Source organism: Geodermatophilus sabuli, from assembly GCF_900215145.1.
Classification (GTDB): Bacteria; Actinomycetota; Actinomycetes; order Mycobacteriales; family Geodermatophilaceae; genus Geodermatophilus; species Geodermatophilus sabuli.
In genome coordinates this window covers 169617-225196 of sequence record NZ_OBDO01000008.1, presented here as the reverse complement: position 1 = coordinate 225196, position 55580 = coordinate 169617, and the positions used below count along the sequence as shown (strand labels likewise).

At 74.7% G+C, this 55580-nt stretch carries 54 protein-coding genes and 1 riboswitch (2 of these 55 cut by a window edge); of the genes, 33 read left to right on the top strand and 21 right to left on the bottom strand.

Going from position 1 to position 55580, the window contains the following annotated elements; genetic code table 11:
* Positions 1-848: the end of a PucR family transcriptional regulator gene (locus tag CRP39_RS18195; RefSeq protein ID WP_097207783.1), read on the top strand. It extends 856 nt beyond the left edge of the window; 848 of the gene's 1704 nt are visible here — the last part of the coding sequence; the start codon falls outside the window, past its left edge; its stop codon occupies positions 846-848.
* Positions 849-857: 9 nt separating this feature from the next.
* Here the strand turns inward: CRP39_RS18195 and CRP39_RS18190 are convergent, their stop codons facing one another.
* Positions 858-1325, bottom strand: coding sequence for an SRPBCC family protein (locus CRP39_RS18190; RefSeq protein WP_097207782.1), 468 nt, complete (start codon positions 1323-1325; stop codon positions 858-860).
* A 70-nt stretch (positions 1326-1395) separates the two neighbouring features.
* A riboswitch (guanidine-III (ykkC-III) riboswitch) is annotated at positions 1396-1460 on the top strand.
* A gap of 12 nt (positions 1461-1472) precedes the next feature.
* Here CRP39_RS18190 and CRP39_RS18185 point away from each other — a divergent pair.
* On the top strand, positions 1473-1787 hold the full coding sequence (locus tag CRP39_RS18185) for a DMT family transporter (RefSeq protein WP_097207781.1): 315 nt from the start codon (positions 1473-1475) through the stop codon (positions 1785-1787).
* Positions 1788-1834: 47 nt separating this feature from the next.
* On the opposite strand, the gene CRP39_RS18180 is transcribed toward CRP39_RS18185, so the two are convergent.
* The 3 genes from CRP39_RS18180 to CRP39_RS18170 form a co-directional block, all read right to left on the bottom strand.
* Complete coding sequence (locus CRP39_RS18180) at positions 1835-3205, bottom strand: amidase (RefSeq protein WP_172442506.1); 1371 nt, start codon at positions 3203-3205, stop codon at positions 1835-1837.
* Positions 3202-4893 carry a permease gene (locus CRP39_RS18175; RefSeq protein ID WP_097207779.1) on the bottom strand — a complete coding sequence of 564 codons (1692 nt, stop codon included), beginning with the start codon at positions 4891-4893 and terminating at the stop codon, positions 3202-3204. The genes CRP39_RS18180 and CRP39_RS18175 overlap by 4 nt, the downstream gene beginning before the upstream one ends.
* A 204-nt stretch (positions 4894-5097) precedes the next feature.
* A complete protein-coding gene (locus CRP39_RS18170; RefSeq protein ID WP_097207778.1) occupies positions 5098-6510 on the bottom strand; it encodes an MFS transporter in 1413 nt (470 codons plus the stop codon).
* A gap of 172 nt (positions 6511-6682) precedes the next feature.
* Here CRP39_RS18170 and CRP39_RS18165 point away from each other — a divergent pair, with 172 nt between their 5' ends.
* Positions 6683-8356: a hypothetical protein gene (locus CRP39_RS18165; protein ID WP_097207777.1), complete on the top strand. Its 1674-nt coding sequence runs from the start codon at positions 6683-6685 to the stop codon at positions 8354-8356.
* A 61-nt stretch (positions 8357-8417) separates the two neighbouring features.
* Here the strand turns inward: CRP39_RS18165 and CRP39_RS18160 are convergent, their stop codons facing one another.
* The 4 genes from CRP39_RS18160 to CRP39_RS18145 form a co-directional block, all read right to left on the bottom strand.
* Entirely contained in the window at positions 8418-8615 is a 198-nt protein-coding gene (locus tag CRP39_RS18160; RefSeq protein ID WP_097207776.1) for a hypothetical protein, read from the bottom strand.
* A 74-nt stretch (positions 8616-8689) separates the two neighbouring features.
* Entirely contained in the window at positions 8690-9094 is a 405-nt protein-coding gene (locus CRP39_RS18155) for an arsenate reductase ArsC (protein WP_097207775.1), read from the bottom strand.
* Positions 9091-10212, bottom strand: coding sequence for an ACR3 family arsenite efflux transporter (arsB, locus tag CRP39_RS18150; RefSeq protein ID WP_281253789.1), 1122 nt, complete (start codon positions 10210-10212; stop codon positions 9091-9093). Before arsB ends, CRP39_RS18155 begins: the two co-directional genes overlap by 4 nt.
* Positions 10209-10550, bottom strand: coding sequence for an ArsR/SmtB family transcription factor (locus CRP39_RS18145; RefSeq protein WP_097207774.1), 342 nt, complete (start codon positions 10548-10550; stop codon positions 10209-10211). Before CRP39_RS18145 ends, arsB begins: the two co-directional genes overlap by 4 nt.
* Before the next feature lie 368 nt (positions 10551-10918).
* Here CRP39_RS18145 and CRP39_RS18140 point away from each other — a divergent pair, with 368 nt between their 5' ends.
* The 3 genes from CRP39_RS18140 to CRP39_RS18130 all read left to right on the top strand — a co-directional run bounded on the left by CRP39_RS18140 (position 10919) and on the right by CRP39_RS18130 (position 12534).
* Positions 10919-11863, top strand: coding sequence for a hypothetical protein (locus CRP39_RS18140; protein WP_097207869.1), 945 nt, complete (start codon positions 10919-10921; stop codon positions 11861-11863).
* 74 nt (positions 11864-11937) lie between these two features.
* Entirely contained in the window at positions 11938-12264 is a 327-nt protein-coding gene (locus CRP39_RS18135; protein ID WP_097207773.1) for a hypothetical protein, read from the top strand.
* Between the two features lie 27 nt (positions 12265-12291).
* The gene (locus CRP39_RS18130) at positions 12292-12534 is read left to right on the top strand and encodes a hypothetical protein (RefSeq protein ID WP_143426694.1); all 243 of its coding nucleotides are present in this window, start codon (positions 12292-12294) and stop codon (positions 12532-12534) included.
* Here CRP39_RS18130 and CRP39_RS18125 read toward each other — a convergent pair.
* Positions 12531-13490: a LysR family transcriptional regulator gene (locus tag CRP39_RS18125; RefSeq protein WP_143426693.1), complete on the bottom strand. Its 960-nt coding sequence runs from the start codon at positions 13488-13490 to the stop codon at positions 12531-12533. The genes CRP39_RS18130 and CRP39_RS18125 overlap by 4 nt on opposite strands.
* Positions 13491-13610: 120 nt before the next feature.
* Here CRP39_RS18125 and CRP39_RS18120 point away from each other — a divergent pair, with 120 nt between their 5' ends.
* The 6 genes from CRP39_RS18120 to CRP39_RS18095 are packed head-to-tail and all read left to right on the top strand — an operon-like array spanning position 13611 to position 20470.
* Positions 13611-14504, top strand: a complete 894-nt coding sequence (locus CRP39_RS18120) for an FAD binding domain-containing protein (protein ID WP_097207770.1) — start codon at positions 13611-13613, stop codon at positions 14502-14504.
* Positions 14505-14506: 2 nt separating this feature from the next.
* Positions 14507-15037, top strand: a complete 531-nt coding sequence (locus CRP39_RS18115) for a (2Fe-2S)-binding protein (RefSeq protein ID WP_097207769.1) — start codon at positions 14507-14509, stop codon at positions 15035-15037.
* A complete protein-coding gene (locus CRP39_RS18110) occupies positions 15034-17427 on the top strand; it encodes an aerobic carbon-monoxide dehydrogenase large subunit (protein WP_097207768.1) in 2394 nt (797 codons plus the stop codon). The genes CRP39_RS18115 and CRP39_RS18110 overlap by 4 nt, the downstream gene beginning before the upstream one ends.
* Positions 17427-18323: an XdhC family protein gene (locus CRP39_RS18105; RefSeq protein ID WP_097207767.1), complete on the top strand. Its 897-nt coding sequence runs from the start codon at positions 17427-17429 to the stop codon at positions 18321-18323. The genes CRP39_RS18110 and CRP39_RS18105 overlap by 1 nt, the downstream gene beginning before the upstream one ends.
* Positions 18307-19254, top strand: a complete 948-nt coding sequence (locus CRP39_RS18100) for an AAA family ATPase (RefSeq protein WP_097207766.1) — start codon at positions 18307-18309, stop codon at positions 19252-19254. Before CRP39_RS18105 ends, CRP39_RS18100 begins: the two co-directional genes overlap by 17 nt.
* Positions 19247-20470 (top strand): vWA domain-containing protein, encoded by a 1224-nt coding sequence (locus tag CRP39_RS18095; protein ID WP_216359799.1) that lies wholly within the window; start codon positions 19247-19249, stop codon positions 20468-20470. The genes CRP39_RS18100 and CRP39_RS18095 overlap by 8 nt, the downstream gene beginning before the upstream one ends.
* Before the next feature lie 55 nt (positions 20471-20525).
* Here the strand turns inward: CRP39_RS18095 and CRP39_RS18090 are convergent, their stop codons facing one another.
* Entirely contained in the window at positions 20526-21050 is a 525-nt protein-coding gene (locus tag CRP39_RS18090) for a DinB family protein (protein ID WP_097207765.1), read from the bottom strand.
* A 94-nt stretch (positions 21051-21144) separates the two neighbouring features.
* Between CRP39_RS18090 and CRP39_RS18085 the strand changes: the two genes are divergently transcribed.
* The 7 genes from CRP39_RS18085 (at position 21145) to CRP39_RS18055 (ending at position 28788) form a co-directional block, all read left to right on the top strand.
* On the top strand, positions 21145-22155 hold the full coding sequence (locus CRP39_RS18085) for a helix-turn-helix transcriptional regulator (RefSeq protein WP_097207764.1): 1011 nt from the start codon (positions 21145-21147) through the stop codon (positions 22153-22155).
* 44 nt (positions 22156-22199) lie between these two features.
* The gene (locus CRP39_RS18080; RefSeq protein WP_097207763.1) at positions 22200-23231 is read left to right on the top strand and encodes a BMP family ABC transporter substrate-binding protein; all 1032 of its coding nucleotides are present in this window, start codon (positions 22200-22202) and stop codon (positions 23229-23231) included.
* Positions 23228-24841, top strand: a complete 1614-nt coding sequence (locus CRP39_RS18075; RefSeq protein WP_097207762.1) for an ABC transporter ATP-binding protein — start codon at positions 23228-23230, stop codon at positions 24839-24841. Before CRP39_RS18080 ends, CRP39_RS18075 begins: the two co-directional genes overlap by 4 nt.
* 55 nt (positions 24842-24896) lie before the next feature.
* Positions 24897-25985: an ABC transporter permease gene (locus tag CRP39_RS18070; protein ID WP_097207761.1), complete on the top strand. Its 1089-nt coding sequence runs from the start codon at positions 24897-24899 to the stop codon at positions 25983-25985.
* Positions 25982-26911 (top strand): ABC transporter permease, encoded by a 930-nt coding sequence (locus CRP39_RS18065; protein WP_097207760.1) that lies wholly within the window; start codon positions 25982-25984, stop codon positions 26909-26911. The genes CRP39_RS18070 and CRP39_RS18065 overlap by 4 nt, the downstream gene beginning before the upstream one ends.
* 117 nt (positions 26912-27028) lie before the next feature.
* Entirely contained in the window at positions 27029-27211 is a 183-nt protein-coding gene (locus CRP39_RS18060; RefSeq protein ID WP_097207759.1) for a hypothetical protein, read from the top strand.
* Between the two features lie 362 nt (positions 27212-27573).
* Positions 27574-28788: an HNH endonuclease signature motif containing protein gene (locus CRP39_RS18055; protein ID WP_097207758.1), complete on the top strand. Its 1215-nt coding sequence runs from the start codon at positions 27574-27576 to the stop codon at positions 28786-28788.
* Between the two features lie 78 nt (positions 28789-28866).
* On the opposite strand, the gene CRP39_RS18050 is transcribed toward CRP39_RS18055, so the two are convergent.
* The gene (locus tag CRP39_RS18050; protein WP_097207757.1) at positions 28867-29511 is read right to left on the bottom strand and encodes a dihydrofolate reductase family protein; all 645 of its coding nucleotides are present in this window, start codon (positions 29509-29511) and stop codon (positions 28867-28869) included.
* Between the two features lie 245 nt (positions 29512-29756).
* Here CRP39_RS18050 and CRP39_RS18045 point away from each other — a divergent pair, with 245 nt between their 5' ends.
* Entirely contained in the window at positions 29757-30569 is an 813-nt protein-coding gene (locus CRP39_RS18045; RefSeq protein ID WP_097207756.1) for an SDR family oxidoreductase, read from the top strand.
* Between the two features lie 3 nt (positions 30570-30572).
* On the opposite strand, the gene CRP39_RS18040 is transcribed toward CRP39_RS18045, so the two are convergent.
* The 3 genes from CRP39_RS18040 to CRP39_RS18030 form a co-directional block, all read right to left on the bottom strand.
* Entirely contained in the window at positions 30573-31973 is a 1401-nt protein-coding gene (locus tag CRP39_RS18040) for an FAD-dependent oxidoreductase (protein WP_097207867.1), read from the bottom strand.
* Between the two features lie 134 nt (positions 31974-32107).
* Complete coding sequence (locus CRP39_RS18035; protein ID WP_097207755.1) at positions 32108-33040, bottom strand: GGDEF domain-containing protein; 933 nt, start codon at positions 33038-33040, stop codon at positions 32108-32110.
* Between the two features lie 93 nt (positions 33041-33133).
* The gene (locus CRP39_RS18030) at positions 33134-34084 is read right to left on the bottom strand and encodes a S1C family serine protease (RefSeq protein ID WP_097207754.1); all 951 of its coding nucleotides are present in this window, start codon (positions 34082-34084) and stop codon (positions 33134-33136) included.
* A gap of 105 nt (positions 34085-34189) precedes the next feature.
* Between CRP39_RS18030 and CRP39_RS18025 the strand changes: the two genes are divergently transcribed.
* The 4 genes from CRP39_RS18025 to CRP39_RS18010 all read left to right on the top strand — a co-directional run bounded on the left by CRP39_RS18025 (position 34190) and on the right by CRP39_RS18010 (position 39077).
* A complete protein-coding gene (locus CRP39_RS18025) occupies positions 34190-36163 on the top strand; it encodes an alpha-amylase family protein (RefSeq protein WP_245853951.1) in 1974 nt (657 codons plus the stop codon).
* Between the two features lie 148 nt (positions 36164-36311).
* Positions 36312-37103, top strand: coding sequence for an SDR family NAD(P)-dependent oxidoreductase (locus CRP39_RS18020; RefSeq protein WP_097207752.1), 792 nt, complete (start codon positions 36312-36314; stop codon positions 37101-37103).
* A 4-nt stretch (positions 37104-37107) separates the two neighbouring features.
* Complete coding sequence (locus tag CRP39_RS18015; RefSeq protein WP_097207751.1) at positions 37108-38394, top strand: erythromycin esterase family protein; 1287 nt, start codon at positions 37108-37110, stop codon at positions 38392-38394.
* Positions 38394-39077, top strand: a complete 684-nt coding sequence (locus tag CRP39_RS18010; RefSeq protein WP_097207750.1) for an alpha/beta hydrolase — start codon at positions 38394-38396, stop codon at positions 39075-39077. The genes CRP39_RS18015 and CRP39_RS18010 overlap by 1 nt, the downstream gene beginning before the upstream one ends.
* A gap of 10 nt (positions 39078-39087) precedes the next feature.
* Here the strand turns inward: CRP39_RS18010 and CRP39_RS18005 are convergent, their stop codons facing one another.
* A complete protein-coding gene (locus tag CRP39_RS18005) occupies positions 39088-40512 on the bottom strand; it encodes an NAD(P)/FAD-dependent oxidoreductase (protein ID WP_097207749.1) in 1425 nt (474 codons plus the stop codon).
* Between the two features lie 121 nt (positions 40513-40633).
* Here CRP39_RS18005 and CRP39_RS18000 point away from each other — a divergent pair, with 121 nt between their 5' ends.
* The 7 genes from CRP39_RS18000 to CRP39_RS17970 all read left to right on the top strand — a co-directional run bounded on the left by CRP39_RS18000 (position 40634) and on the right by CRP39_RS17970 (position 49038).
* Positions 40634-41290, top strand: a complete 657-nt coding sequence (locus tag CRP39_RS18000; RefSeq protein WP_097207748.1) for an alpha/beta fold hydrolase — start codon at positions 40634-40636, stop codon at positions 41288-41290.
* Positions 41291-41294: 4 nt separating this feature from the next.
* The gene (locus CRP39_RS17995; RefSeq protein ID WP_097207747.1) at positions 41295-42461 is read left to right on the top strand and encodes an ROK family protein; all 1167 of its coding nucleotides are present in this window, start codon (positions 41295-41297) and stop codon (positions 42459-42461) included.
* Positions 42462-42741: 280 nt separating this feature from the next.
* Entirely contained in the window at positions 42742-44292 is a 1551-nt protein-coding gene (locus CRP39_RS17990) for a sugar ABC transporter ATP-binding protein (RefSeq protein WP_245853950.1), read from the top strand.
* Complete coding sequence (locus tag CRP39_RS17985; RefSeq protein ID WP_097207746.1) at positions 44289-45464, top strand: ABC transporter permease; 1176 nt, start codon at positions 44289-44291, stop codon at positions 45462-45464. Before CRP39_RS17990 ends, CRP39_RS17985 begins: the two co-directional genes overlap by 4 nt.
* 134 nt (positions 45465-45598) lie before the next feature.
* Positions 45599-46657, top strand: a complete 1059-nt coding sequence (locus CRP39_RS17980) for a substrate-binding domain-containing protein (RefSeq protein ID WP_097207745.1) — start codon at positions 45599-45601, stop codon at positions 46655-46657.
* 67 nt (positions 46658-46724) lie between these two features.
* The gene (locus CRP39_RS17975) at positions 46725-47894 is read left to right on the top strand and encodes a Gfo/Idh/MocA family protein (RefSeq protein ID WP_097207744.1); all 1170 of its coding nucleotides are present in this window, start codon (positions 46725-46727) and stop codon (positions 47892-47894) included.
* Between the two features lie 136 nt (positions 47895-48030).
* The gene (locus CRP39_RS17970; protein WP_097207743.1) at positions 48031-49038 is read left to right on the top strand and encodes a sugar phosphate isomerase/epimerase family protein; all 1008 of its coding nucleotides are present in this window, start codon (positions 48031-48033) and stop codon (positions 49036-49038) included.
* 99 nt (positions 49039-49137) lie between these two features.
* Here the strand turns inward: CRP39_RS17970 and CRP39_RS17965 are convergent, their stop codons facing one another.
* The 3 genes from CRP39_RS17965 to CRP39_RS17955 form a co-directional block, all read right to left on the bottom strand.
* Entirely contained in the window at positions 49138-49599 is a 462-nt protein-coding gene (locus CRP39_RS17965; RefSeq protein WP_245853965.1) for a cupredoxin domain-containing protein, read from the bottom strand.
* Positions 49600-49699: 100 nt separating this feature from the next.
* Complete coding sequence (locus tag CRP39_RS17960) at positions 49700-50662, bottom strand: alpha/beta hydrolase family protein (protein ID WP_216359798.1); 963 nt, start codon at positions 50660-50662, stop codon at positions 49700-49702.
* A 2-nt stretch (positions 50663-50664) separates the two neighbouring features.
* Positions 50665-51012: a hypothetical protein gene (locus CRP39_RS17955; RefSeq protein ID WP_097207864.1), complete on the bottom strand. Its 348-nt coding sequence runs from the start codon at positions 51010-51012 to the stop codon at positions 50665-50667.
* Between the two features lie 54 nt (positions 51013-51066).
* Between CRP39_RS17955 and CRP39_RS17950 the strand changes: the two genes are divergently transcribed.
* Complete coding sequence (locus CRP39_RS17950) at positions 51067-51597, top strand: helix-turn-helix domain-containing protein (RefSeq protein WP_097207741.1); 531 nt, start codon at positions 51067-51069, stop codon at positions 51595-51597.
* 39 nt (positions 51598-51636) lie between these two features.
* On the opposite strand, the gene CRP39_RS17945 is transcribed toward CRP39_RS17950, so the two are convergent.
* The 3 genes from CRP39_RS17945 to CRP39_RS17935 form a co-directional block, all read right to left on the bottom strand.
* On the bottom strand, positions 51637-52137 hold the full coding sequence (locus CRP39_RS17945; protein ID WP_097207740.1) for a hypothetical protein: 501 nt from the start codon (positions 52135-52137) through the stop codon (positions 51637-51639).
* 110 nt (positions 52138-52247) lie between these two features.
* The gene (locus tag CRP39_RS17940; protein WP_216359797.1) at positions 52248-53849 is read right to left on the bottom strand and encodes a DEAD/DEAH box helicase; all 1602 of its coding nucleotides are present in this window, start codon (positions 53847-53849) and stop codon (positions 52248-52250) included.
* 224 nt (positions 53850-54073) lie between these two features.
* Positions 54074-55144: a GlxA family transcriptional regulator gene (locus tag CRP39_RS17935; RefSeq protein WP_097207862.1), complete on the bottom strand. Its 1071-nt coding sequence runs from the start codon at positions 55142-55144 to the stop codon at positions 54074-54076.
* Between the two features lie 72 nt (positions 55145-55216).
* On the opposite strand from CRP39_RS17935, the gene CRP39_RS17930 reads away from it, so the two are divergent.
* A protein-coding gene (locus CRP39_RS17930) for an MFS transporter (RefSeq protein WP_245853949.1) crosses the window boundary here: on the top strand, positions 55217-55580 show its 5' end (the start). Its footprint extends 971 nt past the window's final position; 364 of the gene's 1335 nt are visible here — the first part of the coding sequence; it begins with the start codon at positions 55217-55219; its stop codon lies off the right edge, out of view.

Sequence of the window (55580 nt, the reverse complement as noted above, 5' to 3'; positions counted from 1 at the left end):
GGGCCCAGGAGCAGGCCCGCGGCGACTTCGTCCACGGCCTGCTGCACGGCCGGTTCGGCACCGTCGAGGACATCAGCGCCCGCGCCACGCACTACGGCTTCCCGGTGCGGTCCTGGTTCGGTGTCATCGTGGCCTCGGGGGTCGCCACCCCGGCCGACGTCGACGCGCCGGGCCGGCTGCAGGCCCTGGCCACCCAGGCGGCGCGGTTGCTGCCCGAGCAGGAGCGGCACACGCAGGCGGCCATGGTCGGCGATGTGCTCGTGGTGGTCCGGGAGGCGGCCCGCCGCGGCTCCATGAGCACCCCCGACGCCGCGATGGACGTCGTCGCGGAGTACGCGACCGCGCTGCACCGGTGGCTCGGCGGCCGCAAGGACCAGGGCGGGCGCCCGGTGCGCGTGGCCTACGGGCGCCCGGTGGTCGGCGCGCTGGCCATCCCCGACAGCTACCGCGAGGCGCGGCTGGCCCACGGGCTGCAGGGACGGCTCGGGCTGCGGCCGGTCTGCGGCTACCAGGAGCTGCGGGTGCACGCCGTCCTGGAGGACGTCGCGGCCAGCCGCACCGGGCGCTCCTTCGCCTCCGACGTCCTGGCGCCGCTGCGGGACGCCAGCGCCGGTGAGCTGGAGGCGACCGTGCTGGCCTACGTCTCCGCCGGCGGGAACGTGAACGCCGCCTCGCGCGACCTGCACATCCACCGGAACACGATGCTCTACAAGCTCGACCGGGCCTCCCGGCTGCTCGGCATGGACCTGCGGCAGGCGGAGAACCAGTTCACCGTGTGGCTGGCGCACACCCTCGACCTGCTGGCCGACACCAGCGCCGAGGTCGACCGGGTGGTCGGCCCGGAGTGAGCGCCGCGCTCACCGGTCCTCGACGAGCGCGGCCAGCCGGTCCAGCGACAGCCGCCAGCCCGTCTCGTTGTCCTCGGGGGAGACGGCGTCGGGCAACCCCTCGTGGACGGCGACCAGCTCGGTGCCCCCGTCGGCGTCCCGCAGCGTGATCGTGATCGTCATCTCGCCCTGCAGTGCGGGGTCTGCCGTCTCGAACTCGTCGGCCTCGACGACGAGCTCGTCCGGCACCAGCCGCACGAACCGGCCGCGGTAGGTGTCGGTGTGCGCGGTCGTCTTGCCGACGGGCCCGGGTGCGTCGTAGGTGAGCGAGATGCGGAAGGTGCCGCCCTCGGCGCCGGTGAACTCGTGGACGGTGGAGGTCATGTCCGGGGGCACCTTCCACCGGGCGACGGCGTCGGCGTCGACGAGCGCGCGGTAGACGGCGGGACGCGGTGCGTGCAGGAGGCGGATGACCCGGGTCGTGCCCACGGCCGTCATCGTGCCCGTCCGGACCGACCGGTGGTGACCGATCTGACCGCCCGGCCCCGCGGGGCTGTGAGAACCTCGGGGTGGGTCCGCACCGGACTCCCGGACGAGCGACGCCGTACCCGGACAGCGACAAGACGGCGTTCCAGGAGTTGCCCCGTGTACTGGCTCGTCCTCGTCCTCTCCGGCGTCCTCGAAGCCGTCTGGGCCACCGCGCTCGGCCGGTCGGAGGGCTTCACCCGGCTGGTCCCCAGCGTCGTGTTCGTTGTCGCCCTGGCCGCCAGCATGGGCGGTCTGGCCTACGCGATGCGCGGCCTGCCGATCGGCACGGCGTACGCCGTCTGGGTGGGCATCGGCGCCGCCCTGACCGCGGGCTACGCCATGTGGTCGGGGCAGGAGCCCGTGTCGGTGGTCCGGGTGCTGCTCCTGGCGGGCGTCGTGGGCTGCGTGATCGGCCTCAAGGTCACCCACTAGCACCACGCCGGGCCGGCACCGTGCGGCGCCGGCCCGGGGATCCCCCGCTAGGGACCGCCCGCTCCTGCGGGCGCAGGGGCCGGTGAGGGAGTCCGCAGGTGGTGGTCGGTGCGTGCCTGGTACCGGGCGGCGACCCCCAGCACCGTCGGGACGTCGCGGCCGACGACCTGCACCCCGATCGGCCGGCCGTCGGCGGTGGCGCCGCACGGCACGCTCACGACGGCGAACCCGCACCAGCTGAACGGCCCGCACAGCCGCATGAGCGTGCCCACGACCGGCGAACGTCCGGCGTCGCCCGGCCGGAACGCGCACTCCTCGATCGTCGGCGCGGCGACGGCCGTGGTCGGCAGGACCAGCGCGTCGACGTCCTCGAGTGCCGCGCGCAGCAGGCCCTCCAGGCGTTCGAGCTCCCGGACGGCGGCCTCGCGCTCGTGCCGCGTGATCCGCTCCGCCAGGGTGAGGTAGGAGGCCACCTCCTCCCCGTAGTGCTCCCGGCGGGCGGGGTACCAGCCCGCACCGCGGTGGACGGCGAGGAAGTCCGACAGCACGTAGACGGTCCGGGGCGCACTCCACTCCGGGAACGGCGGGACGTCCACCGGCACGGGGACGGCGCCCTCCGCGACGAGGACCCCCACCGCCGACTCGACCGCCGCCAGGACCTCGGCGTCGACGTCCCCGAGCGCCGCGGGCGGCACGGTGCCCAGCCGCAGGCCGGCGACCGACGGGATCAGCGGGCAGGGGGCCTGCCCGAGCACCGCGAAGAGGAGGGCGAGGTCCTCGGCGTCCCCAGCGATCGGACCACAGGTGTCCAGCTTCGGGGAGAACGGCAGGCACCCGCCGGTGGGGACGTCGGCCGGCCGGGGCCGCAGGCCGGACACCCCGCACAGTGCCGCGGGGACGCGGATCGACCCCCCGGTGTCGCTGCCCAGCGCGGCCGGGACCTGCCCGGAGGCCACCGCCGCCGCGGAGCCGCCGCTGGAGCCGCCGGGGATCCGGGTGGGGTCCCACGGGTTGCGTGTGGGCGGGGTGGTGACACCGTGGGCGAACTCGTGGGTCGTCGTCTTGCCGAGCACGAGCGCGCCCGCCGCGCGCAGCCGGTGCACCGCCGGGGCGTCGCGCGTCGCCGGGGCGTCCTCGGTCACCAGCGAACCGCCGCGGGTGGGGTGGCCGCGCACGTCGATGAGGTCCTTGACCGCGATCGGCACGCCGTGCAGCGGCCCCCGGAACCGCCCGTGTGCCGCCTCCTCGGTGAGGGCCGCGGCCTCCGCCCGCACCTGGTCCCCGTCGATCGAGACGAACGCCCGGACGACCGGGTCGACGGCCCGGACCCGGTCCAGCGACGCCTCGAGCACCTCCAGCGGCGAGCGCCGCCCGGAACGGACGTCGGCGGCGGTGCCGCGCACCGTCGTCCGGCTCACCAGATCACCGCGGCGACGACGACGCTGAGGACCAGGCCGGTCACGACCGGGATGAAGAGCTTCCTCGCCAGCGTGGTGACCGGGACCCCGGTGAGGCCGGCGACGGCGATCAACGAGGACCAGATGATCAGCGTGCCGCCGCCGGTCCAGCCCGCCGCGTTCTGCGCGATGGCCGCGAGGGTCGCGGTGTCCCCACCGGAGGAGGAGGCGAACGCGTCGGCCATGGAACCGGTGAAGGGCAGCCCGGCCCAGCCGGAGCCGTCCAGGCCGATGAGCATGCCGGCGATCAGCATCGCGAACATGACGACCACGGAGTTGTCCGGGATGAACCGCTCTCCGCTGGAGATGACGTCGAACAGGAAGCCCGGCGCCGCGGCGTCCTCGGGCAGCAGCATGATGCGGCCGGCGAAGTCGGAGATGCCCACGAGCACGAACCCGGCCACCGGGATCACCACCCCCATGGCGCGGAAGGCGAAGACCAGGCCGTCGACGAAGTGCTCACCGGCCCGCTCGAGACCGTTGCCACCGGAGGAGGTCGTGACGCCCAGCATGAGCAGGAGGGCCAGTCCACCGACCAGGGCGGCGCCCCAGCCGGCCTCGACCTCGGGCACCAGATCGGTGGCCTTGCCGAGGAGCAGGTAGGCCACCAGCACGGCGAACGCGAGCGGGACGGCGATCGCGTAGAGGCGGGCGTGCCGGGTCCGCAGCGGCGCGGCGGTCCCGCCGTCGTCCCCGGTGGCGAGGGAGCCGCTGTCGCCGGTCGGCCCGTGCCCGTTGCCGACGTGCCCGTCGCCTCCGGCGGGGCCGTGCCCGTTGCCCGAGCCGTTCCCGCTGACCGGGCCGTGCCCGTTGCCCGAGCCGTTGCCCGTGCCGTTGCCGCCGACGACGTCGGTCGCGGTGGCCGTGCCGCCGGAGCGAACCCGCAGCGGCTCGCCCTTGGTCGTGAGCGCGGCCCCGACGGTCGCCGGGATGTCCGCGAGGCTGACCCGCCGGGCCGTCAGCGTCGCCAGGCCGCCGTCCCGCGCGGTACCGGAGCCGGGCAGCACGTCGCTGCGCGAGCCGCGACGCACGTGCATGAACCAGGTCATCGTGATGGCCACACCGCCGACGACCAGGCTCAGGACCAGCGCCCGGTCGGCGATCTCCCCGGCCGGGACCCCGGCGCCACCCGCCGAGAGGCTCGGGGCGACACCGATGACGTAGTCGGAGGCGAGCGCCATGCCCTGACCGGCGATGGCGATGGCCATGGCCGCGCCCAGCGGGGAGAGCCCGGCCGCGATCGCCGCAGGCAGGAGCGTGGCGGCGACCAGGGCGAGCGTCGGCGTGGGCCAGAAGACGAGCGAGAGCAGGTAGGTGACCACGAACAGGGCGATGTAGGAGACGGGCCCGTTCTTCATGAGCCGGGCCAGCGGCGCGATCATGCGCCGATCGGCTCCGACCGCCCGCAGGGCGCCCAGCAGGGCGGTGACGACGGTGAGCACCAGGAAGATGCTCAGCAGCTCGGTGGTCGCGACCATGCTCGCGCTGAAGACCGAGCCCAGGCCGTTGAGGAAGTCCCCGGTGAACAGCCAGGTCGTCACGAACGTCGCGATGATCGCCGGGACGACCACGTTCTTCCGCATCAGCATCACGGCGATCAGTGACGCGACTCCTGCCACGTAGACCCAGTGAGCGGCCGTCAACTGCATGGTGCCTCCCGATTCGTGCACGGGGCTCGGCCGCCGGAGCTGGTGGTCGACCGGGCCGGACAGTGGGACGGGCGGGCCCCCCGTGACCCCGGGTGGCCGTTCGCCGAAAGCTAGCGGTGACCGTGACCTAGATCACCAGCACGGTGCCCACTGCTCACCTCGCGATTTGTGCACGGTGCCCAACGAGGTGGGACGTCGCGGGCGTCAGCCGGCGGTGAGCTCCGGTGCCGGTTCGCCGGCGGGGGTGTCGGGTACCTCTCGTCCGGCGAAGCTGAGCGCCAACCCAGCCGCGGCGACCACCCCACACCCCCCGAACAGCCAGCCGAGCGCGTCGGGGTAGGCGGCGGCGACCCCGGCCGCGCCCACGGAGGCGCCGACGAACCGCATCATGTTGAACAGTCCCAGCCCGGCGCCCCGCTGACCGGCCGGCGAGCGGGTGGCCCCGCTGAGCGACGGCGTCTGCACCAGCGCGACCCCGAACCCGGCCACCACCAGGACGACCGCCATCGGCAGCACCGCCGTCGCTCCCGTGCCCAGGAGCACGCCGAGGACGACGGAGACGGTGAGCAGCACGCCGAGGCCGGTCCGCAGCACCGGCCGCGGGCCGATCCGGTCGGCGAGCAGGCCGACCACCGGGGCCGACGCCGCCCACACCACTGGCAGGAGGAAGACCAGCAGACCGGTCGCGGTGCCCGACAGCCCGGCGACGCCGGTCAGGTGCAGGGGCACGGCGACCAGGACGGAGAACAGCGTGACCTGCTGCACGAAGACGCCCGTGGCGCTGCGCAGCCAGCGGATCTCGATGAGCAGCCGCGGGTCGATGAAGGGCTGAGCGCGGCGCAGCCCGGAGACGACGAACGCGACCAGCGCCGCCACCCCGAGGACCACCCCGGCCAGGGGAACCCACCCCGGGACGCCGCCCTGCGGAGCCACGGTGATCGCCGCCATAAGCGCGGCGACGCCGAGGGTCAGCGAGCCCACCCCGGGGACGTCGATCGGGGTGCGCGACCCGCCGTCCCGAGGGACGACGCTCACGGCGAGGACCAGCACCGCCACGGTCACCGGCACCAGGACCCAGAAGATCGACCGCCACCCCCAGCCGTCGGCGAGCAGGCCGCCGACCGGTGGGCCCACGGCCTGGCCGATGCCGTTGGCCGTGCCCCACGCGCCCATGACCCGGTTGCGCCGGCTGGCCGGCCAGCACCGGGCGAGGGTGCCCATGACGGCGGTCGGGACCAGGGCGCAGCCCAGCCCCTGCACGGCACGGCTGACCACGAGGGTGGGCAGCGTGGGCGCGACCGCGGCGCCGACGGTGCCGACGAGGAGCACCACGAGGGCGAGCACGAGGGTGCGGCGGCGGCCGAGTCGGTCGCTGATCCAACCGGTGAGCGGCATGGCCACGGCCAGGACGAGCACCGACGCGGAGGCGACCAGCACGCCCTGGGTGACCGGGGCGCCGTAGTCGTCGGTGATCTGGCGCAGCGGCACGTTGACGACGTTGTTGCTGACCGTGCCGAGGAACGTGGCGCCGAGCAGGGCGGCGAGCAACCAGCCGGCCCGCGGGGGACCGGTCGGCTCAGCCTGGGGTCGGCCGTACTGCGTCGCGGTGCCGGTCACAGACGTCCTCCCCGTTCACTTCCCGGGAACAGACTGCCAACGTGCCGTGAACGGAGCCACGGCAGGCTGCACATTCGGAGATGGGGCGAGTGTGCACATCGTTCATGGACGGCGTCTGCCCGGTCAGGGAGCTTTCTGCACCAACACATTGGGCTCACCAGTAGGGGCGTCGATGCAACTCACAGCAGCGCACTGGGTCTTCCTGGCCGGGGTGGTCGTCATCCTCGCCACGATGATCATGCGCAAGAACATCGTGGTGCCGGCAGTGGTGGCCACGTTCCTCACCGCTCTCGTGTGGTCGGGGAGTCTCGCGACCGGTCTGTCGTCGGTCTTCAACGCCAGCCTGGTCGCCGCGACCAGCCTGTTCAACATCTTCCTGATCATCGCGATGGTCACCGCGATGCTGCGGTCGCTGGAGGGGCTGGGATCGGACAAGCGGATGGTGACCCCGTTCCGCCGGGTCATGCGCAACGCGCACCTGTCCTGGTGGACGCTCGTCATCGTCACGTACTTCATCTCGCTGTTCTTCTGGCCGACCCCGGCCGTCCCGCTGGTCGGTGCGGTGCTGGTGCCGGTCGCCATCCGCTCGGGCCTGCGCCCGCTGGCGGTGGGTTTCACCATCGCGATCGCCGGCCAGGGGATGGCACTGTCCGCCGACTACGTCATCGGGGTCGCGCCGCAGCTGTCGGCCACGGCGGCCAACGCGGACCCGGCGGTGGTGGCCGATCGGGGCCTGGTCCTGTCGCTCATCGTCGGCGGTGTCGCGCTGGCCATCGGCTACATCATGGAGATCCGCAAGATGCGGCGGCCCTCCGAGGACCTGCTCTCCGAGTGGGAGAACGCCGCCGACCGGCGCAGCGACAGCGCTGACGCCGAGGCGATCGAGGACGCGAGCGACCAGGGTGGGACCGGTGGCTCCGGCGGCGCCGGCCTGCCCGCGGACGGGACCGGTGGCGGTGGCCCGTCGGTCGGCGGGCAGCGCGAGCTGGTCGGGGTGGCCAGCGGCTCGGGGAGCCGGCCCCGTGACGAGGCGGAGACCATCGCGGCCCGCTTGAGCAAGGGGCGTGCGCTGATCGGCACCCCGGCCGGCGGGCCGGTCCCGCCGGAGGGGCACACCATCACCCCGGTGGAGAAGCCGCTGGCCTCCAAGGCGTTCGCGCTCCTGGTGCCGCTGGCCTACCTGGCGCTGATCGTCTACCTGGTCGTGGCCAGCGTCTCGGACTCGGTCCCCGATCTCCAGGGCGGCGACGCCGCGGCGCTCGTGGGCGGTATCGCGCTGCTGGTCACGTTCGGTGCGGCCTACGCCCGGGGCGGCAACAAGTTCCTGGAGACCTCGGCCGACCACATCGTCGACGGGCTGGTGTTCGCGTTCAAGGCGATGGGCGTCGTCCTCCCGATCGCCGGCTTCTTCTTCCTGGGCAACGAGGAGTTCGCCGCCACCATCCTCAGCATCCCCGAGGGCGAGCCGGCGCCGAACCTGCTGTTCGACCTGGTGGTGGCCGGCCAGGATCAGCTGCCGGCGAACGCCCTGCTGACCGCCTTCGGCGTGATGATCGTCGGCGTCGTCGCCGGTCTGGACGGGTCGGGCTTCTCCGGCCTGCCGCTCACCGGTGCGCTGGCCGGCTCGCTGTCCGAGGGGGCGGGCGTCAGCAGCCCGACGCTGGCGGCCATCGGTCAGATGGGCAACATCTGGTCCGGCGGCGGCACGCTCGTCGCCTGGTCCTCGCTGCTCGCCGTCGCCGGGTTCGTCCGGGTGCCCGCGGTCGAGCTGGCCCGCCGCTGCTTCCTGCCGGTCATGGCCGGTCTGGTGGTCGCGACGGTCCTCGGGGTGCTCATCTTCGGCTAGCACTCGCCGACGCACGGCAGCCCCGGACCGCCAGGCGGTCCGGGGCTGCCGTGCGTCCGCGTCAGACGTTCAGGTGGCGCGGGGAGGTGCTGAAGACCTGCTGCCACACCTGCTGCCCGGTGTGCACCAGCAGGGCGGCGGCGACGACCGGGCCGATGACCTTCCAGACCACGGAGGCGTCCAGGGCGAAGGGCAACAGGCCGAGGACGACGGCGACGAGCGCGGTGTTCCGGAGGGAGCGGGCGAGCTGTTCCTGCATGACGTCAGTGTTACTACGACGTTCCGTTCGGCCGCTCGGCGAAACGCCTGCTCAGGGCCGGGATGAGAGCACTCTCACGGTGACGTCCCCGACAGTTCGGTCAGCAGGCCGCGGACCCGGGCCTCGATCTCGTCGCGGATGGGCCGCACGGCGTCGACGCCCTTGCCGGCGGGGTCCTCCAGCTGCCAGTCCAGGTAGCGCTTCCCGGGGAAGACGGGGCAGGCGTCGCCGCAGCCCATGGTGATGACCACGTCGGAGGCCTCGACCGCCTCGCCGGTGAGCACCGTCGGCCGCCGGTCGGCGATGTCGATGCCGACCTCCGCCATCGCCTCGACCGCGGCAGGGTTGACCCGGTCGGCCGGCAGCGAGCCGGCCGACCGGACCTCGACGGCGTCCCCGGCCAGGTGCCGCAGCCAGGCGGCGGCCATCTGGGAGCGGCCGGCGTTGTGCACGCAGACGAACAGGACCGACGGCGTCATCGGGAACTCTTCCCGGGAGCGGGGACGGTGGGGTCGCCGGGGAACCAGTGGCGCGCGGCCCAGAGGGCCACGTAGACGAGGGCGACGAGCACCGGCACCTCGATGAGCGGCCCGACGACGCCGGCGAGTGCCTGGCCGCTGGTGACGCCGAAGGTGCCGATGGCGACGGCGATGGCGAGTTCGAAGTTGTTGCCGGCGGCGGTGAAGGCCAGCGTGGCGGTCTTCGCGTAGCCCAGCCGCAGCCGCATCCCGAGCAGGAAGGAGCCGCCGAACATCAGGGAGAAGTAGGCCAGCAATGGCAGCGCGATGCGAGCGACGTCCCAGGGCTGCGAGGTGATCGCCTCGCCCTGCAGCGCGAAGAGCATCACGATCGTGAACAGCAGTCCGTACAGGGCGATCGGGCCGATCCGCGGCAGGAAGCGGCCCTCGTACCAGTCGCGGCCCCTCCGGCGCTCGCCGACGGTCCGGGTGAGGAAGCCGGCCAGCAGCGGGATGCCGAGGAAGACCAGCACCGACAGCACGATGGCCCAGACGCTGAACTCCGCCGACGTCGTCGCCAGGCCCAGCCAGCCGGGCAGCGCCTGCAGGTAGAACCAGCCGAGCGCGGCGAAGGCGAGGATCTGGAACACCGAGTTGATCGCGACCAGCACCGCGGCGGCCTCCCGGTCGCCGCAGGACAGGTCGTTCCAGATGAGCACCATCGCGATGCACCGCGCCAGCCCGACGATGACCAGCCCGGCGCGGTACTCCGGCAGGTCCGGCAGCAGCAGCCAGGCGAGGGCGAACATGAGCGCCGGGCCGACCAGCCAGTTGAGCACCAGGCTCGCGCCCAGCAGCCGCCGGTCGCCGGTGACCCGGTCGAGCTCGGAGTAGCGGACCTTGGCCAGCACCGGGTACATCATCAGGAGGAGGCCGATGGCGATCGGCAGGCTGACGTTGCCGACCTCCACCGCCGACAGCGCGTCGTCCAGCCCCGGGACCGCCCGCCCCAGCAGCAGGCCGAGTGCCATCGCCGCGACGATCCAGACCGGCAGGAACCGGTCGAGGGCGGACAGCCGCTGCAGCACCGGCGCCTCCGCAGCCGGCGCCACCCCCGTCTCGCCGACCACGTCGCTCACGCGGGCACCGCGGCGGGATCGAACAGCCCGGCGACGGCGGCCAGCGCGTCGCGGCGCACCGCGTAGTACACCCACACGCCCCGCTTCTCGCGGTCGAGCAGCCCAGCCGAGTGCAGCACCTTGAGGTGGTGGCTGATCGTGGCCTGGGTCAGGTCGAACGCGTCGTTGAGGTCGCAGACGCAGGCCTCGCCGGTGGTGCTCGAGGCGATCAGGCTGACCAGGCGCAGCCGCACCGGGTCGGCCAGCGCCTTGAGCAGGGGGGCGACCCGCTCGGCCTGGTCGGCGGACATGGCGGTGCCGGTCAGCGGCGTGCAGCAGGCGAGGCCGGGGTCGCTCATCGGATCTCCTCCGGTCGGGACGTCGCCGCCATCATATCGACGCTCATCGTATTGACAAACGTCGATGGCCGGTGGTGGCCTGGTGTCAGACACCGACATCCGTCGATGTCCTGACCGATGGAGGTCCCGTCCAGACCACCTGCTGCTACGCCGTCCAGGACGAGGTGTGGGTGACCGGCCCCGGCGGCGAGCCGTGGGAGGTCTACACGGTCACCGGCGACGCCCGGCCGGACCTGGAGGGGAGTCGGCTCTCGAGCTCTCCGCCGTCGGTGGCGACGGCAGCTGCTGTGCCCGGGACGACGGGGGGCCCGCGTCGCCACCTGCTGCTGACCCACCGGGACGGGATTGGCCGTGGCAGGGTCGGTCCCGTGGACCTCGACGACGTCGCCGACGAGCTCTACGAGGTGCCGCCCGAGGAGTTCACGGCGCTGCGCAAGCAGCGCCAGGACGAGGCGAGGGGCGGCGGCGACCGCCCGTTGGCGAAGGCGATCGGTGCGCTGCCCAAGCCGTCGGCGGCCGCGTGGGTGTGCAACCTCCTCGTGCGCGAGCACCGGGAGGAGATCGAGGGCCTGGTCGAGCTCGGCGGCCTGCTGCGCGAGGCGCAGGAGAACCTCGCCGGCGACTCCCTCAAGGCGCTCAACCGGCAGCGCTCGCAACTGCTCACCGCCCTGACCCGGCAGGCCAGCGCGCTCGCGCGCGAGCGCGGCCACCGGGTGAGCAGCTCGGTGGAGGCGCAGGTCGAGGACACGCTGCGGGCCGCCATGGCCGACCCCGAGGCGGGGGAGGCGCTGCTGTCGGCCCGGCTCACCTCCCCGATGTCCTACAGCGGCCTGGGGACGACGGGGGTGCGCCCGGCGCTGCGACTGGTGCCCCCGTTCCGCCCGGTGGAGCCGGCCATGCCCGCCCGGCCGCGCGGCGGGAACGCCGCCGACCGCCGTCGGCAGCGCGAGGAGGAGGCCCGGCGCCGCGAGGAGGAGGCCCGCCGGGCGGAGGAGGAGCGGCGCCGGAAGCGGCTCGAGGCGGCCCGGCGGGTCGCGGAGGAGGCCACCGCGGTCGCTGCTGAGACGCGCGCCGCCGCCGAGGAGCAGCGGCACCGGGTCGACGACCTCGACGCCCGCCGGGCCGACCTGCAGGCGCGGGTCGAGGAGCTCTCCGACGAGCTGGCCCGCGCCGAACGGGAGGCGGCGCAGACCGCGGAGGAGCTGAAGGCGGCCGAGCGGCACCGCCGCACGGCCGAGCGGCAGGCGACCGAGGCCGCCGCGGCCCGCGACCGGGCGCTGGAGTCCCTCGCGGAGCTGGGCGGCGACGACTGAACCGCCCCTTGCCCCGCCGCGCCGGCGGGTCGAGACTGCGCCGCACCCAGCCGCGCTGACGGAGAGGTCCAGCCGTGAACCAGGAACCCGCCACCGAGGGCACCGCGCCCGACCCCTCCCGCAGCGGCGCCGACGTCGCCGAGGCCATCGAGGTCGCCGAGCGCGGCAGCTCGGTCCAGGAGGTGCACGACCGGCCCGCCGCGACGCGGTCCGGGGAGGCGCCGGTCGAGCGCAGCGCGGGCGACCCGGAGATGACCGAGGGGCAGGTCGTGCTGGGCGACGGCACCGCGAGCGGCGGCACCGGCTCCGGCCCGGCCGCGCCCGAGGGGGTCTCCGGCGGCGCCCAGTCGCAGCAGGGCGCCCGCGCGTCGGACCGGGTCGCCGCCGAGCCGGAGACCTGATCGGCGCGCGCCCGTACCGTGGACGGGGTGGGCGAGGTGGTGCTGGCACTGGAGGTCCTCGGCGTGCTGCTCCTCGTCCCCGCCGGCTACGCGTGGCTGGGCGCCCGGGCCCGTCGCCGCGGCATCGGCGGCTCGGTGATGGCCCCGTTCGAGGAGATCTGGGACCCGCGCGCCCACACCACGCACATCGAGGTCCAGGTGCAGGCCGAACGCGCGGCTCCGGCCGCGACCCCGGGTGACCGGCCGGCCCCTGACCCGCAGGGCGCCTAGGGCTGGCTCCACAGGCCGACGCGGACGGTCGGCCGGGCCCGTTCGCGGGGAGCCGGCCCGGCCAGCAGCGCGCTGGTGGCATCAGGGGTGGTGAGGAAGCGCTGCAGCGCGGTCGCCCCCGCGGCCGCGCGGCCCTCGCCGGGCACCCCCGCCCACCACATGCCCGTCACCGGTGTGCCCTCGACCGGCAGCCGCACCAGCCGGCCGGCCCGCAGGTCGTCCCGGACCGCGTGCCCGAGCGCGAGCAGCACGCCGGCGCCGTCCCGGGCGGCGTCCAGCGCCTCGGCCTCCCTGGCCAGGCGTCGCAGCGGCACCGGACCCGCCGGCTCCGCCCACCGGCGCTCCTCGGTGCCCGGCTCGAGGCCGGCCGGGCCCGCGAGCCACGCGTGCCGGCCCAGCTCGGCCACCGGGACCCGGCCCCGCCCGGTGGCCAGCGGGTGCCCCGGGGCGGCCACCACCACCCGCTGGTAGCGCAGGAACGGCACCGCGTCGACCGCCTGCCCCGGGGCGGGGAGGGGGCGGGCGCCCAGCACGATGTCGGCCTCGTCGTCGGCCAGGACCGCGGCGGTGCGCTCGGCCGGCACGACGTCGAGGTGCACCTCGGTGCGCGGCGAGCGCCGGGCGAAGGCGGCCACCAGCGGGCCGGCGACGTGCTCGGCGCAGGCCGCGGTGGCCAGTGCCCGCAGCCGGCCCGTCGTCCCGGCCTGGGTCACCTCCCGCCGGGTGCGCTCGGCCAGCCGGACCAGCTCGCGGGCCCGGACGGCGAGCGCGCGGCCGCCCGCGGTGAGCTCGATGCCACCGGCGGCACGGTGGAACAGCGGGTCACCGAGGTCCGCGCGCAGGGCCGCCACCGCGGCGGAGACCGCCGGCTCGCTCACGCCCAGTTCCGCCGCCGCGGCGCGCAGCGACCCCAGCTCGGCCACGAGCGCGAAGGTGCGGAGCTGGGTGAACGTCATGGACACGGGGCCTCTTAACCATTCGCTTGTCGCGATCTTGACAGCCTTGTGGGACAGGTCACAAGCTCCTGCGCCACCAGGGGTCCCACCGTCGAGACCCCTCCGCCGACGGGAGTCCCCGTGCAGGTACCGGCCCCCTTCGACTACGTGCGGGCGACCAGCGTCGCCGACGCCCTGGACCTCCTCGAACGCCACGGCCCCGAGTCCCGCGTCGTCGCCGGCGGGCACAGCCTGCTGCCGATGATGAAGCTGCGGCTGGCCCGGCCCGAGTGGCTCATCGACATCAACGACGTCGCCGAGCTCGACCACGTCACCCGGGACGGTGACTGGCTGCGCGTCGGGGCGCTCACCCGGCACGCCACGCTGCTGTCCTCGGCGCTGGTCGGGGAGCTGTTCCCGATCGTGCACGACGCCGAGCGGGTCATCGCCGACCCCGTGGTGCGCAACCGCGGCACGATCGGCGGGTCGCTGGGGCAGGCCGACCCGGCCGAGGACCTCACCACCGTCTGCGACGTGCTGCGCGCGCGGGTCGTCGTCACCGGCCGCGCCGGCGAGCGCGTCATCGGCATGGACGAGTTCCACCGTGGCCCCTACGAGACCGCCTGCGAGCAGTCCGAGCTGATCACCGAGGTGCGCTTCCCGATCCGGCCGCGTTCGGGCAGCGCCTACGAGAAGGTCGAGCGCCGGGTCGGCGACTGGGCGGTCGCCGCCGCCGGGGCGCTGCTCGTGCTCGCCGACGACGGCACCGTCGCCGACGCCACCATCGGCCTCACCGCGCTCGGCCTCGAGGGCTGCGCGGTCGACGCCGCCGCCGTCCTGCTGGGCGCGCACCCCAGCGAGGAGGTGTTCGCCGAGGCCGGTCGACTGGCCGCGGCCGCGAGCTCGCCGGTCGAGGACCAGCGCGGCCCCGTCGACTACAAGCGCCACCTCGCCGACGAGCTCACCCGCCGGGTGCTCCGCTCCGCCGCCACGCGCGCCGGAGCCGGCGTCCTGACCGCCACCACCGGAGGCTGACCATGCAGGTCACGATGACCGTCAACGGGGCCGAGGTCACCCGCGACGTCGAACCGCGCCAGCTGCTCGTGCACTTCCTGCGCGACACGCTCGGGCTCACCGGAACCCACTGGGGGTGCGACACCAGCAACTGCGGCACCTGCGTGGTCCTGGTCGACGGCGAGCCGGTGAAGTCGTGCACCGCGCTGGCGGCCATGACCGCGGGTCACGAGGTGCGCACCGTCGAGGGCCTGGCCGACGGCGCCACGCTGGACCCGGTGCAGCAGGGCTTCATGGAGGAGCACGGCCTGCAGTGCGGGTTCTGCACCCCCGGGATGATGCTCACCGCCCGCGCGCTGCTCGACCGCGATCCCGACCCGGACGAGCAGACGATCCGCGAGGCGATCTCCGGGCAGATCTGCCGGTGCACCGGCTACGCGACGATCGTCCGCTCGGTGCGCTGGGCCGCCCGGCACGGGGCCGGGGCCGCCGCCGAGGCCCCGGCGATCCCCGCGCCGGCCGCCCCGCCCGCCGCCGAGGAGGTGCCGGCATGACCGAGCTCGCGGAGCGGCCGGCCAACCCGGCCGCCACCGCCGCCGACCGGCCCATCGGGTTCGGGCGCATCCAGCGCAAGGAGGACCCGCGGTTCGTCCGGGGCCGGGGCCGGTACGTCGACGACATCGTGCTGCCCGGGATGCTGCACGGCGCGATCCTGCGCTCGCCGATGGCACACGCCCGGCTGGTCTCGATCGACACCACCGAGGCCCTCGCCCACCCGAAGGTGCACGCGGTCATCACCGGCCGGGACCTCGAGGGGCTCAACCTGGCCTGGGCACCGACCCTGTCGGCCGACGTCCAGGCCGTGCTGGCCACCGCCAAGGTGCGCTTCCAGGGCCAGGAGGTCGCCTTCGTCGTCGCCGACGACCGGTACGCCGCCCGCGACGCCCTCGAGCTCATCGACGTCGAGTACGAGGAGCTGCCGCCGGTCGTCGACGTCCGGCGGGCGCTGGACCCGGGCGCCCCGGTCATCCGGGACGACAAGGAGGGGCAGACCGACAACCACATCTTCGACTGGGAGGCCGGCGACCGGGCCGAGACCGACGCCGTCTTCGCCGCCGCCGAGGTCGTGGTCAGCGAGGAGGTCGTCTACCCGCGGGTGCACCCCGCGCCCATGGAGACCTGCGGCGCGGTGGCCGACTACGACCCGGTCGACGGCAAGCTCACGCTCTACGAGACCACCCAGGCCCCGCACGCCCACCGCACGCTGTTCGCGATGGTGGCCGGCATCCCCGAGCACAAGATCCGCGTGATCAGCCCGGACATCGGCGGCGGCTTCGGCAACAAGGTCGGGATCTACCCGGGCTACATCCTCGCCGTCGTCGGCTCCATCGTGACCGGCAGGCCGGTGAAGTGGATGGAGGACCGCTCGGAGAACCTGATGTCGACCTCGTTCGCCCGCGACTACGTCATGCGCGGCGAGGTGGCGGCGACCCGTGACGGGAAGATCCTCGCCGTCCGCACCCAGGTGCTGGCCGACCACGGGGCGTTCAACGCCACCGCCCAGCCGACCAAGTACCCGGCCGGCTTCTTCTCCATCTTCACCGGCAGCTACGACCTGCAGGCCGCGCACTGCTCGGTCACCGGCGTCTACACCAACAAGGCGCCCGGCGGGGTCGCCTACGCCTGCTCCTTCCGGGTCACCGAGGCGGTGTACCTGGTGGAGCGGATGGTCGACGTCCTCGCCGCGGAGCTGGAGATGGACCCGGCCGAGCTGCGGCTGCGCAACTTCATCCGCCCCGAGCAGTTCCCCTACAAGAACAAGACCGGCTGGGAGTACGACTCCGGCGACTACGAGCCCACGATGCAGCTGGCGCTGAGGATGGCCGGCTACGAGGAGCTGCGCCGGGAGCAGGCGGAGAAGCGGTCCCGCGGCGAGCTGATGGGCATCGGGCTGTCGTTCTTCACCGAGACCGTCGGCGCCGGCCCGCGCAAGCACATGGACATCGTCGGCCTGGGCATGGCCGACGGCGCCGAGGTGCGGGTGCACCCGACCGGCAAGGCCGTCGTCCGGCTGTCGGTGCAGAGCCAGGGCCAGGGCCACGAGACGACGTTCGCGCAGATCCTCGCCGAGGAGCTGGGCATCCCGCCGGAGGACATCGACGTCGTCCACGGCGACACCGACCAGACGCCGTTCGGGCTGGGCACCTACGGCAGCCGGTCCACGCCGGTCAGCGGGGGAGCGGTGGCCCTGGCCGCGCGCAAGGTCAAGGAGAAGGCGCGGGCGATCGCCGCGGCGATGCTGGAGACCCGCCCCGAGGACCTCGAGTGGGAGAAGGGCCGCTGGTACGTGAAGGGCGACCCGGGGGTCGGCAAGACGATCGCCGAGATCGCGCTCGGCGCGCACGGCACCGTCGAGCTGCCCGAGGGGATCGACGGCAACCTCGACGCCGAGGTGACCTACGACCCGCCGAACCTCACCTTCCCGTTCGGCGCGTACGTCTGCGTGGTGGACGTCGACCGCGGCACCGGCAAGGTGCACGTGCGCCGGTTCGTCGCCGTGGACGACTGCGGCACCCGGATCAACCCCATGATCATCGAGGGCCAGGTGCACGGCGGCCTGGCCGACGGCGTCGGCATGGCGCTCATGGAGTTCATCGGCTTCGACGAGCAGGGCAACAACCTCGGCGGGTCGTTCATGGACTACCTCATCCCCACCGCGATGGAGGTGCCGGACTGGGAGACCGGGCACACCGTCACCCCCTCGCCGCACCACCCGATCGGCGCCAAGGGGATCGGGGAGTCGGCGACCGTCGGCTCGCCGCCGGCGGTGGTCAACGCCGTCGTGGACGCGCTCGCGCCCTTCGGCGTCCGGCACATGGACATGCCGTGCACCCCGGCCCGCGTGTGGGAGGCCATGCAGGGCCGGCCGACCCCGCCGATCTGATGACGGTCACCGAGCGGGCGACGGAGCTGGTGCGCAGCCGGGTGCCGTTCGTGCAGGCCACCGTGGTGCGCGCGCAGCGACCGGCCAGCGCGCACGCCGGTGACACCGCGGTGATCCGGGCCGACGGCGTCATCGACGGGTTCGTCGGCGGCACCTGCGCGGAGTCCTCGGTGCGCGAGTACGGGTTGATGACCCTGTCGACCAACGAGCCGCTGCTGCTGCGGATCGTGCCCGGAGCCGAACCCGGCGCCGCCGAGGAGGGCGCGGTCACCGTCGCCAACCCGTGCCTGTCCGGTGGCTCGGTGGAGATCTTCCTCGAGCCGCGGGTGCCGGCCCCGCGGGTCCTGGTGGTCGGGGACAGCCCGGTCGCCGAGGCGCTGGCGTCCCTAGGGGGGCCGCTCGGGTTCGCCGTCGAGCGGGTGCCGGGGGAGGACGCCGCCCCCGCGGCGGACGACGCGGCGCTGGTGGTCGCCTCCCACGGCCGCGGCGAGGAGCCGGCGCTCACCGCGGCGCTGCGGCTCGGCGTCCCCTACGTCGGGCTGGTGGCCAGCCGGATCCGCGGCGCGGCGGTGCTCGCCTCCCTCGACGTGACCGACGAGCAGCGGTCGCGGGTGCGCAGCCCGGCCGGCCTGGACATCGGGGGCCGCACCGCCGCGGAGATCGCCCTGTCCATCTGGGCGCAGGTGGTCGCCGAGCGGCGGGCTGCGGAGGCACGCGCGCCCTCGCCCGGAACCCCGGCGACGGCCCGCGTGGTGGACCCGGTCTGCGGGATGAGCGTCGCCGCCGTCGACGCCAGCCCGCACGTGACCGTCGACGGGGCGACGACCTGGTTCTGCTGCGACGGGTGCCGCAGCACCTTCCTCACCGACCCGGCCCGGTATGCCCCCGCCTCCTGACGCCGGGCCGGGGACGGCACTCCCGGCCTCCCGGCCCGGGGCCGAGGAGGAGGTCCGGGACCGGGTGCCGGACGTCGGCGCGCTGGCGGCCGCGCTGGACGACGTCGACTACCTCGCCGACCCGGGCCTGGCCACCGCGCTGTTCCTCGCCGTCCGGTTGCCGCAACCACTGCTGCTCGAGGGTGAGCCCGGCGTGGGCAAGACCGAGGCGGCGAAGGCGCTGGCGCGGGTGCTGGGCACCCCCCTGTACCGGCTGCAGTGCTACGAGGGCATCGACGCCGCCGAGGCGCTCTACGAGTGGAACCACCCGCGGCAACTGCTGGGCATCCGGCTCGCGGAGGCGTCCGGGAAGCCGCTGGGGGAGGAGGACCTCTTCGGCCCCGAGTACCTGCTGCGGCGCCCGCTGCTGCAGGCGATCGAGCACCCCGGGCCCCGGCCGGCGGTGCTGCTGCTCGACGAGATCGACCGCGCGGACGCGGAGTTCGAGGCGTTCACCTTCGAGGTGCTGGCCGAGGCCGCGGTCACCGTGCCGGAGCTGGGCACCGTCCGCGCGGCCCACCCGCCGGTCGTCGTCCTCACCTCCAACCGGACGCGGGACCTGCACGACGCGCTCACCCGCCGCTGCCTCTACCACTGGATCGACTTCCCGGCGCCGGACCGGGTGGCCGAGATCGTCCGCCGGCGGGTCCCGGGCAGCAGCGAACCGCTCGCGGTCGCCGCCGCGGCCGCGGTCGGGCGGTTGCGCGGCCTGGACCTGGTCAAGCCACCCGGCATCGCCGAGGTCATCGACTGGGTGGCCGCCCTCGACCTGCTCGGCGTCGACCGGCTCGACCCGCCCGCGGTGGCGGCGACCTGGGGCTCGGTGCTCAAGAACCGCGACGACCAGGAGCTGGCCCGCACGCGGGGTGCGGCCTGGCTGGCCGGTGCCTGAGTCCGGCCGGCCGCCGTCCGGGCCACTGCCCGGGCCACTGCCCGGGCCGCCGCCCGTCGCGCCCGGCCCGCTGGCCGTCGGGTTGACCACCGCGCTGCACCGCGCGGGGTTGCCCACCACGCCGGAGCGGGCGGCCGGCCTGGCGCGGTCCCTGCAGCTGGTGCCCCCGGTGGACCGCGCCGCCCTGTACTGGACCTGCCGGGTCGCGCTGGTCACCGACCGCGCCCAGCTGCCGGTGTTCGACGCGGTCTTCTCCGCCGTCTTCGACGGCCGGCTCGACCCGGCCGACAGCCGCGGCGACCTCACCGCGCCACCGCCGGTGGGCAGCGAAGCCCGCACCCGGCCCACCCCGCCGGACCGCCGTCCTCCCGCGGCGGAGTCCCAGGGCGGGACGGCGCCGGCCGGGAGCGGGGACGACGGGAGCGGCGACGACGGGCGGGACGTCGTCCTGGCCGCGGCCTCGCCCGACGAGCGGCTGCGGCACACCTCCTTCGCCGACCTCACCCCCGACGAGCTGGCCGGGGTGCGCGAGCTGGTCCGCCGGATCGCGCTCAGCACACCGGACCGGCGCAGCCGGCGGGTGCGGCCCAGCCGGCGCCGGGCCGACCGGCTGGACCTGCGCCGCACGGTGCGGGCCGCGCAGCGCTCCGGCGGCGACCCGGTGCGGCTGGTGCACGCCGCCCGGCGGACGCAGCCGCGCCGGCTGGTGCTGCTGTGCGACGTCTCCGGGTCGATGGAGCCCTACACCCGCGTCTACCTCTCGCTGCTGCAGGGCGCGGTGGCCGGGGCGCGGGCGGAGGCGTTCGTGTTCTCCACCCGGCTGACCCGGCTCACCCGGCAGCTCGCCGTCCGCGACCCCGACCAGGCCCTCGCCCGGGCCGGGGCGACGGAGTCCGGCTGGGCCGGCGGCACCCGCCTGGCCGCCGGGATCGGCGGCTTCGTCGCCACGCACGGCCGCCGCGGGCTGGCCCGCGGGGCGGTCGTGGTGGTGCTGTCGGACGGCTGGGCCACCGACGACCCGGACGACGTCGCCGAGGCGATGCGGCGGTTGCGCCGGCTGGCGCACCGCATCGTGTGGGTGAACCCGCGCAAGGCCGCGCCGGGCTACGCCCCGCTGGTGGGCGGGATGGCGGCCGCGCTGCCGCTGTGCGACGCCTTCGTCAGCGGGCACAGCCTCGCCGCGCTGGAGCAGGTCGCCGCCGCCGTCCGCGGGTGAGCGGACCCCGTCCCCCTCACCCCTCGCAGGCTCGGGGCGAGCGTCTGGACGGGGCCTAACCCATCGTCTTCTGGCCGTCCAGGGACTCCCGCAGGATGTCGGCGTGCCCGGCGTGCTGGGCGGTCTCGGCGACGATGTGCAGGAACGCCCGGCGGGCCGAGCGGACGCCGTTCGGCGGGAACCACGGCGCCTGGGGCAGCGGCTGCGTGACGTCGAGGTCGGGCAGCGTGCGGACCAGCTCGTCGGTGCGCGCGGCCACCTCCTCGTAGGAGGCGAGGATGCTCTCGAGGGTCTCGTCGGGGCCCATGCTGAACTCCTGGGCCCACGCCGCCATCTGCTCGGAGTCGTCCGGCCCGCCCATGGCGGCGGGGCCCTCGACGATGAAGTCGGCCCAGCTCCGCTCGGTGTGGGCCACGTGCTTCACCAGCCCGCCGAGGGTCAGCTCGCTGGCCGTCGTCCGCTGCCGGGCCTGCTCGTCGGTCAGCCCCTGCACGGTGAACCGCAGGAAGTACCGGTGCGTGGCCAGGGCCTCCAGCAGGTCCGCCCGTTCGCCGGTGAGGGTGCTCGTCGCGCTCGTCATGGTATCCGCCTCTGCTGCTCGGGAGATCCGTCGAGGACGACGCTACGGAGAATCGGTGTCAGTTCCTGACCGCAATGGAGGAGAATCTGACTGCGTGACCGGCACCGGCAACCGCACGCTGCGACTGCTCTCCCTCCTGCAGAACCGGCGGCACTGGGCGGGGGCGGAGCTGGCCGAGCGGCTCGACGTCTCGCTGCGCACCCTCCGGCGCGACGTCGACCGGCTCCGCGACCTCGGCTACCCCGTCGAGGCGCAGCCGGGGGTGGACGGCGGTTACCGGCTGGCGCCGGGGGCGGTGCTGCCGCCGCTGGTCCTCGACGACGAGGAGGCCGTCGCGCTCGTCGTCGGCCTGCAGGCAGCGGCGCAGAGCGCGATCGCCGGGACGGCGGAGTCGTCGGTGCGTGCGCTGACCAAGGTGGTGCAGGTGCTGCCGCCCCGGCTGCGCCGCCGGGCCGACGCCCTGCGGACGGTGACCGAGCCGGCCTCGTGGCGCGACGGTGCGGCCGCCGTCGACCCGGAGGTGCTCACCACCGTCGCCCAGGCCTGCCGCGACACCGAGCGGCTGGCGTTCGGCTACACCGCGGCCGACGGCGCCCCCACCGAGCGCGAGGTCGAGCCGGCCCGGCTGGTCTCGCTCGGGCGGCGCTGGTACCTGGTCGCCTACGACCTCGGCCGCGGCGACTGGCGCAGCTTCCGGCTCGACCGGCTCACCGGTCCGCGGCCCACCGGGGCCCGCTTCGCCCCGCGGCGGCTGCCGGCCGAGGACGCCGCCGCCTTCGTGCGCGCCGGAACGGGACCGCGCGCCACGCCGGTCGCCGTCGAGGCGCTGGTGGCGGCGCCGGCCGACCGGGTGCGTGCCCGCATCGGCCGCTGGGCGCGGGTGATCGAGGAGAGGCCCGGACACAGCCGGGTGCACCTGGAGACCGACAGTCTCGACTGGCCCGCGTTCGCCCTCGGCTCGCTGGGCGCGGAGTTCACCGTCGTCACCCCGCCGGAGCTGCGTGAACTCCTGGGAGAGTGGGCGGGCCGGTTCGGCCGCGCGGCGGTCGGTATCGATTCGGTCTCGGCTGGTCCCGGTGTCGAGGGCACTGCGATGCCGGGCTGACAGGCTCCCTCATCCGACCGTGCGACCGAGGATGGTGCCCGTCCATGCGATCCGCCCGCGTGCTGCTCCGCTCCACCGCCCTGTGCTCCGCCCTGCTCCTGACCGCCACCGCCTGTGGCGGGGACAGCGGAGGTGGGGGTGGCGGGGGCGGAGGCGCCGCGGACGGCGAGGCCCCGCGGGTCGCCGCGGTCTTCTCCGGCACGACCACCGACGCCGACTACACTTTCCTGGGCCTGCAGGCGCTGGAGGCGGCCGAGGCGGAGTACGGCGCGGAGACCACCTATTCCGAGAGCGTGGCGGTGCCGGACGCGCAGCGGGTCCTGCGCGAGTACGTCGCCGACGGCTACACCGTCATCTGGACCCACGGCAGTCAGTTCTACGACGCCACGGTCGCGGTGGCGGAGGAGGCGCCGGACGTCGTCTTCATCGCCGAGCAGGACACCGAGCCGGCCGACGTGCCGGACAACGTCTGGGTCCTCGACCGCAACTTCCACCTGGCCTTCTACCCGCTGGGCGTGCTGGCCGCCGCCACCACGCAGAGCCAGCAGATCGCCTACCTCGGCGGGGCGACCCTGCCGTTCAGCTACTCCGAGGTGCACGCCGTCGAGCAGGCGCTGGAGGACGTCGGCTCCACCGCGACGCTCACCCCCGTGTGGACCGGCGACCTGAACGACCCCACCCGCGGCCAGCAGTTCACCAGCCAGCTGATCGCCGGCGGCGCCGACGTCGTCCTCGGCTCGCTGAACCTCGGCATGGTCGGCGCCTTCGAGGCGGTCAAGGCCGAGCCGGCCGGCGCGGTGCGGATCACCGCCAAGTACACCGACAAGTCCGACCTGGCCCCCGACCACTACCTGACCTCGGTGCTCTACGACTTCTCGGTCATGCTCGACGACATCCTCGGCCAGGTGCAGGGCGGCGAGACCGGCGGCTACCTGGGCATGACCTTCGAGCAGGGCATCTCGCTGCAGCCGCCGGTCGGCGTCGACCAGGCGGTCGTGGACCAGGTCGACGAGGTGATCGCGGGCCTGAGCAGCGGCGAGATCGAGGTCGAGCGCGACGTCACCCCGGTCGAGTGACGACGGCGGAGCAGCCGCGGGCCGGGGACGGGGCATCCGCGCCCGCGGGGCGGGTGCCGCTGTCGATGAGCGGCGTGACCAAGTCCTTCGGGGCCGTCAAGGCGCTCGTCGACGCCGACTTCGAGCTGGCCGCCGGTGAGGTGCACGGCCTCGTCGGCGGCAACGGCGCCGGCAAGACCACCCTGATGAACGTCCTGTACGGGCTCTACCGGCCCGACGCGGGGACCATCCGGGTCGACGGGCAGGAGGTGCACGTCCGCTCGCCGCGCGACGCCATCGGCCTGGGCATCGGCATGGTGCACCAGCACCTGCTCCAGGTGCCCGCGTACACGGTCGTGGAGAACGTGGTCGTCGGCACCAGCGGCGGCTCCGGCGGGCTGCGCGGCGCGAGCCGGCGGATCGCCGAGCTCTCCGACCGGTTCGGCCTGTCCGTCGACCCGCGGGCCCGCACCGACCGGCTGTCGGTGGGTGCCCGGCAGCGGGTGGAGATCCTCAAGGTGCTCTACCGCGGGGCGCGGATCGTCGTCCTCGACGAGCCGACGACCAACCTGACGCCCCAGGAGGTCGACGCGCTGTTCGCCTCCCTGCGCGAGATCGTCGCCGAGGGCACCAGCGTCGTGTTCATCTCGCACAAGGTGCGCGAGGTGCTGGCCATCTGCGACCGCATCTCCGTCATGCGCGACGGACGGCGGCTCACCACGGTCCGCCGGGAGGAGACCGATGCCGCGGGGGTGGCCGGCCTCATGGTGGGCGAGCTGGCCGCCGAGCAGTCCACCGAGGTCGCCGCCGCGCTCGGCCTCACCCCGGTGGGGGCCGCCGCGTCGGACGCCCCGGAGCACCCGGTTGCCGGCTCTGCGGTGCGGCTGACCGTCTCCGGGCTCGAGGTCGACAACGACCACGGGGTGCCGGCGCTCGACGGCCTGGAGATCGCCGTCCGGTCGGGGGAGGTCCTGGGGGTGGCCGGCGTCGCGGGCAACGGGCAGGTCGAGCTGGCCGAGGCGCTGGCCGGCGTCCGCCCGGTGCGGTCCGGCAGCGTGACCGTCGACGGCACCGAGCTGGCCGGCCGGCCGACGCAGCGGTGGCTGTCCGCCGGTGTCGCCTACGTCCCGGAGGACCGCCACCGTGACGGCATCCTCGGCGCGGCGTCGGTCACCGACAACCTGCTGCTCGGCTCCCAGCGCAGCAGCGCCTTCCGCCGGGCCGGGCTGATCGACTGGCGCGGGGTGCGCGAGCACGCGCGGCGCACCATCGACCGCTACTCCATCCGGACGCCGGGGCCCGACGCGCCCGCCGCGAACCTCTCCGGGGGCAACATCCAGCGGCTGGTGCTGGCCCGGGCGTTCGAGCGCGAGCCGTCGGTGCTCGTGCTGCAGAACCCCACCCGCGGGCTGGACCTGCGCTCCACCCGCTTCGTCTACGACCGTGTCGAGGAGGCCCGTGACCGCGGCTGCGCCGTCGTGCTCATCTCCGAGGACCTCGACGAGCTGAGCCTGCTCGCCGACCGCATGGTGGTCCTCTACTCCGGCCAGGTGGTCGGGGAGCGCGCCCGCGGGGACTTCGACGCCTACGCACTGGGCCGGCTGATGGCCGGCGTCCGGGAGGACGCATGAACCCGACCCACGATGACGCTCCGCCGGCACCCCACGTCTCCGCGGGGACCCCGGCATGAGCACCCCCACCGTGCCGGTGCAGACCGACGCGCCGCCGGTCCCGCTGCACGGCGGCCTGCGGCTGCTGCGGAACCTGGTGCCCTACGTGCTCGCCCTGGTGCTGGCCTTCCTGGTCTCCGGGGTGGTCATGGCGGTGCTCGGGTACGACGCGGTCGGTGCCTTCACCACGATCCTGTCCACGTCGTTCAAGACGACGTTCGGATTCACCGAGACCCTCACCAAGTGGGTCACCGTCGTCCTGCTCGCGCTGGCGTTCACCATCCCGCTGGCGGTGGGCCGGTTCAACATCGGCGGCGAGGGCCAGTTGCTGGTCGGCGGCACCGCCGCGGCGGGCGTCGGCATCGTCTACGCCGACCTGCCGGCGGCCCTGCTGCTGCCGATGGTGCTCCTGGCCGGCGTGCTCGCCGGGCTGGTGTGGGCGGGGATCGCCGCGCTGCTCATGAGCCGGTTCGGGGTGAACGAGATCCTCAGCACGGTGCTGCTGAACTTCGTCTCCTTCCAGGTGCTGGACTACGCCGCCACCGAGGTGTGGGCCGACCCTGCCGCCGGCGTCGCGGCCACCCAGACGGTGGGGGAGTCCGCCGAGCTGCCCGTGCTGGGCGGCCCGCCGGGCGTGCACGCCGGGATCCTGCTGGCGGTGGCGGTGAGCCTGGCCAGCATCGTCGTCACCCGCCGGACGGCGGCCGGCTTCGAGCTGCGGGCGGCCGGGACCAACCCGCGGGCCGCGGCCATCAACGGCATCCGCGTCGGCCGGGTGGCGGTGGTCGCCCTCGTGGTCGGTGGGGCGCTCGCGGGGCTGGCCGGGGCGATCGAGGTCTCCGGCGTGCACGGCCGGGCGATCGAGGGGATGCAGGCGAACTACCTGCTGCTCGGCATCATCGTCGGGCTCATCGCCCGCGGGAACGCGCTGTGGGTGCCGGTGGTGGCCTTCGGGATCTCGATCCTCGAGGTCGGTGCGAGCTCCATGCAGCGCACGGTCGGGGTGCCGGCCGAGATGGTCCTCATCATCGAGGCGCTGATCCTGATCTTCCTGCTCCTGTCCGACGTCATCGCCGGGCGAATCGCGCGGAGGGCCGTGGCATGACGGAGTTCGAGACCCTGGCGCAGCTCACCGTGATCGCCACGGTGCCCTACCTGCTCGCCTCGCTGGGCACGATGCTGGGCGGCCTGGCCGGCGTCTTCAGCGTGTCGCAGGAGGGCGTCATGGTGCTGGGCGCCTCGGTGGGCTTCCTGGTCAGCTACGGCGTCGGCAGCAACACGGTCGGGATCCTGTGCGCCGCCGGTGTGGGCGCGGTGTTCGGGCTCGTGCTCGGCTGGGCGACGACGTCCCTGAGACTGGACCAGTTCGTCATCGGCCTGGCGCTGTTCTTCGCCGCGACCGGGCTGGCCGGGCTCCTGTTCCGGGTGGTGGTCGGGCAGTCGGGGGCGCAGCCGCTGATCGAGACGCTGCCGCGGCTGGAGATCCCGCTGCTCAGCGAGATCCCGGTGCTCGGCACCGTGCTGTTCTCGAACAACCTGCTCGTCTACTTCGCCGCGCTGGTCGCCGTGGGGTTGTACTTCTTCCTGTACCGCACGCGGGCGGGCCTGGACCTGCGGGCGGTGGGGGAGAACCCGAAGGCGGCCGACAGCCTCGGCATCCCGGTCGCCCGCACACGGATCTGGACGGCGACCGCCGGCGGGGCGCTCATGGCCGTCGCCGGCGCCTACCTGCCGATGGTCTACACCGGCACCTTCACCGAGGGGATCGTCGGCGGCCGCGGCTGGCTGGCCATCGCGCTGACCTTCTTCGGCGGGTGGCGTCCGCAGTTCATCGCCGCCGGCGCGCTGTTCTTCGCCGCGATGGACGTCATCGCGCTGCGCGCCGAGGTCGGGAACGTGGCCATCCCGAGCCAGGTGCTGCTCGTGGTGCCCTACGTGGCCACCCTGCTGGTGATGATCTTCGCGTTCCGCTGGGCGCGGGTGCCGGCGTTCCTCGGCCGCAACTACGACCGGGAGAGCCGCACCGCGTGAGTCCCGGGGTCCGGTCGGCCGCCCGCTCCGGGTGCCGGCCGGACCCCCGGAACCGTCGTACCCCCGGCCTAGCGTGCGAGGTGTCCCAGCACGGGGAAGCGTCCCGGGGAGGCCGCCATGACCCGCACCGTCACCAGCCTCGACGACCTCGACCTGGAGATCGCCGTCGCCTACATCGCCCTCGGCGTGGCCCGCAGCGCGGAGGCGCACTGCCCGTCGGCGGAGAACGCCCGGCTGGTCGAGGAAGCCCGCGCGTCGGTGGATGCGCTGCTCGACGAGCGCCTCGCCACCGCCGCCTGACCCCCACCCGACGTCGACGGAGTCGGCGCACTCCCGTGGGGCCCGCGGCGACACGTGCCCACCGAGGACGGGACGCTCGCCGGGCGGTCCTCGCCTCGCGTCGGCCGTCCTCACGGTGCGTCGGCCGTCCTCACGGTGCGCCGTGAGGACAGCGATGGCGGTGCGCGTCCGGCCCCAGTTGTGTCTCGTGTCCCGCGATGACCGCGCGGCCGCCTGTGGCGGCTTGCCTGGCTAGGCTCTCCTCGGCGGCGCAAGCGCCTGCCGGGGCCTGTGGACAAGCCTTTGACCTGCGGATTCATGTGGTTCCAGCCCTCTCGTGGCGGTAGACTACGAACAGGTGATCGAAGGCTGCGGGAGGTGTCGTGGACGGCGTGGCGGTGGAGCTGGATGCCCTCGTCGGCGCCGAGCTGGCGCTACTGGCGGCTCCGCAGTTACTGGATCGGCTGCGTGGCCTGCTGAGCGCGCAGAACCGGATCGCCGCGGAGATCGCCCGCACGGTGCGGGAGTGCGAGGTGACCGGGGCCGCGGAGTACGACGGGTTGAAGTCGATGCAGTCGTGGCTGCGGGGTCACGGGCGGCTGTCGTCGGCGGCGGCCGGGCGGGTGGTGCGTGCCGGGCGGGTGTTGGCGCAGCTGCCGGCGGTCGCGGCCGCGTGCGCCGAGGGTGCGGTGAGCGCCGAGCGGGTCGCGGTGATCGCCCCGATCACGCGGGATGAGCATCTGACGGCCGCCGCGGCGCAGGGCGTGGAGCTCGCGGAGGTCGACGGTGTGCTCGCCGAGGTCGCCGCCACCGGCAGCTACGACGATCTGCGGCAGGTGGTGCAGCACTACCTGGACCGCCTGGACCCCGACGGGCGCGAACCCGATCCCACCGAGGGCCGGTCGGTGACGATCGCCCGGCACGCCGACGGCAGCCTCACCGCCCGAGTCGAGCTCGACGCCGTGGGTGGGGAGAAGTTCTGCACGGCCCTGGAGTCGCGGGTGCAGGCCGGCCGCGGCGCCGGCGACATCCGCACCCGCACCCAGCAGCTGGGCGATGCCCTGGTGCAGCTGTGCGACAACGCCCTGGCCGCCGGGGGCCTGCCGATCCTGCGCACGGTGAAGCCGCACGTGGTCGTCCGCGTCGACCTCGACGACCTGGCCGATCCCGCGCCCGGGCCGGGCGCGGCGGAGCTGGGCTTCGGGGCGCGGATCTCCGCCGCCCGCGCCCGCTGGCTGTCCTGCGACGCGAGCATCTCCCGGATCGTGATGACCCCCGAGGGCGTGCCGCTGGACCTGGGCCGGGACAAACGGGTGGTCACCCCACACCTGCGCCGGGCCGTGGAGCACCGCGACCGCGGCTGCGTCTTCACCGGCTGCGGCGCCCCGACCCACTGGTGCGACGCCCACCATCTGCTCGAGTGGATCAACGGCGGCGAGACGAACCCGGCCAACTCCGCCCTGTTGTGCGAGCGGCACCACACCAAGGTCCACCACGGCTTCCGCGTCGAACGCCAACCCGACGGGCGATGGCGCACCTGGCGCCCCGACGGCACCGAGATCCTCCTCGGCCCACCGCTCCACGCCGCCGCAGCCTGACCCGTCTCGCCTGACTGCACCCCGCACGCCCCACCTGGGTGGTCGGCCGCCGGGGCCCGTCCGCCTACATCCTCACTGTCAGCCGTCGTGACCGGCGCCGCGGTCGGGAGCGCCCATGTCGCCCGTCCGGGGCGTGCCGTCAGCGAGCCCGTAGCGCAGGTACACGGTGCCCTTCGGACCGGCTACCGGCGGCTCGAGCAGCGTGACGTTCGTGGGCACCGCGCCACCGTCGAACACCTTCTTCCCGACGCCGAGCACGACCGGGTGCACCCAGAGGTCCAGGCGGTCGAAGAGCTTCTCGCGCAGGAGGGTCTGCACCAGGCCCAGGCTCCCGACGACCTTCACGTGCTCGTGCCGGTCCCGGATCTCCCGGACCGCGCCGGCCAGGTCCGGGCCGAGCTGCGTGGACTCGGCCCACGAGAGGTCGGGTCTGCCGCGGGAGGCCACGTACTTCGGGACGCTGTTGAAGAGCGTGGCGATCTCGTCGTCCTCGCCGCCCTCCTGGTGCGGCCAGTAGGCGGCGAAGATGTCGTACGTCCGCCGGCCGAGCAGGAGGGCGTCCGTGCCCTCGTACGCGGCACCGATCTGCGCCCCGGTGACCTCGTCCAGCAGGGGCGCCTGCCACCCGCCGAACGTGAACCCCTCCGGGTCCTCGTCGGGGCCGCCGGGCGCCTGCCCGACGAGGTCGAGGGTGGCGAACAGCTCGATGTGGATGAGGCCCATGTCCTGCTCCCGATGAGTCGGTCGTCCCGGTCGGGAGGTAGACCTGCGGGCACCCGGCGAACTCATCGCTGCGACGGCACCCGGTTCCGTCCTCGTCGACCGCTCGCCTGGTGCACCGGTCACCACCCCACCCCGCCCCGCGGTCAGCGTCCTCGCGACGCCTGTCGTGGCGTTCACGAGACCGACCGGTGGCGGGTGCCGCTGCCGGCCTGCGGCGGGCGCCGACCCTTCCTAGCCTGACTGGCATGACCGAGCGCGCGGACGGGTCCCGGGTCGCCATCGTCACCGGGTCGGAGTCGGGCATCGGCCGCGCGACCGCCGTCGCACTCGCCGAGGCCGGCTGCGACCTCGGCATCACCTGGTACCGCGAGCAGGCCGCGGCCGAGGCCACCGCCGAGGAGGTCCGGACCCTGGGCCGGCGCGCGGAGGTGCGGCACCTCGACCTCACCCGCCTCCCCGCCGCCGCCGACGTCGTCGACGAGCTGGCCGACGCCCTCGGCGGGGTCGACGTCCTGGTCAACGACGCCGGCACCGGCCACATGAGCGCGATCCTCGACACCGATTTCGCGACCTGGCGCGAGGTGCTGGCCACCGACCTCGACGGCTCGTTCCTCTGCCTGCAGCGCGCCGCACGCCGCATGGTCGCGGCCGGTCGCGGGGGGCGGATCGTCAACATCACCAGCGTCCACGAACACCAGCCCCGGGTGGGGGCAGCCGCCTACTGCGCGGCCAAGGGCGGCCTCGGCCTGCTCACCCGGGTCGCCGCGATCGAGCTGGCCGAGCACGGCATCACCGTCAACGCCGTCGCCCCCGGGGAGATCGCCACCCCGATGACCGGCCAGGAGGACGAGGACCCCACCGCACCGGGGCACGAGCGGCCCGGCGTCCCCCTGCGCCGGCCGGGCGACGCGCGGGAGGTCGCCGCGGTCGTCGCCTTCCTCGCCTCCCCGGCGGCGGGGTACGTCACCGGCGCGTCCTGGGCGGTGGACGGCGGGATGCTGCAGATGGGCCCGATGGCCGGCTCCCACATGACCACCGACGACTGGCGCCGCCCCTGACGGTCAACCGGCCAGCAGGTCCAGCAGCCGGGCCCGGTCCGGCCCGGGCGTCGGAGGCGGAGCCGGTGCGCCGGCGAAGCGCGCGACCCGTTCCCGCATGCCCGGGCGGGACAGGACCTCCTGCGGGAGGGCCAGGCAGGTGACGATCTCCATCAGCGCGCGGAACACGTCGGGGTCGTACATGGCGGCGGTGAACAGCAGCACCTGCCCCGGGTCCGGAGGCGGCGGCTCCACGCCCGCGCGGAGCGCGTCCATCTCGGCGATGCGGGCCCGGTCGGCGGCGATCTGGTTGCGGTAGAACGGCATGACCCGCTGCTCGGTGGCCTCGTCGAAGGCGCGCACCAGCGCCCCGGGGTCGTCGGGGTGGTCACGGACCACGGCGCGGAGCAGCTGCGCGTGGACCAGCCCCACCGACAGCCCCCGGCCGGCGGAGGGGTTGGTGCAGGCCCACGCGTCGCCCACCGGGAGGAAGCCGGTCACCACCGGCTCGCCGTCGACGACGTGGCGGCGGTGGCAGTCGAGGACCCCGGCCATCGCCAGGACGTCGGTGATCGGCCGGCCGTCCAGCCAGTGGGCCTGCAGCGGGCAGGCGGCCACCACGCGGGTGAAGGTGGCGGGGTCGCGCAGCGCCTTCAGCGGGGCGTCGCGGGTCGGCCCGAAGACCGTCACCGACCAGGTGTCGTTGTCCCCGGGCAGGGTGAGGACGGAGATGCTGCCCAGCGGCACGAGCGCGGGGCCGATCCGCCGCGGTCGCTCGGGCCCGGCGAGGTACCGGGTGTAGTAGACGAAGCCGCTGTCCTCCCGCTCCAGGACCGGCTGGCGAGCGCCGAGTTCGGCCAGCCAGTCCCCGCTGGGCGTCCGGCGGCCCATCGCGTCGACGACCAGGTCGGCGGGGAGCACCTCGCCGTCCCCGGTGCGGACCCCGGCGACCTGCGGGACACCGGGTACGGCGGACGGCCCGGCCACCAACCCGGTGGCCCGCACGCCCCGGCGCAGAGCGAGCCGGGGGTGCTCCTGGGCGGCCGTCGCCACGACCGCCTCGGTCACCGGGCGGCGGCCGGTCACGAACCTGATCCGGTCGTCGTCGTCCCGCGGCGTGCGGTCCTCGATCGACGGCGGCAGCGCGTCGAGGTAGTCCACCCAGGTGCAGCCGGCCGCCAGCAGCCCGTCGGTCAGGCCGGGCAGCTCGGTGTCCGCGACCGCCCGGAAGCGGGCGAACAGGTTGTGCGGCTGGCGGAACTGGGCCACGCCGTCGCGCCGCCAGTCCTCCCATGCCTCGGCCGGTGTCGCCGGCGGGTCCCGGGGGTCGGCCTCGAGGACGGTCACGTCGTGCCCGTCCTCGGCCAGCATCATCCCCGTCGACAGTCCGATGACCCCGCCGCCACAGACCACGATCGCCACCATGCCGACCTCCCTGACCGATCCGGCCACCGTGCGCCGGGGGACTCCGCGGCGGACAGGGGCGTAGGACCCCGTCAGGCCACGTCGCGGGACCCCCGTCCGGCCCTGCGGGGGCGGTGCGGAGCGGAGGTCCGCCCTCAGGCGGTGCGGCCGCTGCGCCGCTTGTGCCGGTAGAGATCGGTGTCGGCGCGCAGGAGGAGGTGCTCGAGGGTGTCCCCGGGGTGGGCCGTGGCCGTACCCGCCGACCACGAGGCGGGGTGGCTGGCCCGCAGCCGGGTGAGCAGGTCCTCGGCGCGGGCGTCGTCGGTGCCGGGCAGGCACAGCACGAACTCGTCCCCGCCGTAGCGGCCGAGGTGGTCGGCCATCCGCAGCTCCGCGCTCCACGACCGCGCCAGCGCCTGCAGCAGGGCGTCGCCGGCGCCGTGCCCCTCCTCGTCGTTGACGATCTTGAAGCCGTCCAGGTCGATCAGCGCCACCGTCAGCGGCTCACCGGTGCGCCGGGCGTGCGCCAGGCTCCGGGATGCCTCCGCCTCCCACGCGCGCCGGTTGGCCAGCCCGGTGAGGGGGTCGGTGCCCGCGGCCCGGAGCAGCTGCCCGGCGATCCGCGCCTGGGCCTCGGCCACGACCGCGACCGTCACCGTCAGGGTCAGCCACGGCATGAGGAAGCCCGACGGCGTCGCGGCGAGCGCGCCGGCGCTCGAGGCGAGAAGGAGGAACGCCACGTGCACCCGGGCCGCGTTGCGGCTCAGGTGGTGGGCGGAGAACAACCCCACCGCGACCATGGAGGGGCCCAGCCCGACGATCCCGATGGCGGTGACCGACCGCCAGGCCAGGACGGCGATGAGCGCCGACATGACGGCGACGGCGACGTGCACGGCGCGGCAGCCCAGCCGGTCCCGGTGCACGTACAGCACCGCGGCGCCCACGCAGCCCACGGCCGACAGCGTCCAGATGAGCGGGACGGGGGTGTCGGGGGCCACCGGGTTCAGCGCGCCGAGGCCGCAGAGGACGCCACTGATGGCGTAGAGCAGCGCGAGCAGCGCGATGCCCCCCGGTCGGTCCCCGTGCATGTCACTCCCCGTCTCGTCCGGCACAGCATCGACCGGACCGGTGACGTTCTGGAGCGCACGGTCACGGCGGCCCCCGAACGGGGGAGACGGGCGTCACCCGCCGGTGAGCTCCGTGGGCACCGTGATGACGTCGACCATCGCCCCGCGCCGGGAGACGGTGACCGGCAGGGGCTGCCCGATGGCGTCCTCGAACAGCAGCCGCTGCAGGCTCTGCGCCTCCGCCACGGGGCGGCGGCCGGCCTCGAGCACGAGGTCGCCGGCCTTGAGCCCGGCCCGGTCGGCGGGGGAGCCGGGGACGACGTCGACGACCCGCAGGCCGCGCCGGCGTCCCGTCCGCTCGGCGAGCGGGGCGGGCAGCGGTGCGGGAGTGCTCACCAGTCCCAGGTAGGCGCGGCGCACCCGGCCGTCGTGGACCAGCGCGCCGACGATCCGCCGAGTCGTGTCGTTGACCGGGACCGCCAGCCCCAGCCCCCAGCCGGCGACCGCGGTGTTGATGCCCACCACCCGGCCTCCCGAGTCGGCCAGCGCGCCCCCGGAGTTGCCCGGGTTCAGCGCGGCGTCGGTCTGGATCACGTCCTCCACCACGCGCGCCGTCCGCCCGTCGCGGGTGGGCAGCGACCGGCCCAGCCCGCTGACCACTCCCGCGGTGACCGAGCCGGCGAGCCCGAGCGGGGTGCCGACGGCGACGACGAGCTGGCCCACGCGCAGCTCGGTGGCCTCGCCCAGCTCCGCCGGCGGCGGGGTCGCCGTCCGGGCGCGGACCACGGCGAGGTCGGACAGCGGGTCGGCGCCGACGACGTCGACGTCGGCCTCGCTGCCGTCGGAGAACACCGCCCGGCCGTGCCGCGCGCCGCCGACGACGTGGGCGTTGGTGAGCATGAGTCCGTCCCCGGGGACGACGACCGCCGAGCCGGCGCCGCCGCGCCCGTCGGGGCCGATGACCTGCAGGGCCGCCACGTGCGGCGTGAGCTCGGCCGCGACGGCGGTGACGACGCGGGAGTAGGCGTCCAGCGCCGCGGTGTCGGGATCGGGGGCCAGGGACATGGGGCCGCCTCCTTGCTTACACGATTACGCCTCCCAGTGAACGCCGGTCCGGGGCCCCTTCGCAGCGGTCATGCCGTGGGCGAACAGCGCCCCGATACTGGCCCGGTGACGGTCTCGGCGGCCGCGCGCCGGGAGGCGGCGGAACAGGCGTGGGCGCAGCTGCGGCCCCGGGTGCAGGAGCAGGCGGTCGCCGCGCTGGGGGAGGCCGAGGCCGACGCCTTCCTCGCCCGCGCCGACCTGGCGCCCTACGACGTCCACGAACCCCTCGCGATCCTCTACGGGGCGGCGGCCGACGAGCTGTTCGCCCGGTCGCTGGGCGTCGTCCTCGCCGCCGCGGCGGAGCGGCCCGAGCCGTTGCGCCGGCTGGACCGGCGGCGCGAGATCGACCCCGCGTGGTTCCAGCGGGCCAGCACGAAGGGCTACGTCGCCTACGTCGACCGCTTCTGCGGCACCCTCGACCGGCTGCCCGGACACCTCGACCACCTCGCCGAACTCGGCACCACCTACCTGCACCTCATGCCGCTGCTGCGGCCGCGCGAGGGCGAGAACGACGGCGGCTACGCGGTCGCCGACTACCGCGCCGTCGACCCGCGGCTGGGCACCATGGCCGACCTGGAGGCGGTGGCCGCGGCCCTGCACGAGCGGGACATGAGCCTGTGCATCGACCTCGTGCTCAACCACACCGCCCGCGAGCACCCGTGGGCGCGGGGCTGGCTGGCCGGCGACCCCGCGTACGCCGGGTTCTACACCGCCTTCCCCGACCGGACGCTGCCCGACGCCTACGACGCCACGATCCCGGCGGTCTTCCCCGACCGGGCGCCGGGGTCGTTCAGCTGGGTGCCCGAGGCCTGCGGCGGCGCCGGCGGCTGGGTGTGGACGACCTTCTGGCCGTACCAGTGGGACCTCGACTACGCCAACCCCGAGGTGACCCTGGCGATGCTGGGCGAGATCGTCTGGCTGGCCAACCGCGGCGTCGACGTCTTCCGCATGGACGCCGTGCCGTTCATGTGGAAGCGGCTGGGCACCAGCTGCCAGAACCAGCCGGAGGGGCACAGCCTCCTGCAGCTGCTGCACGCGCTGACCCGGCTGGCCGCGCCCGGCGTGGTGTTCAAGGCCGAGGCGATCGTCTCGCCCGACGACCTCGTGCCCTACCTCGGCGGCCACGACCGCTTCCGGCCCGAGTGCGAGCTGGCCTACCACAACCAGCTCATGGTGCTGCTGTGGAGCGGGCTGGCCACCCAGGACGCCCGGCTGGCCCGCACCGCGCTGCGCCGCATGCGGCCCATCCCGCCGTCGTCCTCCTGGTGCACGTACGTGCGCGGGCACGACGACATCGGCTGGGCGGTCGCCGACGAGGACGCCGCCGCCGTGGGCCTGGACGGCTTCGCCCACCGGCGCTTCCTCAACGACTTCTACTCCGGCCGCTTCCCCGGCTCGTTCGCCCGCGGCGCGCTGTTCCAGGAGAACGAGGCCACCGGCGACGCCCGCGTGTCCGGCTCGGCGGCCTCGCTGTGCGGCATCGAGGCCGCGCTGGCCGACGGCGACGCCGAGGCGCTGGAGCAGGGGATCCGGCGGCTGGTGCTGCTCTACTCGGTCGCCTACGGCTTCGGCGGGATCCCGCTGCTGTACATGGGCGACGAGCTGGCCCTGCGCAACGACACCGGCTACCTCGCCGACCCCGAGCGGGCGCCGGACAACCGCTGGATGCACCGGCCGCCCATGGACTGGGCCGCCGCCGCGCGCCGCGGCGACCCGGCCGGCCTCGAAGGCCGTGTCTTCGCGGCCCTGCGCCGGCTGGGGGAGGTCCGGCGGTCCCTGCTGGCGCTGCGCGGCGGCGTCGAGTCGGTCGTGCTGGACGTCGGGGACGACGCGGTCCTGGCCTGGTCGCGGCGCCACCCGCGCAGCGGCACGTTCGTGGGGCTGGCCAACTTCTCCCCGGAGCCGCGGGCCGTGGACGCCGACACCGTCACCGGGTTCGGCACCTTCGACCAGGTGCACGGCAGCGACGGTCGGCTCGAGGTGGTGGGGGGCCGGCTGGTGGTCCCCGGTCTCGGCTCCGCCTGGTTCGCCGAGCCGTGAGCGCCCCCTGGGGCGAGGAGGTCCCCGCGCCCGCCCACCCGGGCGCACCGGCGACCTGCGGGCGGTGGCCGCCCAGGCGGTGCGCGAGGGTACGGCGGTCGCTCCTGGTCCGAGGAGTGGCCCGCCGGCGCCCGGGTAGGGCACGCGCATGACCGAGCCACACCCCCTCGCCCTCGTGACCGGAGCCTCCAGCGGGATCGGCCTGGAGCTGGCCCGGCAGTTCGCCGGCGCCGGCTTCGACCTCATCGTCACCGCCGAGGACGCCGAGCTGACCACCGCCGCCGAGCAGCTCCGCGGCGACGGGAGGACGGTCCAGGCGGTGCAGGCCGACCTGCGCGGTGCCGCGGGCGTCGAGGCGCTCTGGGCCGCGGTGCAGGCCACCGGCCGCCCACTCGCCGCCGCCGCGCTCAACGCCGGCGTGGGCAAGGGCGGGGCGTTCGTCGACAACCCGCTCGAGGACGAGCTGGCCATCATCCACCTGAACGTCACCTCCACCGTCCGCCTGGCCAAGCTGGTCCTGCGGGACATGGCCGCCCGCGGCGGGGGACGGGTGCTGTTCACGTCGTCGATCGCCTCGACCATGCCCGGGCCCTACCAGGCCGTCTACAACGCCTCGAAGTCCTTCGTGCAGTCCTTCGCCGAGGCGCTGGCCACCGAGCTGCGCGACACCGGGGTCACGGTCACGTCGCTGATGCCGGGCCCCACGGACACCGAGTTCTTCGAGCGCGGTGATCTGCTGGACACCAAGCTCGGCCAGGGGCCCAAGGACGACCCGGCCCAGGTCGCGAAGCAGGGGTTCGAGGCGCTGATGGAGGGCGAGGACAAGGTGGTCGCCGGCTCGCTGATGACCAAGGCACAGGCCGCGGCGAACGCGGTGCTGCCGGACAAGCTGAAGTCCGCCGGCCACGCGAAGATGGCCGAGCCCGGCAGCGCGGGGTAGCCCGGTGGCCGCCGGCCTCCGCGAGCTGGCCCGCCCGCTGCGGGACCCCGCCGACCTCGACCCGCTGCTCGAGCGGGTCGGGGACGCGCGGGTCGTGGCCATCGGCGAGGCCAGCCACGGCACCCACGAGTACTACGCGTGGCGGGCGGCGCTGACCCGGCGGCTGCTCGAGGAACGCGGCTTCGGGCTGGTCGCCGTCGAGGGGGACTGGCCCGACTGCTACCGGGTCAACCGCAGCGTGAAGCTCCGTCACGGCGCCGACGACGACCCCCGCGACGCCCTCGACGCGTTCGCGCGCTGGCCCACCTGGATGTGGGCCAACGACGACGTCGTCGACTTCTGCCGCTGGCTGCGCGGGGTGAACGCGGCCCGCCCGGCGGACCGGCGGGTGGGCTTCTACGGCCTCGACGTCTACAGCCTCTGGGACTCGATGCACGAGCTGGTCGGCTGGCTGCGCGAGCACGAGCCCGAGCACGTCGCCAAGGCGACGCTGGCCCTGGCCTGCTTCGAGCCCTTCGGGGAGGACGGCGCCGAGTACGCCTTCGCCACCCGCTTCGCGCCGACCACCTGCGAGCAGACCGTGGTGGAGCTGCTGCGGCACCTGTGCGAGGAGCGCGGCCGGCGCGCGCCCGCCGACGACCCCGAGGCGCACCTGTCCGCCGAGATGAACGCCGCGGTCGTCGCCGGCGCCGAGCGGTACTACCGGGCGATGGTCGGCGGCTCGGCGGAGTCGTGGAACGTCCGCGACGTGCACATGGCCGACACCCTCGACCGGCTGCTGGAGCACAGCGGCGGGAAGGCGGTCGTCTGGGAGCACAACACCCACGTCGGCGACGCGCGGGCCACCGACATGGCGAGGTCCGGGATGGTCAACGTCGGGCAGTTGCTCCGGGAACGGCACGGCGCCGACGACGTCGTCCTCGTGGGGCTGGGGAGTCACCGCGGCGGGGTCATCGCCGGGTCGGAGTGGGGCGCGCAGATGCAGCGGATGGAGGTCCCCGCGGCGCGCCCCGGCAGCCTCGAGGCGCTGCTGCACGAGGAGGTGGGGGAGGACGCGCTGCTGGTCTGGTCCCCGCGCGGGCCGCGCCCCGCGGCCTTGGACCGGCGGCTGGACCACCGGGCGATCGGCGTGGTCTACCGGCCCCAGCGCGAGCGGTGGGGCAACTACGTGCCCACCGTGCTGGGGGAGCGCTACGACGCCTTCCTGTACCTGGAGCACAGCCGGCCGCTGCAGCCGCTGCACCTGGAGCGTGCCGACGAGCACGTGCCGCCGGCCGCCCACGCGGTCTGATGGGCGGTGCGCGCCGCCCCCCGGAGGGCAGGCTGGGCAGCAGGCCCCTGGCCGAGCCGGCCGCGGTGCCGTACCCGGAGGGTGTCCGCACGCTGCACCTGGGGCCGCACGCGGAGGCGCGGCTGGCCGTCCCCGGCGGGGCTCACCGCCCGAGACCGCTGCTGGTGTTCTTCCACGGGGCGGGTGGGACGTCGGCCCAGGGCCTCGCCGCCGTCGGAGACCTCGCGGCGGCCCGCGGCGCGCTGGTGCTGGCCCCGTCGTCGGTCGCCGCCACCTGGGACCTCGTCGCCGGGGGCCTCGGCCGGGACGTCGCCGTGCTCGACGCCGCGCTCGAGCAGGTCTTCGCGCGGCATCCGGTCACCCGGGTCGCGGTCGGCGGCTTCTCCGACGGCGCCTCCTACGCGCTGTCCCTCGGCCTGGCCAACGGCGACCTCGTCGACGCCGTCCTGGCCTTCTCCCCGGGGTTCGTCGCCGCCCCCGCGCACCGCGGGACGCCGCGCGTCTGGATCTCCCACGGCACCGGCGACCGCGTGCTCCCGGTCGACCGCTGCGGCCGGCGGGTGTCCCGGGACCTGGCCGCCGCCGGGTACGACGTCACCTACACGGAGTTCGACGGTGGCCACGTCATGACCCCCGACCTCGTGACCGCCGCGCTCGACAGCTGGCTCGGCGAGGCCCGGTGAGCCGGACCCGCTAGGCGGAGCGGCGCTCGGTGAGGTCCTCGGTGCTGTGCCGGCCGTCCTTGGGGCCGCCGCTCTTGGACACCGCGAAGTCCGCGCCGAGCTGCTCCAGCGCCAGCCGGCCGTAGACCTGCTGCTGGGTGGCGACCCGCTCGGCGCGGCCGCGGCCGAGGAAGCTCACGATCCAGTGCAGGACGGCGGTGAGGCGGCTCTTGAACCCGACGATGTAGGCCAGGTGGACCACCAGCCACATCATCCAGGCGAGGAAGCCCTCCATCTTGAGCTTGCCCACGTCCGCGACGGCGGAGAACCGGGAGATGGTGGCCATCGAGCCCTTGTCCTTGTAGCGGAAGGGGCCCTTGGGCTCGCGGCCCTCGAGTCGCCGCACGATGGCGTCGGCGGCGTACCGGCCGCCCTGGATGGCGACCTGGGCGACACCGGGCAGCCGGTCCAGGCTCATCATGTCGCCGACGACGTGCACCTCGGGGTGGCCAGGCAGGGTGAGGTCGGGCTGCACGGAGATCCGTCCCGCGCGGTCGACCTCGGCGCCGGACTGCTCGGCCAGCTGCCGGCCCAGCGGGCTGGCCTGCACCCCGGCGGCCCAGATCTTGGTGGCGGCGGAGATGCGGCGCACCTGCCCGTCGCCGTCCTTGACCTCGATGCCGTTGGCGTCGACGTCGGTGACCATGGCGCCCAGCTGCACCTCGACGCCGATCTTGTTCAGCTGGCGACGGGCCCGGTCGCCCAGCTTCTCGCCGAACGAGGGCAGCACGGCGGGGGCGGCGTCGAGCAGGATGACCCGTGCCTGGGTCGTATCGATGGTCCGGAAGTCGCGGCGCAGCGTGCGGTGGGCCAGCTCGGCGATCTGGCCGGCCATCTCGACCCCGGTGGGGCCGGCGCCGACGACGACGAAGGTCAGCAGCCGGTCGATCTCGGCCGGGTCGGTGGCCAGCTCGGCCAGCTCGAAGGCGCCGAAGATGCGGCCGCGCAGCTCCAGGGCGTCGTCGACGCTCTTCATGCCGGGGGCGAACTCGGCGAACCGGTCGTTGCCGAAGTAGGACTGCCCCGCACCCGCGGCCACGATCAGCTCGTCGTAGGGGTGCACCGTGGTGCGGCCCAGGATGGTGGAGGTGACCGTGCGGGCGGCCAGGTCGATGGCCGTGACCTCGCCGAGCACGACGCGGGCGTTCCGCTGGGTGCGCAGGACCTCGCGGGTGGGCGGGGCGATCTCACCCTCGCTGAGGATGCCGGTGGCCACCTGGTAGAGCAGCGGCTGGAACAGGTGGTGACTGGTCTTCGCCACCAGGGTGATCTCGACCGGGGCCTTCCTCAGCGCCTGGGCGGCGAACAGGCCCCCGAAGCCGGATCCGATGACGACGACCCTGGGCCGACCGGAGCGGGTGGTGCCGACGGGTGCGGTCTCAGGCGATGTCGTCATGATGAATCAGTCTCCCACTCCGGCGGCTCCCGACCGTGCGCGGCCCTCAGCGACTCGGGCCACAGTCTGGCCTCCTACCCGCTGGTCGGCGCGTCACGCCGCGGACCGGTAGACCGTTGCCGTGCCCCTCCCCGGTCCCCGGCTGGTGTTCGTCCCCGGTCTCGGGCTCGACGCCCGGTCGTCGGCAGGCCTCCGCGCCCGGCTGCCGGGCGACGTCGTGGTCCTCCCGGGCATGGGACGGCGCGGACCGGTGCCGCCCGTCGACGAGCTGGCCGGGGAGCTGCGGGCCCGGCTCGGGGCCGGTCCGGTCCTGCTGGTCGGCCACTCGCAGGGCTGCCAGGTGGTCGCCGCGGCGGCCGGGGACCCGCGGGTGACGGGGGTGGTGCTGCTCGGGCCCACGACCGACCCGCGCCTGCGGGCCTGGCCGGTGCTGGCCGGCCGTTGGCTGCGGACGGCGGCGCGCGAGCCCTGGTGGCAGGTGCCGCTGGTGCTCGCCCAGTGGCTGCGCACCGGTCCGCGCGCGATGTGGCAGCTGTGGCGGGTGGCCGCGCCGGACCGGATCGAGGCCCGGCTGCGCGCCGTGCGCATCCCGGTGACCGTCGTCCGCGGCACCCGCGACCGGCTGTGCCCGCACGACTGGGCGGTCGCCGTCGCCGCCGCCGCGCCGGCGGGCCGGCTCGTCGAGCTGCCCGGTGCCGCGCACATGACGGTGCAGACCCACTGGGAGGCGGTCGCCGCCGTCATCGAGGGGAAGAGTGGCGGGCACGTGTCACGATGACGGCGTGGCGCACACATCTGCATCCGCCGGGGCGCTGCTGCGCCACGTGCGGACGGGCCGTGCGCGGAGCCGGGCGGACCTCGTGGCCCTCACCGGCGCGTCACGCAACACCGTGAGCGCACGGGTGGACCAGCTGATCGCGGCCAACCTCCTGGAGGAGGGTGGCCCCGGGTGGAGCACCGGCGGGCGGCCCCCCACGCTGCTGCACTTCAACAGCCGGGCGGGGTGCGTGCTCGCCGTGGACCTGGGGGTGACCAGCGTCGACGTGGCGGTCACCGACCTGTCCGCGCAGGTCCTCGCCACCGCCGGCCACCCGATCGACATCGCCGAGGGGCCCGTCCCGGTGCTGGCCGAGGTCGACCGGCTCAGCCAGAAGGTGCTCGCCGAGGCCGGCCTCACCCCGGCCGACGTGTGCGCCGTCGGTGTGGGCGTGCCCGGGCCGGTCGAGTTCTCCAGCGGGCGCCCGTTCCACCCGCCGATCATGCCGGGCTGGCACGACCACCCGATCCCGGACTCGTTCCGCCGGTACGAGTGCCCCGTCTTCGTCGACAACGACGTCAACGTCATGGCCCTCGGTGAGATGGGGATCGGCGGGCCGGTCCAGGACGCGCTGGTCGTCAAGGTGGGCACGGGCATCGGCTGCGGCGTGATCGTCGACGGGCGCGTGTACCGCGGGGCGCAGGGCAGTGCCGGGGACATCGGTCACATCTACGTCGCCCAGCCCGACGGTCGCACGGTGGTCTGCCGGTGCGGCAACGAGAACTGCCTCGAGGCGATCGCCGGGGGCGGCGCGCTGCTCCGCGACGCCGTCGCGGCCGGCCTGCCGGTGCGCACCACACGGGAGGTCGTCGAGCGGGCGGCGCAGGGTGACGGCCCGGCGCTGGAGCTGGTCCGCGACGCCGGCCGGACGATCGGCACGGTGCTCGCCGCGCTGGTCAACTTCTTCAACCCGCACCGGATCGTCATGACCGGCGGGGTCGCGCAGGCCGGCGCCCCGCTGCTGGCCGGGATCCGGGAGGCGGTGTACCGCCGGTCGATGCCGCTGGCCGCCCGGAACCTGGAGATCACCGTCAGCGACGCGCCCGACCTCTCCGGACGCCTGGGCGCTGCGCTGATGGCGATCGAGGGCTTCCTGGACGAGGACGCCGTCCACCAGGTCCTGGCCCAGTAGTCCGGCGCCGGACCGCGCTCCCCGCCAGCCGCGTGGAGCCAGGGGCCCGCGCGGGCGTTGCCGCCGTGGCCGCACCGCACGCGCCGGGCTCCGATCGCACCGCGGTCCGGAGGAGGCCCTGGTTGCGGTTCGGTAACTCCGCACGGCGACCTTGACCGGACGTGACGCGCCTCATAAGTTCTCGCCTGACCCGACTAATGATCAATGGTGAGCAAAAGTCCGGAGGTGGCGTGGTGGCCGTCGTGCGCGCCGTGGCCCGTACCGCCGTGGGAGGCCCGTGGTGACCACCCCCCTGCTGGAGATGCACGGAATCGTCAAGAGCTTCCCGGGCGTGCGCGCCCTCGACGGCGTCGACCTCGACGTCCGGGCGGGGGAGGTGCACTGCCTGCTCGGCCAGAACGGCGCCGGGAAGTCGACCCTCATCAAGGTCCTCGCCGGCGCCCACCAGCCCGATGCAGGGCGCATCACCTGGCGGGGCGAGCCGGTCTCCCTGAGCACGCCGCAGGCGGCGATGTCGCTGGGCATCGCGACGATCTACCAGGAGCTTGACCTGGTGGCCGGCCTGACCGTCGCCGACAACATCTTCCTGGGCCGGGAGTTCTCCCGCCTGGGCCTGACCCGGCCCGCAGAGGGCAACCGGGCGGCCACCGCCCTGCTCACCCGGCTCGGGCACCCGGAGATCCGGCCCACCGCCGAGGTCGGCTCGCTGCCGGCGGCGGCCCAGCAGATGGTCAGCATCGCCCGGGCGCTGTCCCAGGACGCGAAGCTGATCATCATGGACGAGCCGTCCGCCGTCCTCGACAACGAGGAGGTGGAGCGGCTGTTCGCGGTCATGCGCGACCTCACCGCCGACGACGTCGCCGTCGTGTACATCTCCCACCGCCTGGAGGAGATCCGGCAGGTGGGCGACCGCATCACCGTCCTCAAGGACGGCCGCACCGTCGCGACCGGGCTGCCGGCGCGGGAGACGCCGACGCGCGAGGTCATCACGCTGATGACCGGCCGCGACATCGAGTACGTCTTCCCCGAGCGGCGGGCCCGGCCGGCGCAGGACGAGGCGCCGCTGCTGGAGGTCGAGGGGCTGGGCCTGCGCGGCTCCTTCGCCGACGTCACGTTCACCGTCCGCGCGGGCGAGGTCGTCGGGCTGGCCGGGCTGGTCGGCTCCGGGCGCTCGGAGATCCTCGAGACCGTCTACGGCGCCCGCCGCGCCGGTGCCGGCACCGTCCGCGTCGCCGGCCGCCGGCTGCGACCCGGGGACGTCGCCGCGGCGGTCGCCGCGGGCGTCGGCCTGGCGCCGGAGGAGCGCAAGAGCCAGGCGCTGCTGCTCGGCGAGTCGGTCTACCGCAACATCAGCATCTCCAGCCTGGCCCGGTTCGCCCGCGGCGGCTTCCTCTCCGGGGGCTCGGAGAAGGCGGCCGCGCGGGAGCAGGTGGCGGCCCTGGACGTCCGGCCCGCCGACGTCGACCGCGAGGTCCGCACGCTGTCCGGTGGCAACCAGCAGAAGGTCGTCCTGGCCCGCTGGCTGCTGCGCGACTGCCGGGTGCTCTTGCTCGACGAGCCCACCCGCGGCGTCGACGTCGGCGCGCGGTCGGAGATCTACGCACTCATCCGGGACCTGGCCGACCGCGGCGTGGCCGTGGTCGTGGTCTCCAGCGAGATCCCGGAGGTGCTGGGCCTGGCCGACCGGGTCCTGGTCATCGGCGACGGGCGGGTGCTCGCGGCGGAACCGGCCGGGGCGCTCGACGAGCACCGGGTGCTCGACCTGGTCATGGAGGACGCGGCTGCCCACGGTGGCGCCGCGCACGCACCGTACGAAGGGGACGTGGCATGAGCGGCAGCACGACGGCGGCCGGGGTCGGCGCCTCCCAGGAGCCGGCCGGCACGACGGCGGGCCGTGGCAGCAGTCGCGGCCCCGGTTTCCTCGCCGGTCCGGTGGGTCGCAACCTCGGCCTGGTGATCGCCCTGGCGGTGCTCTGCGTCGTCGGCGCGATCACCGCCCCCGACCAGTTCCTCGACGTCGACAACGTCCTGACGATCCTGCGGCTGGCCTCGGTGATCGGCGTGGTCAGCATCGGGATGACCTTCGTGATCATCGGCGGCGGCATCGACCTGTCCGTCGGCGCGCTGGTCGCGCTGTCCTCGGTGTGGGCCACGACGCTGGCGACCCAGCAGATGGCCGAGGACGTCCACTGGATCGTCATGGTCTTCACGGCGCTGGCCGTGGGTGCCGGGGCCGGCCTGGTCAACGGCGTCGTCATCGCCTACGGCAAGCTCGTCGCCTTCATCGCCACCCTGGCGATGCTGGCCGCGGCCCGCGGGCTGGCCGAGATCATCGCCAACCGGCGCACCCAGATCGTCCAGGACCGCGACTTCCTCGCGTTCTTCTCCGGCGACGTCCTCGGCGTCCCGACGCTCGTGATCATCTTCGCGCTCGTCGCGCTCGCCGGGTGGGTGCTGCTCAACCGGACGACGTTCGGCCGGCGCACCTTCGCCGTCGGCGGCAACGCCGAGGCCGCCCGCCTGGCCGGCATCCGCGTGCAGCGGCACACGATGTGGCTCTACGTCCTGTCCGGCCTCACCTGCGGCATCGCCGCGGTCATGCTGATGGCCCGGACGACGACCGGCAGCTCCACCCACGGCACGCTGTACGAGCTGGACGCGATCGCCGCGGTGGTCATCGGCGGCACGCTGCTCATCGGCGGCCGCGGCACGATCGTCGGCACCGTCCTCGGCGTGCTGATCTTCACCACGCTCGGCAACGTCTTCACGCTGAACAACCTGTCGAGTTCCGCGCAGGCGGTCGCCCGCGGCGTGATCATCGTCGTCGCCGTCCTGCTCCAGATGCGGCTGGCCACCGGGAACTTCAGCCTCGGCCGGCTGGGTCGCGGGCCAGGAGCCCCGGCCGCGACCGGGGCGCCCGCGGGGACGGTCTCCGGCGGCTCCGTGCCCGGCGGACCCGGCGGCACCCCGCCCGGCGGCGCTCCCGAGCGACCCCAGACCTGACCCGCGGACGGCGGCCCGCCCGCCGTCGTCGGATCAGCTTCACCCCTCCGGGTCGCCCGGCCCGGACGGCGCACCACCGACGCACCACCACCTGGCCGAGACCCTGCCAGGGAGGCGATCCCCGAGGAGAGAACATGTCTGCAGCGAGGCAGCGCCCCTACCGGCGCCTGACGTCCACCGCGGTGGCCCTCGTGGGTGCCGGCGCCCTGATCGCCGGCTGCACGAGCAACACCCCGGAGGAGAGCTCCGGCGGCGGCGGTGGCGGGGGCAACGCCGCCAGCTCGAACGACGAGACCGGCGACACCGTCCGCATCGGCTTCTCGGCCCCGGCCGCCGACCACGGCTGGATGGCCGGCATCACCGAGGCCGCCCGCGCGGCGGCCGAGGAGTACGAGGACATCGAGCTCACCGTCGCCGAGGGCACCAACGACGTCGGCACGCAGATCAGCCAGGTCGAGACGTTCATCAACGACGGCGTCGACGCCATCGTGCTGCTGCCCTTCGACGGCGCCGCGCTGACCCCGGTCGCGCTGCAGGCGATGGAGGCCGGGATCCCGGTCATCAACGTCGACCGCGAGTTCAACAGCCCGTTCGCCGCCCGCGCCACGATCCTCGGCGACAACTACGGCATGGGTGTCTCGGCCGGCACGTACATCTGTGAGCAGGTGGGGGACAACCCCAACGCGGTCGTCGCCGAGATCGCCGGCATCGACTCGCTGCCGCTGACCCAGGACCGCAGCCAGGGCTTCGCCGACGCGCTCGGCGAGTGCGGTCTGTCCGTCGACAACCGCGTCGCGGCGGACTTCACCGTCGAGGGCGGCGAGGAGGCGGCGGCCAACCTGCTCCAGGCCGCTCCGCAGATCGACGCCCTCTGGAACCACGACGACGACCAGGGCGTCGGCGTCCTGGCCGCGATCCAGAACGCCGGCCGCGACGAGTTCGTCATGGTCGGCGGTGCGGGCTCGGCCAACGCCATGCGCGAGATCGAGTCCGGCGACTCCGTCCTGCAGGCGACCGTCATCTACCCGCACACCCAGGCCGCCGACGGCATCCGGTTGGCCCGGCTGATCGCGCAGGGGAAGTCGCTCTCCGACCTGGTCTCCCCGGAGGTCCCGCGGCAGATCGTCCTCAACGCCCCGGTCGTCACCGCCGAGAACGTCGACCAGTACATCGACCGCGCCTTCGAGTCCTGACCGACGTGGGGTCGCCGGGTGGGCACCGAGCCCACCCGGCGGCTCCGCTCACCCGAGGAGCCTCCGGATGACCCCCACCCTCGGCGTCGGCCTCATCGGCTACGCCTTCATGGGCGCCGCGCACTCGCAGGCCTGGCGCACCGCCCCCCACTTCTTCGACCTGCCGCTCCACCCGGAGCTCTCCGTGCTGGCCGGCCGGGACCCCGCGCGCGTCGCCGCGGCCGCCGAGCGGCTCGGCTGGGCCGCCACCGAGACCGACTGGCGCCGGGTGCTGGAGCGGGCGGACGTCGACCTCGTCGACGTCTGCACCCCCGGCGACACGCACGCCGAGATCGCGATCGCCGCCCTCGAGGCCGGCAAGCACGTCCTCTGCGAGAAGCCGCTGGCCAACACCGTGGCCGAGGCCGAGGCGATGGCCGAGGCGGCCGCCCGCGCCGCCCAGCGCGGCGTGCGGTCGATGGTCGGCTTCACCTACCGGCGGGTTCCGGCGATCGGGCTGGCCAGGCAGCTGGTGGCCGAGGGCCGGCTCGGGCAGATCCGGCACGTCCGCGCGCAGTACCTGCAGGACTGGATCGCCGACCCCGCCGCGCCGATGTCCTGGCGGCTGGAGAAGGACAAGGCCGGCTCCGGAGCGCTGGGGGACATCGGCGCGCACGTCGTCGACCTGACCCAGTACATCACCGGCGAGAAGGTCACCGGCGTGAGCGCGCTGCTGGAGACCTTCGTCAAGGAGCGGCCGCTGCCGGCGGCCGCCGGATCGCTCACCGGCGTCGCCGGCGAGGGGATGGGCACGGTCACCGTCGACGACGCGGCGCTCTTCCTCGGCCGGTTCAGCGGCGGGGCCCTGGCCAGCTTCGAGGCCACCCGGTTCGCCCTCGGCCGCAAGAACGCCATCCGGATCGAGGTCAACGGGTCGGCCGGCAGCCTGGCCTTCGACTTCGAGGACATGAACGTCCTGGAGTTCTTCGACGGCACCGAGCCCGCCGAGGTCGCCGGCTTCCGCCGCATCCTCGTCACCGAGCCCGGCCACCCCTACGTCGGCGCGTGGTGGCCGGCCGGGCACGGCCTGGGCTACGAGCACGCCTTCACCCACCAGGTCGTCGACCTGGTCACCGCCATCGCGAAGGGGGAGGACCCGACGCCGTCCTTCGCCGACGGGCTGCAGGTGCAGCGGGTGCTCGACGGGGTCGAGCGCAGCGCCGCCGCGGGCTCCGCCTGGACCGAGATCGCCCAGTGAAGAAGGACCTCGTCCTCCCCGCCACTCGTGCGAGGACCCCCTGCCCCCCACGGCTCGCGAGCTCCCCGCGGGGCCCTGCAGGGGGCCGGGGGCCCGGGACGAGGCCGCCCGAGACCCCTGATGGAGGAGACACCTGATGCCCCGCCCTGTCACCCTGTTCACCGGCCAGTGGGCCGACCTGCCGTTCGAGGAGATGTGCCGGCTGGCCTCCGGCTGGGGCTACGACGGCCTGGAGATCGCCTGCTGGGGCGACCACCTCGACGTCGAGCGCGCCGCGAACGACGACTCCTACGTGCAGGAGCGCCTCGACATCCTGGAGCGGCACGGACTGCAGGTCTTCGCCATCTCCAACCACCTCAACGGCCAGGCCGTCTGTGACGACCCGATCGACGAGCGGCACCGCGGCATGGTCCACCCGCGCGTGTGGGGCGACGGCGACCCCGAGGGCGTGCGGCAGCGGGCGGCCGAGGAGATGAAGACGACCGCCCGCGCGGCGGCCCGCCTGGGTGTGAAGACGGTCGTCGGGTTCACCGGGTCCAAGATCTGGAAGACCGTGGCGATGTTCCCGCCGGTGCCCGAGTCGATGATCGAGGACGGCTACCGCGACTTCGCCGACCGCTGGAACCCGGTCCTCGACGTCTTCGACGAGGTCGGCGTCCGGTTCGCGCACGAGGTGCACCCGTCGGAGATCGCCTACGACTACTGGACGACGGTCCGCACGATGGAGGCCATCGGGCACCGCGAGGCCTTCGGGCTGAACTGGGACCCGTCGCACTTCGTGTGGCAGGACCTCGACCCGGTCAGCTTCATCTGGGACTTCAAGGACCGGATCTACCACGTCGACTGCAAGGACGCGAAGAAGCAGGTCGGCAACGGCCGCAACGGCCGGATGGGCTCCCACCTGCCCTGGGCCGACCCGCGACGCGGCTGGGACTTCGTCTCCACCGGCCACGGCGACGTCCCGTGGGAGGCGTGCTTCCGGATGCTCAACACCATCGGCTACGACGGGCCGATCTCGGTGGAGTGGGAGGACGCCGGCATGGACCGGCTGGTCGGGGCTCCGGAGGCAATGGAGTTCGTGCGGCGACTGGCGTTCGACCCGCCGGCGGCCGCGTTCGACGCGGCGTTCGCCAGCGGGAACTGAACGTCCGGGAGACGGACGGCGAGCGGGGGAACCGCCGTCCGTCCCCGGACCCTGACCTCCGGCCCGGCCGACGGGGGCGGCCGGGCCGGAGGCGGTCTGTCAGGCGGTGACCGTCACCGCCGTCTCCATGCCGTTGGCCCGGTGCTGGCCGACGCCGCAGTAGAAGGAGTAGTCGCCCTCCTCCAGGGTCACCTCGATGGTCTCCGAGGCGCCCGGCTCGAGGACCTGCGTGCCGGCGACGTCCGCGCCGTCCCGCTCGACGATGAAGTCGTGCGGCATGGTGCCGGTGTTGGTCACCTCGAAGGTGTACGTGCCGGCGGAGTAGGAGTCCTCCGACAGCTCGAAGTCGAAGTCGACCGCGGTCACCGTCACCGCCTCGGTCTCAGCCGGTGCCGAGGACCCCGGCGAGGCGGGGGCGCTGGAGCCGGTGTCGGCGGCGCTGCTGCTCGTGCTGTCGGTCGCGGTCGGGGTCTCGGTGCCGCCGTCGTCCCCGCCGCAGGCGGTGAGTCCGAGGCCGACGGCGAGCACGAGGGTGGCGGCGCGACGGCCGGAGCCGGTCATCAGGGGCACGGTGGTCTCCTCGGGGCCGGTGGCCCCGCTCCTTCGGCGGGGACCGCTGTGCCGGAGATGCTGCAACTTTGAAGGACCTGCGGGAACTCTCTCACAGGGGGTTCACAGGTGGCGCGGAGTCGGCCGTGACCCCGAGCGTCCGGGAGCACCAGTCCACGACGGTGCGCAGCACCTCCGGGTCGACGGGGGAGCGCAGCTCGGCGTGGTAGGCCCGCAGTGACGCCGGGCCCGCCTGTCGGCGCAGTGTGTGGGTCAGGTCGGGCACCCGGTGCACCTCCACAGGGCCGGGCACCGTCGCCGCGATGGCGTCGAGGTCGCCGGCCGGCACCTGGAGGTCCTTCTCCCCGGTCAACGCGAGGACCGGCAGGTGCAGCCGGGCGAGGTCGCCGCGCGGGTCGTGGGCGAGGAACTCGCGGTGCCAGCGGGCGTTGACGCGGGCGCCGCCGATCCGGGCGACGTCGGTCGTCGTCGCCTTGATGCGTGCGTGGTTGGCGGCCACCTTCGCCTCGAGGTCGATGCGGAACAGCCGCAGCAGCGCGCGGACCGGAGCGGGCAGCGTCGGCCCGATCTGGCGGGCCTGCCACCGCAGCAGCTGCTCGCCGGGGGTGGCGCTCATCGACAGCAGGACGACGCCCGCGATGCCGTTCCCCGCCCGCCCGCCGCGCGCCGCCAGCGCGGCGGCCAGCAGCGCTCCCTCGCTGTGGCCGGCGAGCGCGATGCGGGCCGGGTCGACCTCCGGCCGGGCGGCGAGGGTGTCGTGGGCCCGGCCCAGGTCGTCGACGTTGTCGGACAGGCCGGCCGCGCGCCAGTCGCCGGGGCTCGCGCCGACGCCGCGCTTGTCGTAGCGCAGCGAGGCGATCCCCGCGGCGGCGAGGGTGTGCGCCAGCTGCCGGGTGACGTCGAAGCGCATCCGCCGGTGGTTGGAGTCCCGGTCGATGGGGCCGGAGCCGGCGGCCAGCAGCACCGCCGGCAGGGGGGTGGGGGAGGCGTCGGGCAGGGTGAGTGTGCCGGCCAGCGGGGGCTCACCGGGGACCCGGAGCTCGAGTTCCCGCACGGTCAGCGCCCTGCGGTGAGCGCGTCGGCGAGCGTGGCGGCGTCGTCGGCTCCGACCAGCAGCGTGTCGAACCGCTGCCCGGTCAGTCGCACCCGCACGGCCGGCTGGCCGCGGCGCACGGACACCATCGACTTCTCGCCCCGCCGCCGCCACGTGCCGATCGCGCGGACACCGGGGAGGCCGAGGCCGGGGGCACGGATGCCGCGGACGGCGGTCAGCCCGTCGGGCACGACGTCCACCGACTCGACGGCGGAGCGGGGCACGTCGAGGTCGCGGAGCAGGCCGAGGAGCTTCTCGCCGCGGGTGAGGGTGAGGGTGAAGGTCTGCGGAGACGTCGTCACGGTTGCCATGGGGCTATCGTTATCAACGGCGAGACCAATGTCAAACATGAGAACGGTGAGCCCATGCCGACCGCGGACCTCCTTCTCCACCCCGTGCGGCTGCGCGTCGTCCAGGCGTTCCTCGGTGACCGCACCCTGACCACGAGCGAGGTGCGCGGGCTGCTGCCGGACGTCCCCGCGGCGACGCTGTACCGACATGTGGGCGTGCTCGCCGACGCCGGCGTCCTGGAGGTGGTGGGAGAGCGGAAGGTGCGCGGCGCCGCGGAGCGCAGCTACCGGCTGGTGACCGAGGCGGTCTCCGTGGACGCCGAGGCGGCCGCGCGGATGACCCCGGAGGACCACCGCCGCGCGTTCGCGACCTTCGTGGCGGCGCTGCTGGCCGACTTCGACCGGTATACCGGCGGGGCGGGGAGCCGGCCGCTCGACCTGGCCGCCGACGGGGTCGGCTACCGGCAGGTGGCGCTGTGGCTGAGTGACGAGGAGTTCGGGCAGCTGGTCGCCGACCTGCGCGCCGTCCTCGCCGCGCGCGTGGGACTGGAGCCCGACGGCGCGCGGCGTCGCCGGATCGTCAGCCAGGTGTTCCTGCCCGGGTGACCGGCGGGGGCGGCCGGCGTCCGCCGCCCCCGCGCAGGGTCACTCGGCGCGACGTGCGGCCCTGGTGGCCTTCCTGTTGGCCCTGGACAGCGTCTTGGCGGCCTTGCGCACGCGGCGCGGTTCCCGGTCGATCGTGCCGCGGGTCAGCAGGCCGACGCCGATGCCGAGCAGCCAGACGTCCTTGGCGACGGCCAGGCCCTCCTGGGTGGGGGCCAGGCTACCGGGCTTCCGCATGCCCGGTGTGTTCAGGTAGAGCCCCAGCAGGCCACCGGAGAACGCGGTGAGCGCGGCACCGGCGACCGCCGTGGGCACGAACGGCGCCAGCAGCAGGCCCCCGATCGCGATCTCGCTGTAGGCGAGCCCCGTGGCGAACTGCTGCGGGGGGATGTTCTTCAGGAACGGGTAGGTGCCCGACGCGAACCCGTGCAGGCCGGCCGCGGTCCCCTCGTCGGCACCGCGCTTGCCCAGGCCGCTGTTGAGGATGAAGGCGCCGGCCGAGAGGCGAGGGCCGATCTCGGACAGGGTGATGGGCAGACGCATGGTGCACCTCGCTGATCAGGGCGGACGGGGATCGGCTCCACTGTGGCCGACCTCCGCCGTCCCCACCACCTCGGGGCCCGGCCGTTCCGGGCCGCCCCCGAGGGAACGCGTCAGCGCCCGCCGCGGCGGCCGCGGCCGCTGAAGCCGGCGGCCGAGTGCGACCCGGCGCGGGCAGCGAGCTCGGCGCGGGTGCGCGCCGGGCCGGCCGGGCGGCCGGAGCCGCCGCGGCTCCCGGTGGACGCCGCACCCGAGGTCGTGATGCGCACCCCGGTGCTCGCGGCACCGGCGCTCCCGCCGCCCCGGCGACGTCGGCCACCGCCCTGACCCTGAGGCTGCGGAGCCGGCGCGGGGGCGGGCTCGACGTAGGGGGCGGCCGGCCCGGTCAGCGCCACGACCTCGCGCGCTCCCGGCTTGATGGCCGACACCTCGGGGGTGATCCCGGCCTGGCGGGCCAGCGTGCGCACCTCGCCGGCCTGGTCGGGCGTGGCGATGGTGACGACCGTGCCCCCGGCCCCCGCACGCGCGGTGCGGCCGGAGCGGTGCAGGTAGGCCTTGTGCTCGGCCGGCGGGTCGACGTGCACGACCAGCGAGACGTCGTCGACGTGGATGCCGCGCGCGGCGATGTCGGTCGCGCACAGCACCCGGGTCTCCCCGCTGCTGAAGGCCTCGAGGTTGCGCTCGCGGGCGTTCTGGCTGAGGTTGCCGTGCAGGTCGACGGCGGGCACGCCGGCCGCGGTGAGCTGCTTGGCCAGCTTCTTGGCCTGGTGCTTGGTGCGGGTGAACAGCACGCTGCGGCCCAGGCCGGAGGCCAGCTCCTTGACGACCTGCGCCTTGTCGGCCGCGTCCACCCGGAACACGTGGTGGGTCATCGTCGACACCGGCGCGACGGCGGGGTCCACCGAGTGCGTCGTCGGGTTGGACAGGTAGCGCTTGACCAGGACGTCGACGCCGTTGTCCAGGGTGGCGGAGAACAGCAGCCGCTGGCCGACCTTCGGGGTGCGGTCCAGCAGGCGCTTGACGCCGGGGAGGAAGCCGAGGTCGGCCATGTGGTCGGCCTCGTCGAGGATGGTGACCTCGACGGCCCCGAGGTCGGCGTGGCCCTGGCCGATGAGGTCCTCGAGCCGGCCGGGGCAGGCGATGAGCACGTCGATGCCACCGGCCAGTGCCTGTACCTGCGGGTTCTGGCCGACGCCACCGAAGACCGTCGTCGCCTTCATGCCCAGGGCGCGGGCCAGCGGGTCGACGACGGCGGCGACCTGGTTGGCCAGCTCGCGGGTCGGCACGAGGACGAGCGCCCGCGGCCGCCTGGGCTGCCGCTTGCTGCTGGAGGCGGCCAACCGGGCGACCAGCGGGAGGCTGAAGGCCAGGGTCTTGCCCGAGCCGGTGCGGCCCCGGCCCAGGACGTCGCGCCCGGCGAGGGTGTCCGGCAGCGTCGCCACCTGGATCGGGAAGGGGGCGGTGATGCCGCTGGCGGTGAGCACCTCGACCAGCGGGGCGGGCACGCCGAGCTCGGCGAAGGTGGTGTCGGTGGGGAGCACGGTGGCGTCGTCCCCGGCGGGGACGACGGCGGCGGGCACCGGGTCCGGCTGGGGGCGGGTTCGCGCACCGGCCGGCTGCGCGCCGGCCGGGCGGCCCCGGCCGCGGCTGCCGCGGCGGCGGGAGCGCGGTGCGGCGGTGTCGGCGGTGGGCGTGGCGGGGTCGTGCGAGGTCATCTGGGTGTCCTGACGCTCGGTGTGGCTCTCCGCGCGACCCGGCGACCGCGAGCTCCGGCGCACCTGCGCAGGCAGGGCGGGCTCACGTCGTCAGCGGGACGTCGGACAACCGGGCGCGCCTGGGTGGCGCAGCCTCGGCCCGACGTCGAGTCCTGCAGCTCCGGATGAGCGGAGGGCGGCGCCGGTACGTCGTACTCAACCAGACGCGGACGGTGTTTGTGCCCTCACCCCTGGGAGTGTCCGGTCACACCGTTGCCGCGGTAGGCGCGCCGGTAGGTGCCGGGGGCGACGCCGATGCTGGCCCGCAGGTGCTGCCGCAGCGAGGCCGGGGTGCCGAACCCGGCGTCGACGGCGACCCGGTCGATGGGGGCGTCGGTCGACTCGAGCAGCTGCCGGGCCAGGGCCAGCCGCTGCCCGGCCAGCCAGCGCAGCGGTGACAGTCCGGTCTCCTCGCGGAACCTGCGGGTGAAGGTGCGCACGCTCATCCGCGCGTGCGCGGCGAGGTCGGCGAGGGTGAGCGGGGTGGCCAGCCGGTCGGCGGCCCAGGCGCGGGTCGCCGCGGTGCCGCTCTCGCCGGTCTCCGGCAGCGCGCGCTCGACGAACTGCGACTGGCCGCCCTCCCGCCACGGGGCGACGACGTTGCGCCGGGCGGCCCGGTTGGCCACCTCGCTGCCGTGGTCGCGGCGGACCAGGTGCAGCAGCAGGTCGATGCCGGCCGCGTTGCCGGCGGAGGTGAGCACGTCGCCGTCGTCGACGAAGAGCACGCCGGGGTCCAGGCGCACGGCGGGGAAGAGGCGCCGGAACGCCGGGGCGTGCATCCAGTGCGTGGTGGCCGGCCGGTCGTCGAGCAGCCCGGCGGCGGCCAGGACGAAGGCGCCGGTGCAGATCGACAGCAGCCGGGCGTGCCCGGCGGCCGCCCGCAACGCCTCGGCGAGTTCGGCCGGCAGTGTCCCGTCGGTCATCGCCGGCCCGCCGTACACGCCGGGGACGACGACGGTGCCGGCCTCGGCCAGGAGTGAGACGTCGTGCTGCGGCAGGACGTCGAAGCCGGCCGAGGTGCGCACGGGGCCGCCGTCGAGGGTGGCCACCCGCACGCGGTAGAAGCGGTGGTCGTCGGCGTCGACGGCGGACTCGAGCAGCCGGTGGGGCAGGCCCAGCTCGAAGGCGATGGTGTTCGGCAGGGCGAGGACGGCGACCTCGTGACGCGGGCCCGGCGTCGTGCTGGCCGGACCCGGGCCACTGGTGCTGGCCGGACCCGGGCCACTGGTGATCGCCGGACCCGGGCCACCTGTCATGGCCGGATCGTTGCACATGTTGGCCTCCGGGCCACTGTCGACCGTGCGCGGCCGTCGGTCATGCTCGTCACCGTGACGACGACCGACCCTTCCCGCGCCGCCACCCGCTACCGCATCCACCCCGCGTGGTGGGTCGCCGCCGTGACCTTCTTGGCGCTGGTCGGCGCCGCGGCGTTCCGGGCGGTGCCGGGCGTGCTCATCGACCCGCTGCGCGCGGAGTTCGGCTGGTCGGTGTCGACCATCTCGGCCGCGGTCGCGGTGAACATGGCGCTGTACGGGCTGACCGCCCCGTTCGCCGCGGCGCTGATGGAGCGGTTCGGCATCCGCCGGGTGGTGGTGGGGGCGCTGCTGCTGACCGCCACCGGCAGCGGCCTGACGGTGTTCATGACGGCGAGCTGGCAGCTGGTCCTGCTGTGGGGCTTCCTCGTGGGCCTGG

Excerpts from the sequence above, each read along its gene's own strand:
- CRP39_RS18190 (WP_097207782.1), bottom strand. The coding sequence starts at position 1,325 with ATGACGGCCGTGGGCACGACCCGGGTCATCCGCCTCCTGCACGCACCG.
- CRP39_RS18175 (WP_097207779.1), bottom strand. The coding sequence starts at position 4,893 with ATGCAGTTGACGGCCGCTCACTGGGTCTACGTGGCAGGAGTCGCGTCA.
- CRP39_RS18165 (WP_097207777.1), top strand. The coding sequence starts at position 6,683 with ATGCAACTCACAGCAGCGCACTGGGTCTTCCTGGCCGGGGTGGTCGTC.
- CRP39_RS18160 (WP_097207776.1), bottom strand. The coding sequence starts at position 8,615 with ATGCAGGAACAGCTCGCCCGCTCCCTCCGGAACACCGCGCTCGTCGCC.
- CRP39_RS18155 (WP_097207775.1), bottom strand. The coding sequence starts at position 9,094 with ATGACGCCGTCGGTCCTGTTCGTCTGCGTGCACAACGCCGGCCGCTCC.
- CRP39_RS18145 (WP_097207774.1), bottom strand. The coding sequence starts at position 10,550 with ATGAGCGACCCCGGCCTCGCCTGCTGCACGCCGCTGACCGGCACCGCC.
- CRP39_RS18125 (WP_143426693.1), bottom strand. The coding sequence starts at position 13,490 with ATGACGTTCACCCAGCTCCGCACCTTCGCGCTCGTGGCCGAGCTGGGG.
- CRP39_RS18115 (WP_097207769.1), top strand. The coding sequence starts at position 14,507 with ATGCAGGTCACGATGACCGTCAACGGGGCCGAGGTCACCCGCGACGTC.
- CRP39_RS18110 (WP_097207768.1), top strand. The coding sequence starts at position 15,034 with ATGACCGAGCTCGCGGAGCGGCCGGCCAACCCGGCCGCCACCGCCGCC.
- CRP39_RS18105 (WP_097207767.1), top strand. The coding sequence starts at position 17,427 with ATGACGGTCACCGAGCGGGCGACGGAGCTGGTGCGCAGCCGGGTGCCG.
- CRP39_RS18100 (WP_097207766.1), top strand. The coding sequence starts at position 18,307 with ATGCCCCCGCCTCCTGACGCCGGGCCGGGGACGGCACTCCCGGCCTCC.
- CRP39_RS18090 (WP_097207765.1), bottom strand. The coding sequence starts at position 21,050 with ATGACGAGCGCGACGAGCACCCTCACCGGCGAACGGGCGGACCTGCTG.
- CRP39_RS18080 (WP_097207763.1), top strand. The coding sequence starts at position 22,200 with ATGCGATCCGCCCGCGTGCTGCTCCGCTCCACCGCCCTGTGCTCCGCC.
- CRP39_RS18070 (WP_097207761.1), top strand. The coding sequence starts at position 24,897 with ATGAGCACCCCCACCGTGCCGGTGCAGACCGACGCGCCGCCGGTCCCG.
- CRP39_RS18065 (WP_097207760.1), top strand. The coding sequence starts at position 25,982 with ATGACGGAGTTCGAGACCCTGGCGCAGCTCACCGTGATCGCCACGGTG.
- CRP39_RS18060 (WP_097207759.1), top strand. The coding sequence starts at position 27,029 with ATGACCCGCACCGTCACCAGCCTCGACGACCTCGACCTGGAGATCGCC.
- CRP39_RS18050 (WP_097207757.1), bottom strand. The coding sequence starts at position 29,511 with ATGGGCCTCATCCACATCGAGCTGTTCGCCACCCTCGACCTCGTCGGG.
- CRP39_RS18045 (WP_097207756.1), top strand. The coding sequence starts at position 29,757 with ATGACCGAGCGCGCGGACGGGTCCCGGGTCGCCATCGTCACCGGGTCG.
- CRP39_RS18040 (WP_097207867.1), bottom strand. The coding sequence starts at position 31,973 with ATGGTGGCGATCGTGGTCTGTGGCGGCGGGGTCATCGGACTGTCGACG.
- CRP39_RS18035 (WP_097207755.1), bottom strand. The coding sequence starts at position 33,040 with ATGCACGGGGACCGACCGGGGGGCATCGCGCTGCTCGCGCTGCTCTAC.
- CRP39_RS18030 (WP_097207754.1), bottom strand. The coding sequence starts at position 34,084 with ATGTCCCTGGCCCCCGATCCCGACACCGCGGCGCTGGACGCCTACTCC.
- CRP39_RS18020 (WP_097207752.1), top strand. The coding sequence starts at position 36,312 with ATGACCGAGCCACACCCCCTCGCCCTCGTGACCGGAGCCTCCAGCGGG.
- CRP39_RS18010 (WP_097207750.1), top strand. The coding sequence starts at position 38,394 with ATGGGCGGTGCGCGCCGCCCCCCGGAGGGCAGGCTGGGCAGCAGGCCC.
- CRP39_RS18005 (WP_097207749.1), bottom strand. The coding sequence starts at position 40,512 with ATGACGACATCGCCTGAGACCGCACCCGTCGGCACCACCCGCTCCGGT.
- CRP39_RS17985 (WP_097207746.1), top strand. The coding sequence starts at position 44,289 with ATGAGCGGCAGCACGACGGCGGCCGGGGTCGGCGCCTCCCAGGAGCCG.
- CRP39_RS17980 (WP_097207745.1), top strand. The coding sequence starts at position 45,599 with ATGTCTGCAGCGAGGCAGCGCCCCTACCGGCGCCTGACGTCCACCGCG.
- CRP39_RS17975 (WP_097207744.1), top strand. The coding sequence starts at position 46,725 with ATGACCCCCACCCTCGGCGTCGGCCTCATCGGCTACGCCTTCATGGGC.
- CRP39_RS17970 (WP_097207743.1), top strand. The coding sequence starts at position 48,031 with ATGCCCCGCCCTGTCACCCTGTTCACCGGCCAGTGGGCCGACCTGCCG.
- CRP39_RS17965 (WP_245853965.1), bottom strand. The coding sequence starts at position 49,599 with ATGACCGGCTCCGGCCGTCGCGCCGCCACCCTCGTGCTCGCCGTCGGC.
- CRP39_RS17955 (WP_097207864.1), bottom strand. The coding sequence starts at position 51,012 with ATGGCAACCGTGACGACGTCTCCGCAGACCTTCACCCTCACCCTCACC.
- CRP39_RS17950 (WP_097207741.1), top strand. The coding sequence starts at position 51,067 with ATGCCGACCGCGGACCTCCTTCTCCACCCCGTGCGGCTGCGCGTCGTC.
- CRP39_RS17945 (WP_097207740.1), bottom strand. The coding sequence starts at position 52,137 with ATGCGTCTGCCCATCACCCTGTCCGAGATCGGCCCTCGCCTCTCGGCC.
- CRP39_RS17940 (WP_216359797.1), bottom strand. The coding sequence starts at position 53,849 with ATGACCTCGCACGACCCCGCCACGCCCACCGCCGACACCGCCGCACCG.
- CRP39_RS17935 (WP_097207862.1), bottom strand. The coding sequence starts at position 55,144 with ATGACAGGTGGCCCGGGTCCGGCGATCACCAGTGGCCCGGGTCCGGCC.